General features: G+C 68.9%; 41 protein-coding genes and 1 pseudogene. 18 read left to right on the top strand and 24 right to left on the bottom strand.

The annotated features are described in order from the left end of the window. Nucleotides 1–284: 284 nt before the first annotated feature. Nucleotides 285–1,484, bottom strand: a complete 1,200-nt coding sequence (locus ACZ5VD_RS15530) for a Shedu anti-phage system protein SduA domain-containing protein (protein ID WP_468682474.1) — start codon at nucleotides 1,482–1,484, stop codon at nucleotides 285–287. A 479-nt stretch (nucleotides 1,485–1,963) separates the two neighbouring features. Here ACZ5VD_RS15530 and ACZ5VD_RS15525 point away from each other — a divergent pair, with 479 nt between their 5' ends. Next, the gene (locus tag ACZ5VD_RS15525) at nucleotides 1,964–2,389 is read left to right on the top strand and encodes a hypothetical protein (RefSeq protein ID WP_468682473.1); all 426 of its coding nucleotides are present in this window, start codon (nucleotides 1,964–1,966) and stop codon (nucleotides 2,387–2,389) included. 87 nt (nucleotides 2,390–2,476) lie between these two features. On the opposite strand, the gene ACZ5VD_RS15520 is transcribed toward ACZ5VD_RS15525, so the two are convergent. The 7 genes from ACZ5VD_RS15520 to ACZ5VD_RS15490 form a co-directional block, all read right to left on the bottom strand. After that, nucleotides 2,477–3,079: a hypothetical protein gene (locus ACZ5VD_RS15520; RefSeq protein WP_468682472.1), complete on the bottom strand. Its 603-nt coding sequence runs from the start codon at nucleotides 3,077–3,079 to the stop codon at nucleotides 2,477–2,479. A 386-nt stretch (nucleotides 3,080–3,465) separates the two neighbouring features. Further along, on the bottom strand, nucleotides 3,466–4,488 hold the full coding sequence (locus tag ACZ5VD_RS15515; RefSeq protein WP_468682471.1) for a glycosyltransferase family protein: 1,023 nt from the start codon (nucleotides 4,486–4,488) through the stop codon (nucleotides 3,466–3,468). A 1-nt stretch (nucleotide 4,489) separates the two neighbouring features. Continuing rightward, nucleotides 4,490–5,782 (bottom strand): serine--tRNA ligase, encoded by a 1,293-nt coding sequence (gene serS, locus ACZ5VD_RS15510; RefSeq protein ID WP_468682470.1) that lies wholly within the window; start codon nucleotides 5,780–5,782, stop codon nucleotides 4,490–4,492. Next, the gene (locus tag ACZ5VD_RS15505; RefSeq protein ID WP_468682469.1) at nucleotides 5,775–6,485 is read right to left on the bottom strand and encodes a histidine phosphatase family protein; all 711 of its coding nucleotides are present in this window, start codon (nucleotides 6,483–6,485) and stop codon (nucleotides 5,775–5,777) included. Before ACZ5VD_RS15505 ends, serS begins: the two co-directional genes overlap by 8 nt. Next, the gene (locus ACZ5VD_RS15500) at nucleotides 6,482–7,402 is read right to left on the bottom strand and encodes an aminoglycoside phosphotransferase family protein (protein ID WP_468682468.1); all 921 of its coding nucleotides are present in this window, start codon (nucleotides 7,400–7,402) and stop codon (nucleotides 6,482–6,484) included. The genes ACZ5VD_RS15505 and ACZ5VD_RS15500 overlap by 4 nt, the downstream gene beginning before the upstream one ends. Nucleotides 7,403–7,407: 5 nt before the next feature. Next, nucleotides 7,408–8,658 (bottom strand): methionine adenosyltransferase, encoded by a 1,251-nt coding sequence (locus ACZ5VD_RS15495; protein ID WP_468682467.1) that lies wholly within the window; start codon nucleotides 8,656–8,658, stop codon nucleotides 7,408–7,410. A gap of 80 nt (nucleotides 8,659–8,738) precedes the next feature. Next, nucleotides 8,739–9,632 carry an aminoglycoside phosphotransferase family protein gene (locus ACZ5VD_RS15490; RefSeq protein ID WP_468682466.1) on the bottom strand — a complete coding sequence of 298 codons (894 nt, stop codon included), beginning with the start codon at nucleotides 9,630–9,632 and terminating at the stop codon, nucleotides 8,739–8,741. 214 nt (nucleotides 9,633–9,846) lie between these two features. Between ACZ5VD_RS15490 and ACZ5VD_RS15485 the strand changes: the two genes are divergently transcribed. Together ACZ5VD_RS15485 and ACZ5VD_RS15480 are read left to right on the top strand one after the other, a co-directional pair. Beyond that, nucleotides 9,847–11,067, top strand: a complete 1,221-nt coding sequence (locus tag ACZ5VD_RS15485) for a helix-turn-helix domain-containing protein (protein WP_468682465.1) — start codon at nucleotides 9,847–9,849, stop codon at nucleotides 11,065–11,067. Between the two features lie 10 nt (nucleotides 11,068–11,077). Then, entirely contained in the window at nucleotides 11,078–11,560 is a 483-nt protein-coding gene (locus ACZ5VD_RS15480) for an NUDIX domain-containing protein (protein WP_407565969.1), read from the top strand. 337 nt (nucleotides 11,561–11,897) lie between these two features. On the opposite strand, the gene ACZ5VD_RS15475 is transcribed toward ACZ5VD_RS15480, so the two are convergent. The 3 genes from ACZ5VD_RS15475 to ACZ5VD_RS15465 form a co-directional block, all read right to left on the bottom strand. Further along, entirely contained in the window at nucleotides 11,898–12,548 is a 651-nt protein-coding gene (locus ACZ5VD_RS15475) for a hypothetical protein (protein ID WP_468682464.1), read from the bottom strand. A gap of 429 nt (nucleotides 12,549–12,977) precedes the next feature. Further along, on the bottom strand, nucleotides 12,978–14,213 hold the full coding sequence (locus ACZ5VD_RS15470; protein ID WP_468682463.1) for a hypothetical protein: 1,236 nt from the start codon (nucleotides 14,211–14,213) through the stop codon (nucleotides 12,978–12,980). Continuing rightward, nucleotides 14,210–16,402: an ATP-binding protein gene (locus ACZ5VD_RS15465; RefSeq protein WP_397857189.1), complete on the bottom strand. Its 2,193-nt coding sequence runs from the start codon at nucleotides 16,400–16,402 to the stop codon at nucleotides 14,210–14,212. Before ACZ5VD_RS15465 ends, ACZ5VD_RS15470 begins: the two co-directional genes overlap by 4 nt. A gap of 524 nt (nucleotides 16,403–16,926) precedes the next feature. Between ACZ5VD_RS15465 and dcm the strand changes: the two genes are divergently transcribed. Beyond that, entirely contained in the window at nucleotides 16,927–18,891 is a 1,965-nt protein-coding gene (gene dcm, locus ACZ5VD_RS15460) for a DNA (cytosine-5-)-methyltransferase (RefSeq protein WP_468682462.1), read from the top strand. 23 nt (nucleotides 18,892–18,914) lie between these two features. Here dcm and ACZ5VD_RS15455 read toward each other — a convergent pair whose 3' ends face one another. Continuing rightward, nucleotides 18,915–19,361: a very short patch repair endonuclease gene (locus ACZ5VD_RS15455; protein ID WP_468682461.1), complete on the bottom strand. Its 447-nt coding sequence runs from the start codon at nucleotides 19,359–19,361 to the stop codon at nucleotides 18,915–18,917. A 56-nt stretch (nucleotides 19,362–19,417) separates the two neighbouring features. Here ACZ5VD_RS15455 and ACZ5VD_RS15450 point away from each other — a divergent pair, with 56 nt between their 5' ends. After that, nucleotides 19,418–19,606, top strand: coding sequence for a division/cell wall cluster transcriptional repressor MraZ (locus ACZ5VD_RS15450; RefSeq protein WP_145809442.1), 189 nt, complete (start codon nucleotides 19,418–19,420; stop codon nucleotides 19,604–19,606). A gap of 18 nt (nucleotides 19,607–19,624) precedes the next feature. Here the strand turns inward: ACZ5VD_RS15450 and ACZ5VD_RS15445 are convergent, their stop codons facing one another. The 4 genes from ACZ5VD_RS15445 to ACZ5VD_RS15430 form a co-directional block, all read right to left on the bottom strand. Then, nucleotides 19,625–21,634, bottom strand: coding sequence for an AIPR family protein (locus ACZ5VD_RS15445; protein WP_468682460.1), 2,010 nt, complete (start codon nucleotides 21,632–21,634; stop codon nucleotides 19,625–19,627). Then, nucleotides 21,627–22,637: a PD-(D/E)XK motif protein gene (locus tag ACZ5VD_RS15440; protein ID WP_468682459.1), complete on the bottom strand. Its 1,011-nt coding sequence runs from the start codon at nucleotides 22,635–22,637 to the stop codon at nucleotides 21,627–21,629. Before ACZ5VD_RS15440 ends, ACZ5VD_RS15445 begins: the two co-directional genes overlap by 8 nt. Continuing rightward, a complete protein-coding gene (locus ACZ5VD_RS15435; protein ID WP_468682458.1) occupies nucleotides 22,634–25,423 on the bottom strand; it encodes a Z1 domain-containing protein in 2,790 nt (929 codons plus the stop codon). Before ACZ5VD_RS15435 ends, ACZ5VD_RS15440 begins: the two co-directional genes overlap by 4 nt. Before the next feature lie 63 nt (nucleotides 25,424–25,486). Next, entirely contained in the window at nucleotides 25,487–26,962 is a 1,476-nt protein-coding gene (locus ACZ5VD_RS15430) for an ATP-binding protein (protein ID WP_468682457.1), read from the bottom strand. A 227-nt stretch (nucleotides 26,963–27,189) separates the two neighbouring features. On the opposite strand from ACZ5VD_RS15430, the gene ACZ5VD_RS15425 reads away from it, so the two are divergent. Together ACZ5VD_RS15425 and ACZ5VD_RS15420 are read left to right on the top strand one after the other, a co-directional pair. Next, complete coding sequence (locus tag ACZ5VD_RS15425) at nucleotides 27,190–27,612, top strand: hypothetical protein (protein ID WP_468682456.1); 423 nt, start codon at nucleotides 27,190–27,192, stop codon at nucleotides 27,610–27,612. A 348-nt stretch (nucleotides 27,613–27,960) separates the two neighbouring features. Further along, nucleotides 27,961–30,225 (top strand): nSTAND3 domain-containing NTPase, encoded by a 2,265-nt coding sequence (locus tag ACZ5VD_RS15420; RefSeq protein WP_468682455.1) that lies wholly within the window; start codon nucleotides 27,961–27,963, stop codon nucleotides 30,223–30,225. 340 nt (nucleotides 30,226–30,565) lie between these two features. On the opposite strand, the gene ACZ5VD_RS15415 is transcribed toward ACZ5VD_RS15420, so the two are convergent. From ACZ5VD_RS15415 to ACZ5VD_RS15405, 3 genes are all read right to left on the bottom strand, one after another. Next, entirely contained in the window at nucleotides 30,566–31,039 is a 474-nt protein-coding gene (locus ACZ5VD_RS15415) for a DUF5994 family protein (protein WP_468682454.1), read from the bottom strand. A gap of 43 nt (nucleotides 31,040–31,082) precedes the next feature. Beyond that, entirely contained in the window at nucleotides 31,083–32,090 is a 1,008-nt protein-coding gene (locus tag ACZ5VD_RS15410; protein WP_468682453.1) for an acyl-CoA desaturase, read from the bottom strand. A gap of 721 nt (nucleotides 32,091–32,811) precedes the next feature. Next, on the bottom strand, nucleotides 32,812–33,189 hold the full coding sequence (locus ACZ5VD_RS15405; protein ID WP_468553668.1) for an anti-sigma factor antagonist: 378 nt from the start codon (nucleotides 33,187–33,189) through the stop codon (nucleotides 32,812–32,814). A 297-nt stretch (nucleotides 33,190–33,486) separates the two neighbouring features. Here ACZ5VD_RS15405 and ACZ5VD_RS15400 point away from each other — a divergent pair, with 297 nt between their 5' ends. From ACZ5VD_RS15400 to ACZ5VD_RS15380, 5 genes are all read left to right on the top strand, one after another. Then, on the top strand, nucleotides 33,487–34,086 hold the full coding sequence (locus ACZ5VD_RS15400) for a chemotaxis protein CheB (protein WP_468682452.1): 600 nt from the start codon (nucleotides 33,487–33,489) through the stop codon (nucleotides 34,084–34,086). A 7-nt stretch (nucleotides 34,087–34,093) separates the two neighbouring features. Continuing rightward, nucleotides 34,094–36,004 (top strand): CheR family methyltransferase, encoded by a 1,911-nt coding sequence (locus tag ACZ5VD_RS15395; RefSeq protein ID WP_468682451.1) that lies wholly within the window; start codon nucleotides 34,094–34,096, stop codon nucleotides 36,002–36,004. Between the two features lie 25 nt (nucleotides 36,005–36,029). Further along, complete coding sequence (locus ACZ5VD_RS15390) at nucleotides 36,030–36,884, top strand: GAF and ANTAR domain-containing protein (protein WP_468553671.1); 855 nt, start codon at nucleotides 36,030–36,032, stop codon at nucleotides 36,882–36,884. A gap of 12 nt (nucleotides 36,885–36,896) precedes the next feature. Further along, nucleotides 36,897–37,775 carry an ANTAR domain-containing response regulator gene (locus tag ACZ5VD_RS15385; RefSeq protein WP_468682450.1) on the top strand — a complete coding sequence of 293 codons (879 nt, stop codon included), beginning with the start codon at nucleotides 36,897–36,899 and terminating at the stop codon, nucleotides 37,773–37,775. 550 nt (nucleotides 37,776–38,325) lie between these two features. Then, nucleotides 38,326–42,279 carry an NACHT and WD repeat domain-containing protein gene (locus tag ACZ5VD_RS15380; protein WP_468682449.1) on the top strand — a complete coding sequence of 1,318 codons (3,954 nt, stop codon included), beginning with the start codon at nucleotides 38,326–38,328 and terminating at the stop codon, nucleotides 42,277–42,279. Between the two features lie 344 nt (nucleotides 42,280–42,623). Here ACZ5VD_RS15380 and ACZ5VD_RS15375 read toward each other — a convergent pair whose 3' ends face one another. After that, entirely contained in the window at nucleotides 42,624–43,850 is a 1,227-nt protein-coding gene (locus tag ACZ5VD_RS15375) for an amidohydrolase family protein (protein ID WP_468553674.1), read from the bottom strand. A 282-nt stretch (nucleotides 43,851–44,132) separates the two neighbouring features. On the opposite strand from ACZ5VD_RS15375, the gene ACZ5VD_RS15370 reads away from it, so the two are divergent. Then, complete coding sequence (locus ACZ5VD_RS15370; protein ID WP_468682448.1) at nucleotides 44,133–45,578, top strand: serine/threonine-protein kinase; 1,446 nt, start codon at nucleotides 44,133–44,135, stop codon at nucleotides 45,576–45,578. Here the strand turns inward: ACZ5VD_RS15370 and ACZ5VD_RS15365 are convergent. Continuing rightward, the gene (locus tag ACZ5VD_RS15365) at nucleotides 45,524–46,300 is read right to left on the bottom strand and encodes an NAD(P)H-dependent oxidoreductase (RefSeq protein WP_468682447.1); all 777 of its coding nucleotides are present in this window, start codon (nucleotides 46,298–46,300) and stop codon (nucleotides 45,524–45,526) included. The genes ACZ5VD_RS15370 and ACZ5VD_RS15365 overlap by 55 nt on opposite strands. A gap of 98 nt (nucleotides 46,301–46,398) precedes the next feature. Between ACZ5VD_RS15365 and ACZ5VD_RS15360 the strand changes: the two genes are divergently transcribed. Further along, nucleotides 46,399–47,271 carry a helix-turn-helix domain-containing protein gene (locus tag ACZ5VD_RS15360; RefSeq protein ID WP_468682446.1) on the top strand — a complete coding sequence of 291 codons (873 nt, stop codon included), beginning with the start codon at nucleotides 46,399–46,401 and terminating at the stop codon, nucleotides 47,269–47,271. On the opposite strand, the gene ACZ5VD_RS15355 is transcribed toward ACZ5VD_RS15360, so the two are convergent. Next, nucleotides 47,268–48,092: a TIGR03943 family putative permease subunit gene (locus tag ACZ5VD_RS15355; protein ID WP_468682445.1), complete on the bottom strand. Its 825-nt coding sequence runs from the start codon at nucleotides 48,090–48,092 to the stop codon at nucleotides 47,268–47,270. The two genes, ACZ5VD_RS15360 and ACZ5VD_RS15355, sit on opposite strands and share 4 nt — an antisense overlap. Continuing rightward, nucleotides 48,089–49,099, bottom strand: a complete 1,011-nt coding sequence (locus ACZ5VD_RS15350) for a permease (RefSeq protein WP_468682502.1) — start codon at nucleotides 49,097–49,099, stop codon at nucleotides 48,089–48,091. Before ACZ5VD_RS15350 ends, ACZ5VD_RS15355 begins: the two co-directional genes overlap by 4 nt. Nucleotides 49,100–49,299: 200 nt before the next feature. Here ACZ5VD_RS15350 and fxsT point away from each other — a divergent pair, with 200 nt between their 5' ends. Together fxsT and ACZ5VD_RS15340 are read left to right on the top strand one after the other, a co-directional pair. Further along, on the top strand, nucleotides 49,300–51,954 hold the full coding sequence (fxsT, locus tag ACZ5VD_RS15345; protein WP_468682444.1) for an FxSxx-COOH system tetratricopeptide repeat protein: 2,655 nt from the start codon (nucleotides 49,300–49,302) through the stop codon (nucleotides 51,952–51,954). 112 nt (nucleotides 51,955–52,066) lie between these two features. Beyond that, nucleotides 52,067–53,995 carry an NAD-binding protein gene (locus ACZ5VD_RS15340; protein ID WP_468682501.1) on the top strand — a complete coding sequence of 643 codons (1,929 nt, stop codon included), beginning with the start codon at nucleotides 52,067–52,069 and terminating at the stop codon, nucleotides 53,993–53,995. Nucleotides 53,996–54,321: 326 nt separating this feature from the next. On the opposite strand, the gene ACZ5VD_RS15335 is transcribed toward ACZ5VD_RS15340, so the two are convergent. After that, nucleotides 54,322–56,139 (bottom strand): S9 family peptidase, encoded by a 1,818-nt coding sequence (locus tag ACZ5VD_RS15335; protein ID WP_468553680.1) that lies wholly within the window; start codon nucleotides 56,137–56,139, stop codon nucleotides 54,322–54,324. 232 nt (nucleotides 56,140–56,371) lie between these two features. Here ACZ5VD_RS15335 and ACZ5VD_RS15330 point away from each other — a divergent pair, with 232 nt between their 5' ends. Continuing rightward, nucleotides 56,372–57,196, top strand: coding sequence for an SURF1 family protein (locus ACZ5VD_RS15330; RefSeq protein WP_468553681.1), 825 nt, complete (start codon nucleotides 56,372–56,374; stop codon nucleotides 57,194–57,196). A 105-nt stretch (nucleotides 57,197–57,301) separates the two neighbouring features. After that, a pseudogene (locus ACZ5VD_RS15325) lies at nucleotides 57,302–57,671 on the top strand (hypothetical protein); the annotation flags it as partial.

Below are 57,671 nucleotides of genomic sequence, written 5' to 3'. Positions count from 1 at the left end.
ACGGATCGTAGCTGCACATCCCCGGTTACCGAAACCGGGGGTTCTCCGGAACCTATGTGTTGCCCGCCGCCCCACCCTCACAACACGGAGCGCCCCCGTTCCTCGAGCCCAGTGATCTCGCGTAGTGGAGGGCGTCATCGATCTGGCCACGGGAATTGCCAGTGGCGCCGACAGGGATGAGGCCGGGCCGTCATGTTTCCCGCCCCGGCATATCCATACGTGGGTGGCGGTAGCTTGCGCCCCTGCTTGGATGATGGAAGGTCCCGAGGGTGTCCGCGGCGACGTCACCAGTCCAGGTCGAAGTCTCCGGTTTCCTCGTCGAGCAGACCCCGGGCCATAGAGTCGGCGCGACGGGCGGCGCGTAGGAGCCAGTCATACGTCCGGACCTCGATCCGGTCATTGGCGGACCGGCGATCCCGGATCTCGCGGGCTCTGTCCGTCCCGTCCTCCCGTCCCATAATGATGAGTCCGCGTGCGTCCATGGTGATGCCTGGGAGCTTTTCCCGGGCGGCCAGGAGATTGGTCTTCAGCCACTCTCGCCAGTCCTGGATCTGTTCGATGGCATGGCGCAGTGTGGGAGATTCGCGTCGGTTTCCAGCGTTGGTGATCCGCGCTGTGGGGCATTCGAGTTCGACGAGGTGCCAGCGCATCCCTGCCGAGGTCTCACTGGCGATGAGGAAGTCCGAGACGTGCTGGTCGCCCAGACGAACCTGCGGTCGGACCCATACCCCGTGGTTGCCCGTGATCATGTTGGCAAGGAGTGCTGGGTGGTTCTCCAGAACAACCTGCATCGGCCGTTCCTCGGTGGCGCTGTCCAGGGCCTCTTGGAGAGCTCGACAGTCCGCCAGCGAGGAGCGACGTGGGACCTTCCAGTTGTCGAGCAGCGCGAGCTCTCGTTTGGTGACACGCTCAGGGTGCTGGTCCTCGGCGGCGACCTCCTCACGAGCCCTGGTGAGAAGTTCGCCATGGTCGGCGTCGCTGACCTTCGCGACGCGCTTGACGGTGTGGGGCCACGCTCTTCTGCCGAGACCACCGCGGAAGTTCAGCTGGCCGCTGAGGCTGATCGAGCTGATCTGCCCGTACCGGTCCTCCTCGGGCTTTCTTCTCCTCACGGTGATCGCGATATCACCCACCTCGGGACGTAAGCGTTCGAGGTGGTGGACCGTTCGCCGTGCCCAGGCGACTTCGAGCCACGCGTCCAGAAGATCCCGGCTGCCTATCTCTTCGAGGACTGGGACGTGCAGGTTCGTCTCAGTTGCTACGCGGGCGAGGTAGTCGTACTCCGGCTCGTCGATCGGCGGGTGCTCTCGCAGGCGCAGCGGTTTTGCAAGGTGAGCGCGGAGCAGGGCGGCAGCGACTGGGGTGGGTGTGCCCGGCGCCAGGGGAAACTTCAATTCGTCGGCAATGGCATGCTGCTCTGCGGTCGGTCCGGCGTACAGATGGCCAAGCGCATCCGCGACCAGCTGCCAATTGGTCTCAGTCACCGATGTTGTCCTTCGTGCCGAACGGTTGGGCCTGGTCTTGTTCGTCGCGCCCCACGAGTGCTCACGCTGCACGACTAGGTTCACTGTCATACACAGCCGAAGCGGCTGGGTTCGCTGTCAGACGCCCGAATGGGTGACAGGGGGCAACTGTCCCTCGACAGCAAAGTCAGTCGTGTGCAATGCGCTGATCTCGGGTCACCTGGGTTGGATGGTCAACGGGAGGCCGATCTGCCCATCTGAAGCCAGTGGTGGCCGGAGACCATGACGACGTCGGCAGGGACTTTGCGGATCGCTCGCGGGTGCCGGACGGCGATGTCGCTGGCGCCGGGTAGCCTCCCGAAGCATGCCGATACCCCTGCACGTCCTGGCACTGCACGCGATCAAGGACGTCGTCACTGTCACCACCGGTGAGCTTGAGTGGTCATGTTCCGACCCGCTCGACCCGGATGCCCGTGCGCAGCTGCCCTGGGGGGCCAGGCGTGTACGTATGGTCGTCGCGGCTGACCCACCAGGTGCTATACATCGGGAAGGCGTCGGGGAAGAACGGCCTGCGCAGTCGGCTCGGCGCGCAGGAGCTGCGCTGGGTGCGCGAGGGCCACGAGGCGGTCGAAGCCGGGGCAGACGAGGCATATATGGCGGACCACTGGGAGTCGTTCAGCCGTGTGATGGTCGCCCGTGACGCCGTGGTGTGGTGGGCTCCGACCGCGGATGCAGCGGCAGCCCGGCAGTGGGAGCGCAACCTGCTTCAACGGGCGATACGGGAGACCACCACGGTGCCGATCGTCAACGGCGGTGCTTGGTGGAACCGTTCCGCGTTCTGGGCTGCTGCCCGTTCCTGGGCGCAAGCGGCCGCAGGCCGGGCCGCCGCGCGCCGCAGAGCCGACGACCTGGCACAGGCGGCCTGATCACAGTCGCGCTCTCTCGACGACGGCCGAGTTCGCTGTCATATGCCTCGCTTGGATGACAGGAGACGCGAACCGACGCAGGGTGCCCTAGAGGCGCATCTCTTCCTCCATTGCACGGGCGATCTCAGGCCACGGCGCCCGCAGCGCGCCCACGAGCGACCAGTAGCCGTACATGTCCCGGACCAGAGCCCCGACGCCAAGACGTGCGGCATCTCGGTCGATGGCGCCGATGACACGCCGGGTGATTCCTCCCGCGCCTCGGGCAGTTGGGGTGATCCCGTGTCCGAGGAGGAGCGTGGCCGTTCGGATGGCATCCAGCGTGGTCGGCGGCGCAGTCCCGGCGAAGCTGCCGTAGATCAGTTGGTGCCAGCGCTCCTGGGTGCGAGCCCATGCCAGGCGTTCCAGTCCGCTGCCGAGGTCTACGGCTATCCGGCCTGGGTGTTCGGTGTTCCACAGGAGGACGATGTCGCCGAGGGTGCGGTCCAGATGGCGGAAGCGCAGCGTGATCCCCTCCACCTGACGCCGGCGCCACGAGGACAGGTCGCCGTTGATGCTCAGGTGCCGTGCGTGGAAACCGAGTTGGGAAAGAACTGTCAGCCAGCCATCGAGGATGGCGCCGTACTCGTCCAGGCCGCCTATGGGTTGGACCCTCGATACGTTGACAAAGGAGGTCAGGAAGCCGTCCTTCAAGTGGGCGGTGGCGTCGCGCTGGCCTGTGAAGCGGACGACTGGCTGAGGAAGGAACCCTCTTCGGTGCGTGCGGAGTTGGCCTTCTTTGAGAAGTGGGTCAAGGGCCTGGACCGCGGAGATGGTCAGTTCGGTCTCCCGCCCCCAGCGGAGGGGAAGGCAGGCATCGCGTGGGCACCCAACTTGCGCGAAGCCAGTCTCCAGGGAGTCGAGCAGCTCCCTCCATGAGGGTGGTCTGCGCGCTGGCCTGTAGGGGGTACCGCGGTTCGGGTGGAGGATCTGGATGTGACGGCCGTCGACCGTGAACTCCCAGTGGGGGCCTAACGCAGCACGCAGTACGCCGGGTATCTGCTGGGCCAGGTCGTCCCCGAGCACGCGGTTCGCGCGGGTCAGCACGATCGCGTCGCCATCGCCTGGAAGTGGCGGACCGGGTCGAAGCGCTGCATCCCGATCGCCTGGACCCGGCGGTGGTCGAGGTCTTCCGCCTGCTGAATCGACTCGGCGAGCCTTCGCGCCGCCGTCTCGTCGTCCTCCAGCGGGTCAGCGACGGCGACCCCACCGGTCTCGTTGCACAGGGCCGCCTGGGCGCATGTCCCTTCCCGCCAGGTCAGAGCCGCCATGGGGGTGCCGGCGCGAAGAGATTCACCGAAGACAGCGGCACCGGCCTCCACGTACGCACGGGCGTACGTATAGACGAAGACAGACGCCTCGGCGATCGCGGCCGTCTTGGCGGTGCCACCGAGTTCCCCGACCCACTCCACGTGTTCGGCGCCGAGGAGGTCCTCGTGGCGGCGCACATATTCCTTGTCGAAGACCGGGCCGACGATTCGGATCCGGCGGCCAAGAATCTGTGCCGCCCGCGCCGCGATGTGCGGGGCCTTGTCGTCGTCGATCCGGCCGAGCCAGACGAGGTCGGTACCGGCGGTGGCCGGAGGTTCCTCCTCGTGGAGGCCCAAGTGAACAGCGAGTTCGGGTATCGGCCGGTGGCCGGCGTAGCGCTCGGTCATCTCGGGCGAATAGCAGTAGAGCCGTGACCGCTTGCCGTCGAAGGCCGCGTCGGCGTGCTGGAAGACGGGCGAGTGCTGGAAGGTGGCGACGTCGCAGCCCAGCTCGCTCCATGTGCGCGTCCAGGCCGGCAGGGACGGATATTCGTGCCCCACGACCAGGAGGTCGTATCCCGTGTCGCGAAGCCCACGCTCGGCGAGCGATCCAGCGGTGATGTCCTCCAGGCGGACCGGCCGACGAACCCAGTCGTTCTCCAGGTCCGTGAGCCAGCCCGGCCCAAGAAGGTGTACGTCGGCGCCTGCGGCTCGGGCGCCTACGGCGACCGCCCACAGCCATCGTTCGATCCCGCCGTAGCCGGCGGGTGGAAAGGCGTAGCTACCAGGGAAGTCGCAGACGCCGACGAGCACGTTATGCCTCCGGTGTTCCGTCCGCCGAGATCCGGCGGAAGCCGAGGTACGGGACGAGTGATTCGGGCAGGACGATGGAGCCGTCCTGCTGCTGGCACTGCTCAAGGAGAGCGGCCAGGGTGCGGCCGACAGGGAGGCCCGAGCCGTTGAGGGTGGCGACGAGCTTGGGCTTGCCGCCCTCACCGCGGGTCCGGATGTTCGCCCGGCGGGCCTGGAAGGTGCCGAAGTTGGAGACCGAGGAGATCTCTCGGTACGTGTTCTGGCTCGGGATCCAGACCTCGATGTCGTACGTGAGCTGAGCGGAGAAGCCCGTGTCACCAGCTGCCAGCTTGACGACGCGGTAGGCGAGGCCGAGTTCCTTCAGGCACGCCTCGGCGTGGCCGACCATCGTCTCCAGCGTGGTGTCCGCGTCCGCGGGGTCAACCATCTGGACGATCTCCACCTTGGCGAACTGGTGCTGACGAATCAGGCCCCTGGTGTCGCGGCCGTACGACCCGGCTTCGGACCGGAAGCACGGCGTGTGGGCGGTGAGCGCCAGCGGCAGCTCAGCCGGCGGGATGATCTCGTCAGCGTAGAGGTTGGTCAGCGGCACCTCGGCCGTCGGGATCAGGAACAGCTCGCGGTCGGCAACGCCGGTCTTGAACAGGTCCTCCTCGAACTTCGGCAGCTGCCCCGTGCCGGTCATCGTCTTGCGGGTGACCAGGTACGGGACCGCGTGCTCGACGTATCCGTGCCGACGGGTGTGCAGGTCGAGGAAGAGCGTGGCCAGGGCACGCTCCAGCGCCGCTCCGGCGCCGCGCGAGACCGCAAAGCGCGGGCCGGACAGCTTCGTCGCCCGAGCGAAGTCGAGGATGCCGATGGCTTCACCGAGGTCGACGTGGTCCTTCGGCTCGAACGGGAAGGCCGGCGGAGTGCCGACCCGCCGGATCTCGACCGCGAAGTCCTCAGAGTCGCCGTCCGGGGCCGCGTCGTCCGGCAGATTCGGGATGCTGAGGAGGAGCTCGCGGAGCTGCTCCTCGACCTGCACCTGCCCGGCCTCGATGTCCCGGATCTGGTCCTTCAGCTCGCGGGCGCGCTCCTTCAGCTTGGAGATGTCGCCGCCCTGCTTGGCCGTCTGCTGGACCTCACTCGCCACCCGCTTGGACTCAGCCCGCAACTCGTCGGCCGAGCGGATGTTCTGGTTGCGCCGAGACTGGAGGGACTCCAGCTCGGACAGGTCCAGAGAGTAACCGCGACGAGCGAGCCGACGAACCGCTTCGGCACCCATTTCGATTAGGGCGCGGGCATCATGCATGAGGAAGATCCTTTTGATCCGGCTGGTGGGATACGGAATCGACCGTAGCAACCGCCGAGCCCTCACCGATCCGGAATATGTCCGCGCCACCGCGGTCAGCACGGCCTCCGGGAACGTCCCTGTCGAGATCACTCATCAGCGCCGTGATCCAGTCCGCCAGCTCGTCGTCAGGTATGGCGATCGGCTCGACGTACGGCGCCTCCGGGAAGAAGAGCGGCATGGCCTCCTTCGGAGATCGGTTCTGATGCCAGAGGAGCACGGAGGCCAAAAGGCCGTGGCCTACGAGAACGCGGGGTCCGGGTCGCTCCAGGGTGGCGAGCAATCCGGTGAGCATCCTCCGGATTCCGGCGCGCTGGGACTCGGTGCCACCCGCAGGCCGCTCGTTCGGACCCTGGCCGTCAAGCCAGACCGCGTACTCCAGGAACGGGCGGCCCTCGAACTCTCCGTAGTCGAGTTCATTCAGGCGAGGGTCGATGACCAGTTCCGCCGCCGGCACGCCCATCAGCAGAGAAGCTGTCTGCTGGGCACGCGGGAATTCGCTGGTCAGCCACGTCCGCACGGTGTGGAGGGGGAGGGTGGACCAGCCCAGGCCCAGTGATTGCCGACCCTCCTCGGTCAGGTGGATGGGTTGGGACGGGTCGCCGTTGACGAGGTACCGCTTGCTGTAGTTCGTCTGACCGTGGCGGAGGACGTAGGTGGTCACGAGCCCCTCCTCGGGGTCGACGCGGAAAGGCCGGCGAGCACTCCCGCCATCTGCGGTGCTCTCGGGTCCCCGGCCTCCAGGTAGTAGAGGAGTCCGTCGAGGGCCAGCGCTCTGCACCACGGCGCGAGTACGGGAATGGGGATCCGCGAGATCCGGGCGGCAGCGGCCAGCCGCCCGTCGGTCCCGTGTCCAAGGTCGTAGTAGACGGTCCAGAAGGCCCAGTCGAATGCCGCGTCGCCCAGCATGGGCAGCGGATCGAGCAGGCGCGGGTGGCCCAGCCAGTCGAATGGCACGTTCTCCCGATACAGGTCCGCGTGCAAGACAGTTGTCCTGCCTGCGTCTTCCTGCAGTCCGGAGAGCGCCGGGAGCGCGGCGTCGACGAGCAGACGCCATGTGTCGAGGTCGAGCGTCTCCATCCGTCGCCGGATCCGCGGCAGCATCTCCGTGCCGAGGTGGTCGGTGAGCAGCGGGAAGCTGTTCGGTCGCCTTCGGCGCTGGCCGAGGGTGTGCAGCCCCTGAAGGGCAGCCGCCACCAGCTGAACCTCGCGCTCTGGCCGCTCGGCGCCACCAGGGCGCCCTCCCACCAGCTCCAGGGCGGCCACCGCCAGGTCGTCAGCGGCCTCGATGACGTCCGCCGTCGGTCCGCCGGCCCACAGCCGCAGTGCACTCACTTCGTGGCGATACCGGGTGGGGTCGGTCCATGCCTTGAGGAGTAGCGGACGCCCGTCGAGGGCGGTCGCTGTCGCGATCACCGAGGCGTGTCCGGCGTCGTGATAGTCGCCGAGGGACAACTGCCAGCATTCGGCGGCCTGTTCCAGCAGGGCCGGTGCTGCGTCCAGCCACGCCTGGGCTTCCGGCCCGTAGTGCGCGAGTAGCCGCTGTCGGCACCCTGCGGGAACCTCTCCGAGCGTCCGCATCACCATCAGCTCAGCACGATCCCGTCGGAAACCAGCTCGTCCGTCAGGGCCGGGAACTCGCCGAGCGCCTCGGTGACCAGGGCCTGTACCTTGTCCACCTCGACGTCGGGAGAGGACAGGCGGACGAGGACACGCCAGGGCTGATCGAGTCGCTGCCCGGTCGTGCTCACCAGGTGAACCTCGGCGTGCCCCTCGGTCGCCTCGTGGAGCCGGGTGGCGAGTCGCTGCGCGGCGACGTTGTACAGCTTGCCGACGTGGTAGACGGGGTTCTTGCCGTTGGCGCCCTCAAGGTTCATCGGCCGCAACGGTGTGATCAGCCCGTTGACCCGGTTTCCTCGCCCCACAACGCCTTCGTCACCAGACTCGATCGAACTGCCGGTGTAGGTGAGGTACAGCTCGTCCTTCTCCGGAACGTCGCGAGCATTCAGCCGGAAGCGCGCCTCCGCTCCAGGCAGCCGGAGGCCAGCGAGGCGGTGGCACTCGGCGAGGACGGTCTCCGCGTTGCGGACGTACTCCGCCCGGCTGGCGACGTGACGCGACTTCTGGGGGACGCACAACACGATGTCGGCCTGGGCTCCGTCCCAGTAGCCCATGAGTTTGACGTCCGAGCCGCACCAGGCGTGGGCGAGCGTGAACTCGCTCTTCCCGGAGAAGTAGTCCACCAGTTCCCGTACGAACGACTCGAAGGGGTTCTCCGGCGCCCAGCCAGTGCCGAGGGACGTGTCGTTGGAGAGCCGTACCCGCCGCTCGCGGAGATCTTCGACGGAGCGCGGGTTGAACCAGCGGGTGCGGTCGGGCACCCCGTCGCCGGTGAGTACAGCACCCGGGCTCGAATTGCTGGTGATGTTGAAGACGATGTCGAGGTGGGCCGAGACCTCGGGCAGTCGCTCGGCGAAGAACGCCCGAACCTCGGCCTCCACTATGTCCTCGACCGGTATCCGCTCGCCGCCGCACAACGGCGCGGCCCTCCCATTGACCAGGACCCGCACCGGCGATGTCATCCGACCGGCGCCGTACCGCACCTCGCTGGCTCCACCGAGGAGGGCGAGCTTGTCGAAGTTGTGGTGCAGTACGGCGCCGAAGTGCTGAACGGTGTAGCGGCTGTAGGCGCGGGACAACCGCTCGGCGAGATGGTCGGCCAGGGTGTCCGGATGGCCGAGGCCCTTGCGTTCCACGATGGTCGTCGCGTCCGGCTGGGCCATGCCGGTGTCGATAACGATGTGGCTGTTGTCGATGGTCGTGCTCGTACGAGGCATCACGAACTCCCGTTCGGGGGTGGGTAGAAGGGGATGAGCGCAGGCGTCAGCACGCCTGGACGAACGGTGGAGCGGACGATTCAGCGAGGGACGTCGGCAGCGCGGAGGAGCGCGACCGTCTGAGCGAGTGACCGGTACGCGGAGGCCACCTGTTCCTCGGCAGCGAGTCGATAGACGTCGTGGGCGGTGATGAGGTCGATGTCCTGCGTCCGACGGCGATCGAGCCAGAGGAGCAGGCGCCAGGCCAGGACCGGCCCGCTGAACGGCAACCGGATCAGGAGATCGACCGGGACGCGTGCGGGCGGCATGCTCCCGTACAGCAGGTCGCGTACGAGGTGGAAGACCACGTCGGTGTAGTCGAGTACAGCCGGTCCGCAGGCGCTCGCCTCCCAGTCGACGACATGCAGGCGCCCGCCGTCGACGAGTAGGTGCTCGGGCTTGAGGTCACCATGCAGGTGAACGACCGGATGGGAATCGATCGGTTGGAGGGCCTCCCCCAGCACCGACCACCAAGGCAGCGACCGGCAGCGAGGAGAGAACTGATCGAGCAGGAACTGGTGCGAGGAAACGACACCGGCTCGTCGAGCTTCCCAGCCAGATCCGGGAGTGGCGTCGGCAACAGGCCGGTGCAGCCTGCGACTCACAGCCACGACATGACCGATGTACTCCTCAATCGCTGAGTGCGTGCTTACCGAGCACGGCGTCCCATCCACCACCCGGAATGCCGTCCAAGACCCTGCCTCATCGTTTCCCGTGGCCAGGACGGCTGGGACCGCGATACCCAACGGGGCAGCGCGCTCGACCGTCGCGACCTCGCGCTGGCGCCGGCCTTCGGGGTCGATGCCCACGTAGATCTTCAACAAAGCACTGCCGTCCGTGGCGAACCGCGTTCTGGAGTACGGCTTGAGAGCTGCCGGGCCGAACGGGCCGAAACCCTGCTCGGTCCACGGCTCCGCCGAATTCGTGCTGCGCACCCTCCACACCCCCAGTCCGTATCAGCGAGCCGTGCCTGCTCCCATGTGAGAAGCAAGACCGATCACCAAAGCCAGCCGAAGCGAAGGGAGTTGACCACATTGCCCGGCGGCCTTTTCGATCTACTGCGACAGTAGGTACGGCACCCCGCAGCACCCCGGAAAATCATTCCGGGGTCGATTCCGGCCACGAGGTGATGCTCAGGACATGCGAGGGATGACAGAGAACCTGACCATCGGCGAGCGCGTCGCCTGGTACCGGCGCCGACGCGGCCTCTCCCAAGAAGTCCTGGCCGGCCTTGTCGGGCGGACCACGGACTGGCTGAGCAAAGCGGAGAACAATCGGATCGAGCTCGACCGGCTCTCGGTGATCACCTCACTCGCCGAGGCCCTCGACGTCTCCCTCGGAGACCTGCTCGCCGAACCAACCCTCATGGAGTGGTCGAACGACAGCGGCCGCCGCACGGTCCCCGCCCTGCGCGAAGCCCTCATGGACTACAAGCAGCTCACGCCGCTGCTCGTACCTCCGCCCGATGACGAACCGCCCGCCCTGAAGGACCTTCGGGCCAACGTGAAGGAGATCCTCGACGCCTATCAGGCGTCTCGCTACGGCTTCGCCACGCGACGCCTTCCCCTCGTACTGGCCGATGCCCTCGCCGCATCCCGCGGGTACTCGGGGCGTAATAGGGAGGAGGCACATGCCCTACTCGCCCTGACCTACCAAGGCGCGGCCATGGTGTTGGGCAAGGTCGGGGAGTCGGAGCTGGCATGGATCGCCGCCGACCGCGGCCTGGCGGCCGCGCAGCACAGCGGCCAGAGCGCGGTGACGGGCTCGCTCTTCCGGGCGGTCACACACTGCCTGCTGGCCACCGGGCGCTTCACCCCGGCGGTCCAGCTGGTGAACGATGCGGCGGCGGTGATGCAGCCCGGCCTGGACACCGCGAACGACGAATACCTCTCGGTCTACGGCACCCTCTTCCTCGCCGGCGCCATGGCAGCCGCCCGAGCGGAGGACCGGGCGACGACGCAGACCTTCCTTCGAGAAGCCGACGAAGCCGCACAGCGGCTGGGCACCGATGCCAACCACCTGTGGACGGCCTTCGGCCCGACGAACGTGGCCATCCACTGCGTCGCCACCGCCGGAGAGCTCGGAGACATCCAGATAGCGGCGGACCTCGGACAACGCATCGACACCAGCGGCTTGCCGGTGGAACGCCGCGTGAGGCACAACCTGGAAGTCGCCCGAGCACTCAGCGCCTGGAACCGGACCGACGAAGCCCTGGCCACCCTGCTGGACGCCGAGCAGGCTGCCCCCGAGCAGGTGCGCCATCACTACCTGAGCCGGGAACTGGTCATCGGCTGGATCCGAGGTACCCGAGGCCGCCCGTCCCAGCCGGTGGCAGACCTGGCACGCAGGCTCGGCATCGTCGGCGGTTAGAGTCCGTCCCGTGAGTGAGAACGAGCACGAAGCGAAGATGGCCCACCCGCGCATGGCAGCCGGCGCACTCTTCTTCGACGACGCCGACCGAGTCCTGCTCGTCGAACCCTCGTACAAGGACTACCGCGACATCCCCGGCGGATACGTCGAGCATGGGGAGTCTCCCCGACAAGCCTGCGTACGCGAAGTCCACGAAGAGCTGGGTATCAAGCCACACATCGGCCGCCTGCTCGTCGTGGACTGGGCACCGAATCCAGGAGAGGGAGACAAGGTCCTTTACCTCTTCGACGGCGGCCGTCTCAGCGCGGACCAACGCCAGCAGATCGCGCTGCAAGCCGACGAGCTCCGCAGCTACGACTTCCACCACGCCGAGCAACTGCCAGAGCTCACTATCCCCCGCCTCGTACGCCGGATCACCGCCGGGATCCAGGCCCGCGCCCACGGCATAACCGCCTACCTGGAACACGGATCGGCGCCGGAAACAGCACAGTAGTCAGGGAACGCTGCCCGCTCGACCGTGTGGCACGGGTACACAGCACCACCATTCAACGGGAAACGATCATCGCAGCCTTCTCCGAGGCCCTAAGAGCCCGTTAACCAGGCAGAACCCACGGATCGGTGGTCTCGTTCGTGGGCGTCCGGGCGCGTTCAATGGGCTCACCGGCCTCCGCCCCACCGCAGGTCAGACCCCCTCCCGCATACCTCCACCCACAGACGAAGACTTGGAGCTTGTTGGGGGGCTTAGCTTGTTTCTTGACCTCCGCGTTCCGAACGAGGCTCGTACGCGGAGATCAAAACAACAAGCTCAGGTCCGGTACAACAACAGCTACTCACCTACGAGGTGACTGTCGCTCCACCTGACCGACTATCCGGTCGGCCAAGTCCATGAAGTTCGCGATCGACGGCGCTTCCACGAACAACAACCGTCCGTGGCCGCTGCCATCCCCGAATCCGCACCCGGTGTCGCGAACCAACGGTGTCAGCCAGTGGGCGGTCGGGCGCTCCGCTGCGAAGTAGACGATGGGACGTTCAGACCATGAGTGATGGGACAGGTGACTCCGGCAGCTTGCTGCAGTGAAGCAACCAACGGATGTGAGGGCGTACGAGAGACCCGCCACGCCAAGCTCCAAGGAGCCGAGAAGCGGTTCGGCGTCATAGCCGCCCCCAACGAGTTCGACTATCTCGCTCTCGGGATGCTCGGCGGCAAAACCTGCTGGCAGACAGTCCGGGTCGTTGGCCTCCAAGGCTCTGGCGATTGCCTCGAAGTCAGCGTGAGTTGACGCGGCAAGGTCAACCAGGCTGGCAAGGCGCCGTTCCTCTTTGACCATGGTGACGGCTTCCTCGTGGCTCACGTCGCCGATGTCCCAGACGCCCCGAAAGAAACCGTACCCCTCTTCATCGATCTCGTCCTCGGGGGGTAGACCGAGTGCCACGTTGGCGGGAAACGTGGGGTCAATCTCTATGTCCACAACTGGGATCACGGAGGCTCCTAACCGACCGAAGGAATCATGCCTCCAATCATGTCTCACGGCACTGACAGCGGACGGGAGCTGGCGACATATCCAAGCCAGTCGCGACGGGGCGCTCGGTCTAGCCCAGCTCCCTCTCGCCCGCTACCTGGGTTCCATCAACCAACCATCTACGGGGCGCAGTTGACGTCGTCACAGAAGAGCAACCCGGTGATCGCCCACGCAGGAGTGGGAACCCCCAGGAACTCCTCCTCACGTTCAGAGGAGCCGACGCGCGTCGGCCACCTAAGGCTTCAGAACATCGCCACTGGGACGGCGCAGCCGAGCTTGTGCGGGTGCCGTGGACGGCGCGCCAGTGGATGGCAGAGTGAATCCCGATCCCATCCTCACAGCACCTCTGAGATGACGGTTCAGGGCCCTAAGGGCCAAACGGTGCGGAACTCAGGGGTTGAGCACCGCGCCGTTCGGCGGGCTGGAGGACGGTTGAATGGGAACAGGCTCGGATTTCGGCTTCGCGAGCCCGAGCCGCACCTGTACGTCGTCGAAACTGAGGTCCGGCGTCCCGATGCGGCCGACGGATCGGCTGTACGCAATCAGCATTGATTCAGAAAAGGGGCTGTCCAGCGTGGCGACCCTCTTCCAACCTCGTGCCTCATCAAGCGATACCGATCTGACGTTCTCGAAGTCGATCACCAGGTCCGGGACGTCGAGATAGCGAGGGAGTGCACGATAGCGGTTGTCATCGACCCTGAAGGCTCGCTGAGCGGGGGCCTTATCCTTGTTGCTCTTGGCGCTCGACAGCCAGGCAGTGATGGGCGGAGACTCAGAGCCGTCCCCGTCGTCGGTGAACACACGGTCCGCCTTGGCCAGATGTACGTATTGGACCTTCGCCTTGCGAGGCTTCTCAACCTTCGCGTCCGGATGGTCCTCGTAGAGGTCGCACGCTGGGGTGATGACCAGCCACCAACCACCTTGAAAATCGACGAGGAGGTCGGTCGCCGTGAGGTGGTGGGTCACAGGAGGCATCAGATAGACACGTGCTGCCGCGGACCGCCCTGTTATTGCGACGAGGTCGCCGTCCACGACGCGATCCAGCTCGCGGAGGCCGTTCTCCCTGAGCCAGGCCGCGAGGCGGTTGACGATGACGGGAGCGATCTCGTTCGGGTCGGCGGCCGCCATCTCGTTCCAGTGCGGTGCAACGACGTCGCGCATGAAATCGCGGACCTGGCGCTCGACCAGACCGGAGATGCGACGTGTCAACGCCGGCACGCCTGAAAGCAGCCCCTCTCGGACCGCAGGGGCGATGTCGTCCAAAGCGTTCTTCGTCACCACACGGATGAGAGGAGGCTCCTCCAAGGCACGCACCTGCTGAGGGACGCCGGTGAAGAAGACCACCGGTACCCACCTGACGCTGGCGATCTTCTTGTAGAGCTCACGTCCGCGTCCTTCTATGTCCGCAGACGGGCTGCCGTCAGCGGCATCCCGGACATCGAGGATGACCAAGTCGAAGTCCTCGTGGTTCAGTCGCTCCTCCGCGCTGGCGAAGTCCTGCTCGACCTCGAACTCGATGCCCCCCAGGTCCGTGAGCTCGTCAGTGAGGAGTTCCTGGAGGTCCTCGGTCATCTTGGCGTCGTCATCGACGATGAGTACGCGGTACGCAACGTCCGGCGTCGTCACCCAACTCTCCTTCGCAGTCGTGCCCGGAAACTCGCGCCGGAGAGGGCGCCGGGGCTTACAAGCCACAGGTCACCGTCGTAGAAGTCCTTCACGACACTGCCTGCGATGCTGAGGCCGAGACCGATACCGTCCGGCTTGTCACTGAAGTAGGTGTCGAAGATCAGGTCCTTGATCTCGTCGCGCACCCCGGGCCCGCTGTCGCTGACCGTGATGTCCACCACCTCGGCTTCGCCCTCTTGGGCGCGCTCGGTCTCGATCAGGATCTCGCGTTCTGTCCCGCTGGGCATCGTTGACAGCCAGTACACCGCGTTGTTCACGAGATTCAGCACGAGTGTCCTGATGTCACCCGGCTCGGCGGTGACCGTCACGTCCTCCCCGGTGATTGTCACGATCACACCGTGCTTGGCGATCTCGGACTCCAGTACGGAGAAAGCTTCGGAGATGCTCTGGTGAAGTGAGAGTTTGCGGGGACGCCCACGCTGCCGACCGCTAAGGGGCTCGATACGGGTGAAGAGCCGATCAAGAGCCCTTTCCTGCGCGGTGAAGTCCGTGTGTAGCTCTCCGAGCGCGTCGGACAGGGCCGTGTCGTGGGTCTCGACCTTCCCTGTGATCTTTCTTAGTCGACGGAGGTCGAATGCGATGCGTGCCAGCGCGGTCCGGCCGTCGTGGAGCACGACGTCGACGAGGGTACCCAGCGTCGCGAGCCGGGAGAACTGAGAGATGATCTCTTGGACCTTGCGCACACCTTCGTTGATCGTCGCCGTGGCTTCCTCAATGGCGCGCCCCAGGACGACATCATTCGGATACCGTTCGGTGGCGACCTGCCGAAGCGGATCCAGGTTGAAACTCCGGAAGACTCCGTGACCTCCGCGTCGGGGAGGGCCAACCAGGAGTTGGCTGGTTGTCTGCACGGTCGGTTCCGGGCGGCGCAACTTGTAGCGCTGGATCTCGAGTTTCGAAATCGCCTGCAGTATGACCGTCTTCAGTTCCTCGTACTCCGGACTGTCGATCAGCCCTTCCCGGTGCGACCGGTCCTGGAGGCCCGGGTTCTCGTCCGCCGAGATGTAGACGAATCCGGCAACCTGGTTGTTGGACAGTCGCATCGTCGGGTTGTTGACACGTCGCTGGTCGAACCCGAGCCAGTCGTAGCCCGGTTCGCCGAACGGCTGGACACGGAACCCGTCCCGGTACAGGGCCACACCACTGTTGTCCCGGATGAGCTTCCGCACCTCGGTGAGGTTCTTCGACCCGGTGTCGATGTGGAAGAGCGGCTCCAGCGCCGACTTCTCCAGGTCCCATACGCGGAAGTCCAGCTTCAGTGGTCCACAGGACGGCCTGTCCGAGTCCTTCCGGAGGTTCTCCTCGACGACCTCTACGGGCTCGTCCCCGCTGGCGTAGATGGCCAGGTGCGCGTTCCCGACGGCGTCCACAGTGCCGACGAGCCGGTAGAGCGGGTGGGCCAGTGTCTCGCTGGCGGCCACGAAGCCGGCGTGGTGGCGGAGCGGACCGTCAGGGGTGTCTACGTAGATGGCGAACTCCGGCTGGTCCGGCACCGACAACTCAGCGGGAGGCGGCGGGGGCAGGAGCCGTGACAGGGAGCGCTTGAGGGCCTCGACGGCGTCGGGCCCCCAGGGCATCCGTAGCTTCTCGAGTCGGGCTACGGTTCCGTGACCAACCGACGCGCCGGCCGAAGCTGTCTGGAACCCCCTGACGACCTCGGCGAAGTTCCGCTCCGCCTCGCCGCCCACGGCGAAGACGGACGGCGAGGCTGTGGACCAGGTGACCGGAACCTCGTCCAGGTAGGCGTCACCCTGCGTGAAGTTGCCCCAGTTGATCCGAAGGGTGACCTCTGGCTCGTTGACACGTCGCGTCGTGATGGTGGTGACATGGGCCAAGCGGGCGGCTGCGAACCGACCGATGCCCTTGGCTCCGAGCACACGCCGCCCGCCCGACTCGCTGCGGTGGTTCCGGTGCCTGTGCGGAGTGGCGATCTCCATCCAGGTACCGCGCACCGTGTCCGGGGACATACCGTGCCCGTCGTCCCACACTTCGATCGAGCCTTGACCCTCCTCGAGCGGTGGGTTGAAGCGGATCAGTACAAGGCTGGCATCAGCGTCGTAGGAGTTCTTCACCAGTTCGGTGAGCGCCACACGCTCGTTGCTGATCAGTTCCTCGCCCAAGGTGCTCATCAACCGCGCGCGCGGCCGGAGATACGCTTCCGTGCCCTCCGTATCCAACTGGGCCCCACTTTCGGTCCGTTCCGGTCCAGCCCTCAGTGCGGCGGGACGGAGGCAGATTCTATCGACGTTGCGGATGACGGCCCGTGCGTAGCCGTGCGGCTGAGGACATCCTTGCTCAGCAGTGGCTGAAAACCGCTCTAGAGCGGCGCCAACCAGGGAAATGAATCACTCGGGCGTGCCTTCTGGCGGGCGGATCCGTTGGGGCGTAACGGGTGGAACGGGATGGTTGTACGCGAGGCCCCTGATCGAGCTGTCAGTGGCATCCCGTACGATCGATCATTTCAAGGGTGTGCCAGAAACATCATCTCGAAGACACAGTGGGCGAACCTTACCGATCATGAAGCCCGCTGGCGGATCGAGCCAGGTGGATGCCGGGTGTTCGGGAGGCTCGACCTCGTCGGAATTGTTGCTTCCGCGAGCGTGTCCGTGATCTCCTGGTGCTCGTTCGTCTCGTGCGTTTTGGAGGTTGTGCTGTGGAGAAGGGGAAGTACGGCGTACCGCTGGAGCGGAGCGACTACCTTCCGCTCGAACGGCACGCGGAGAGCTGCTCTCCGGAGGACTTCCGGAAATGGCTGAAGACCCACGGTAAGGGCAAGCGGCTCGCCGTCGACCTTTTCTCCGGAGCCGGTGGTCTGAGCTACGGCGTGAAGCAGGCGGGTTGGACGGTCGCGGCGGCCGTCGACTTCGACGAGCGCGCTCTGGAGACCCATGCGGCGAACTTTCCCGGCATGAGTCTCCACATGGACCTCGGTAACCCTGACGAGCGTGACCGCTTGGTTGAGCTCCTGAAGACTGCTGACATCGACCTGATCGCAGGCGGGCCTCCCTGCCAGCCCTTCAGCCGCGCCGGACGCAGCAAGATCCGGGATCTTGTGACGAACCACAAGCGGGACCCGGAGGATCTTCGCAAGGAACTGTGGCGCGCCTACGTGGACGTTGTCACGCGTGTCAGGCCCCGGGCCATCCTCATGGAGAACGTGCCAGACATGGGGCTTGGAGACGATTTCTTCGTGGTGCGCACGATCGAGCAGCACTTGGAGGATCTTGGGTACGCCACGCAGGTCCGCCTTGTCGACGCCTGGCACTACGGTGTTCCGCAGCACCGGAAGCGCCTGATCCTGCTCGCGAGGAACGATGTCGAGCGCTTCGACTGGCAGCCGAAGCAGGACGGCTTCACCAACCTCCGTGAGGCGATTGGCGACCTTCCCAGCCTCGATCCGCAGCCCAAGAAGCGCGTCGGCGAACGAGAGATGCCTTACCGCATGCCAGAGACGCCCTCCGCCTTCGTGGAGATGATGCGTGAGGACGCCCCAGAGGGGCTCGTCTGGGACCACATGACGCGCCGGGTCCGAGAGGACGACTGGAAGATCTTCTCCGAGCACATGGACTCCAAGACCCTGTACTCGGACCTTCCGGAGGAGTTCCGTCGCTACAGTGCCGAGAACTTCACGGACAAGTACAAGAAGCTGGCCTGGAGCGAGCGCAGCCGTTCCATCACTGCGCATATCGCCAAGGACGGCTACTGGTACATCCACCCGGACGAGCCCCGAACACTCACTGTGCGTGAGGCGGCCCGGGTACAGACCTTCCCGGACTGGTTCCGGTTCGCCGGCACCCGTAGCGACGCCTTCCGGCAGATCGGGAACGCGGTACCACCACTGCTGGGCAAGGCGGCAGCCGAAGCACTCGCACCCGTGGAAGGCGTACAGGCACAGCTCGGAGGACTACAGCCGCATTGGCGACAGGTCAGGGAGGAGCTGGCGGCCTGGGCACGGGAGAGGCGGAACGGCGACGACTGGTGCCACCTCCCCGGCGAGCAGATGTCACAGCTCTCGGCAGCCGTGATTGCGCTTCTCTCCGGCGCCAAACCGTCGGCAGCCCAACTGGACGAGATCCTGAAGGACGTGAGATGGCGCAAGACCCTCACGTCCAAAGCCTTCCAGAATCTCTTGGAAGCAGCCCCCTCCGAGAAGGTCAGGACACGACTGGAACGGCTTGCTCCCCTCGTCGACGATGTAGCCGCCTGGCAGGAGAACAGACGTCTTGAGATTCCCAAGCGCCTCGCCCTCAAGCCGGCCGAAGCGTCGCTCTATCGCCTGCTGGTGGGCGAGGACCTCCTCTGGGTGGGCCAGGGGGCGCTACGGGTTGCCGCACGCCTGAACGACAGCGACGCAGACCGTACGAACAGACTCAGTGACGGCCGGGTCAACCTGGTGAGGCTCGTGGGCGCCGGGGGCGAGGACGCACCGCTCCGCATGGCTGCGTTGCGTCTCATCAGCAACACCGTCTGCAGCGCGCGTGAACCGATCTGCTCCGAATGCCCGCTGAGTAAACACTGCAAGCGGAAGTCCGACACCTCAGACGTCTCAATGACCACAAAGGGCAACGGGGAATCAGAGGTCAAGAAGCGCGGAGATAGGAAGCAGACATCGGCGTAGGGGGAGCACGCTGGAAGAGGCGATCAGGAGGGCTGCTCGGTGCAAGCTGTGTACACCCTGAGCGCGGCCTGCTCGACATCGGTGCGGATCTCGCACTCCCAAACGCGGACCACGGTCCAGTCCTCTGACTCGGCCGCCTTCGTGTTGCGGCGGTCCCGCGCTCTGTTCGTCTCGATCTTGTCCCTCCACAGCGGGGCGTTCGGGCCTCGGAAGTCCGCAGGCCCGTGTACAGGGCAGCCGTGCCAGAAGCACCCGTCGACGAAGACGGCGACGCGGTACCTGGGCAGGACGAAGTCCGCTCTGCAGCGGGCAGCCACCCGGCGCTGAAGTCGGAACCTCAGCCCGAGCCGGTGCACGGCGCGTCGGAGAGCGACCTCCGGAGCGGTGTCACGTACGCGCCGCCCGCGCAGGTGACCGCTCTTCTCGGTGCTGACCCAACCGGTGCCCGCCGTGTCGTCTCCCGTTGCCATGCTCGTTGTCCCGCCGTCGGCAGATCTGGGCGTGGGGAGGGTGCCACACTCTCCCCATGCTTAGGGAACCATCTGAACTCCGGATCGACAGCCAGGGCCGGATCGAACTCCCCATGAGCCTGCTAGCGGAGGCGGGCATCGCGCCGGAGGCCGCCCTCATCGCGTTCAGTGACGGAGACGGGCGGATCGTGCTCCGCCGCGCCGAGGACGCGATGAGGGACCTGATCGAGCGGGGGCAGCTCTGACCGTCGGAGGGGCGTCGTCTACGCCCCCGGGGTGAACCCGAGGGACAGGGCCTCGTTGCGAGCGTGCAGGGCCTGCACCGCCTGCGGCTCGGGGACCTCTTGGTCTAGTTCGAGACGCCTTCCGACGTACTGGGCCAGCTGACGCTGCGCGGGTTCGAGGTTGTGGGTCTCCTTGGCCCAGCGCTCGAGCGCGTACCACTCTTCCGCAGGGACCATCGTCACCGCGTCCCCGGCCCTCTCGTCGCCATCGGTGCCGCCCGCGAGTGCCTCCTCGTCCAAGGGGTGCTCGCGGAGCTCCGACTGCAGGTCGCGGGGGACCGTCCAGCGAACCCTGGAAACCGCGTCCCAGCAGCTGGGCTTCTTGGCCCATTCGCCGACGTGGTTACCCTCGCGTGGATTGGTCACCACCGCCATGACCCGAGGACACAGGTCGTCGATCGCGTCTTCGAGAGCCGGCGAGATCCGCTGTTCACGCCAGATCCGGTCGAGGTCGATGCGCCGGTCCGTGGCGAGGGACAGGCGTGCCACCGTGTAGGTCGTGATCATGCTCTTGTAACTGCCTGCCTCGTGGGTCGCCGCGATGCGGTCGACCGCTTTGAACAGAACAGCCATCGCGATCACGCGTTGGCAGTACTGCACGTCGACGTGAGGGGGCGCCTCGTCGATGCGGACCATGAACGCCGCGAAATTCTTCTGCGCTCCACGACTGACCTGGAACGGAAGGTGGTTCCAGGAGTTGACGTACTTGGCGAGGTCCGCCTTCGTGAACTTCTGCCTCGTAGGGTTGAGCTTCTTGAAGGTGCGCTGCTTCGCGGGGGTCCGGGCCTTGGCCACCTCGTCGGTGTACTGGCCGCGTGCACGCTCGTAGAACCAGTGAGTCTCCTGACCGCTCCCGTCGGTCGCCGGCGCCCAAAGGGATCGCGTGATCCGCTGGACGGCCACGTGGTACTCGTGGTTCGAACTGAAGTCGACCAGCGTCACCCGGTTCTGTGTGTTCGAGTACTCGGAGATCATCGGGACGATCTCCGCGAGCCGCTCGGGGGACACCTCCGTCAGTTTCATCTGCACCGACACATGCGAGAGATCCGCCTTGTCGCGGCTCTGCGCGTAGTGCAGTGACGCCGTCGTCTGGCCACCGTTCACCACTTGGAGTCCGTGAACACGGGAAATGCCTGTCGGCTGTCCGTCCGGGCCGTGCACGAAGTCGACCTGCGAGGCGGTCGCGGTGATGCCGTTGTTGTACGCCAGGAACCTGCCGGGCGCACTCAGGAGCGTCTCCCTGATTCCCCGGTTCACCGAGCCACGGGCCTGCAGGAACGAGCGGACGTTGAGTTCGAGGAGTCGGGTGCCGTACTCCCCGTACAGCTCGGCCAGTCTCCGCCCCGGGATGACTGCCATGGCCACCGAGTGGTCCGACTCGCTGCTGGGCGCGGAGACGCACGGCAGCGGAGGTTCGAAGGAGACCACGATGGGCTCGCTGATGCTGCCGGACGTCGCATGGCGGTGCAGCCGCGCCAGGTCCCACACCTCGTGGGTCACGGGGAGACCGTCGAAGTCGGTGGGCGGAACCACGGTGCTGGTGCCGACACGGTTACTGAGGAGGAAGAGCCGGATCCTCTGTACCTCGGTGAGGGCCTTATCGACCGCCGCGCACATGTCGTAGACGTCGAAGGACTCGTCGATGTGCTGACGCAGCCCGTCCCGGCACCGTTTTACGAACGTCAGCAGCCGCTTGAAGGCCGTCTCGGTCTGGCTCTTCGTGAGCTTGGACTGCGAGGGGTCCAGGGTGAAGTCCGTGACGAACAGGTCGAGGCACTCCCCGGACTCCCCAATGCCATATCCGTGGACCAGATGCCCTTGCGCCTTGTGGTAAGCGGTGAAGGTGTTGGAAGCGATGCCCGCCTGCTCCAGGTCTTCGAAGACCCGGCGGGTGAACGCCTCCGAGGGATTGGTTCCCTCTGCGTCGGCGGTCGCCTGGACGTCTGCCACGAGATCGCGGGAGTACTCGGACAGGTCGAGCTCAGGCATGCAAGCCCCCGATCAGTTCGGTCACCTCGTCGGTCGTGGCGCGGTACTCATCCAGCCCCGAGGTACTCACGTGGTAAGTGCAGTCGCCGACACCTGCCGCGAGATCCGCTTCGACGATTCTCGGAAAATCCCCCCGCACATGCCAGAAGTGCAGGTCGCGAAGGGTGTAGCGGGGCTCGTCGTACATGTCTCGCTGTCCGGGAAGGTATCCGGCTTGGACGAGACGCCCATCGAACTCAGCCCGGTCAGCGGAGCTGGTGAGCCGCTCGCGTATGCGTTCGACCAGCCGGTTCAGACTCTCGCCCGATCCACCACGCCGTTCGTCGAGCATCGCCAGTGCCAGCAGCAGCGCGGGCGTGCCGGTGCCGTCCAGCTGCCGCTCGCTGGCGATACGGATGCTCCGCGGACGCTTGGCGGTGCTGGCCTTCGCCTCGATCGCCACCTCGGGTAGCTGGAAGTCCTGGTTGGCTCCGCTCGGACCAGTCCACGCCTCCACTGCATCAGCCGGGTCGACGGCGGGCAGGACGTGCTCTCGGAGTACGAGGAGCTCGCCAACGAGGCCGCGGCGCGCCTCGGGCGCCAGGCCGTCCCTACTTACGGAGCGCAGGAGGTCCTGCCACCGCTCGAACCTGTCCACGGCGGCGGTCAGGGCGGCAGCGGCCTCGGGGGCGTCCCTGACGGTGTCGGCAACGTCGGTGACGAGCGGGTTGAAAACCTCACGCAGTTCGTTCGCGGTCAGGACCACCTGGAGTTCGTACTCGAGCCGCGACACCGCGCTCAGGTTCATCTCAAGTCCGGCCGCACGTGGCAGCCGCCCCACCGAGCGCACGATGTGGTCCGCGGAGCGGGCGTCAGTCCTGAGCACCAGCATGCGCTGGTGACCAGGGTGGGTGACGGACAGGAAGACGTCCAGCGGAGCCTCCGGGTGGAGACGGAGCCTGGACCGCCCCGGCGTGCTCTGGGGAGCCTCCAAGTCGTGCCACTCGGCCTCGGTAACGGTCACTCCCCGTCCTCCTCGCCGTCGAAGCCGTCGTCCAGCCCTTCCTGCTTCCAGATGCTGTTTACGACGTATTCGGTGTCCGCCTGGTGCTCGGAGCGGGGGAAGTTCACCTGAAAGCCCACGAGCGGAGGCTGCTGCTCAACGCCTTCCTTCTCCGAGAGGTCAATCAGGTAGATCAGCAGCAGTGCCTGGTCGGGCCTGCGCTGCCAGCGAAGCTGTTCACCCGAGGGCGACTTCGGGACCTTCTCCTTGCCCTTCCTCTCCGCGGACTTCCTCGTCGCCGCGAGCGCGGCCTCCACCTGTGCTTGATCGAGGCCGATCTGCTCGTCCCGAGGGCTGACGATGCGGCGGATGATGTACCGGCCGTCCGTCTTGTACCCGGGATCGTTGACAGACGCTCGGGTCACGGGCCCGACCGCGTGCCCCGCAACGTCCTGTGCTTCCTTCGCTGCTGCCTTTCCGACCAGGCACACCGTCCACTCCGCCAGTTCGCCCATGTTCGCGCACTGGGCGATGTACTTCGCGATAAACCGCGGGCGGACCCTCTGCGCCATGGAGTCCGTGACGTAGTTGGAGAGAAAGTCAGAGACCAACTCACGGGGCACGCCCTGCCATTTCACGTTCCCGCCTGGCACCTCGGACTTAGGCACCGCGACGCCGTCGAGGCGACGGACGAAGTCACCGAGCGTCTTGAGGTTGTGCCCGCGGACCTTCTCAGAGAGGTTGAAGAGTGTCGTCTCCGGCCCTTCCCCGGAATAGCTGAGCTTGACCGGCGTGCCCTGCCGCATCTTGTTGGGGGCGGTGATGGTGAGACCAAGTGAAGACGCACGGACCTTGAATCCGAAGTCCCTGGGTGTGAGGTTGAGGGCTGCCATCTCCTCGACCTCGCGGCGCAGTTCGTCTGTCGCAGCGGTCACCTCGACGTACTTGGCCTGCAGATCCGGGGTCGTGTACAGGCGACACAGGTCCTCGTGGCCCGGCCGGTACCCGAACCACCGCCCCATCTGGAGAAGGGTGTCGTATGTGTTGGACGTACGGAGGTAGTAACTGACGGTCAACCCCTCCAACGTGAGCCCTCGGGAGAGCTTCTGGCCACCGATGGCGATCACCCAGAGGCCACTCCTGCGGTGCTCGTAATACTCGAGCGCGTCACGTGAAGCGCCGTTCACCGTCCTGACCACAATCTTGCGCAAGGCAGGCACGATCTGGCTGGAGACCTCATCCCACGTGATGGGTTCTGCCTCGTCCGCGGGGAATTGGTCCGTGGTGGTGACGAAGTCCCGCTCCCAGAGAGCCTGGAACTCCGCCATACGCTGGGAAGCCTGCCCGTACCGGTCACGGAGCGTGTCTTCGAGGAGGCTCAGGTGGTCAGCCACTTGGTCACGGACGATCCCCTGGACCGCTGTGAAGCGGGTGACGTGCACCAGCATGGAGTTATGCACCTTCGCTTGTCCACGCGCCTTCCGAGCCGCACACGCAAGAACGAACGAGGCGATCGCCTCACGCAGGGACTTCGGAAGGTCGTCAGAGGGGACGAAGGCGGACTTGTGCTTGTTCGGGATCCAACTCGCGGTGTCGTCCACAGAACGCACGAGCGGCAGTGGAAGGATGTCGTCCTCGTCATCATTGTCGACTTGGAGCCCGAAGACCCGTTCCGGCCCGAGGTAGTTGGACGGTGATGGCAAAGTACGGATGAAGCTGTCGGGGAAGAGATCCGAGCCGAGAGTCGGGTGTTCGACGTCGGGGTCGATGTAGATGTTGGCGAACGGCGTCGCTGTGTATCCGACGTACGCCGACTTCTCGAAACTCTTCATGAGGTCACGGATCGCGCCATTGGTCTTGGTCGGATCCGCTTCGGGGTCCCGCTTGGTGTTGATGGAGGCGTTGTCGGCCTCGTCGTCGATGACGAACAGCGGGATGTCGCGCACGACCTTGCGGCCGGTCTCGTCCTCGGTGCCTTGGACCTCCGTCACCCAGGTACGCAGGTACTCGAGGATCTTCCAGTGCTTCTTCACGACCAGGACGACCGGGAACCGACCGAGGGGGAAGTTGACCGCGTTGGCCGCCTGACGACCGAAGTCGCCCTTCTCGGAGCTGTTGGTGGGCGACGCGATGTCGAGCCTCTTGGCGCCGGGCATCCGCCCAGCACCCATGAGACGGGACTTCCCGTTCTGGTTGGACCGCTGCTGGTGCTGTGTGTCGAAACCCAGAAGGCCCTCGTCGACACGCAGTTGCGTCTGGCTGCGGAGGTCGTTGTGGATTCCGGCCAGGATCACCACGAACTGGTATCCCGCGTCCACGGCCTTCGCGGCGAGCCCGATGTACTGCCCTGTCTTGCCCGACTGAACCTGCCCGATCACGAGGCCGGTCCGGCGCCAGGAGCCGATGCGACGCGGGTCCTCCAACTGGCTCAGGACCTCGTCCGTGCTCTGGTCCAGCCGACGCACGACGACCGGGGGCAGGCTGCGGACGTCCTCGAGGTAGCGCCGGTAGCGCTCCCAGAAGTCCCACTCGCGGTCGTTCTTCGCCTCCGGCAGCCACGGCTCGTGTCCCCTGTCGCTCTCCAGACCGGAGGAGCCCTCCTGGAACACAGCGGTTATGGCCTCGATCTCCTTGGCCAGCAGGTCTCGGTCGAGAACCTCCCCTTGGCCGGCCAACATCCCGAAGATGACGGTGACCGCGTTCTGTACCTCTTCCGGAGTCGGCTGGCGGTCCTGGGACAGCAAGGCGAGAACCAAGCGCCTGGCTTTGGCAAGGGACTCGAGGGAGTCCTCAGGGGTGGAACTCACAGCTGACCTCCAGCTGAACGGGGACGGTCTCGGGCAGGGTAGGGGCGGCCACTGACAACGGGCTCACCCGCTCCAGAAACCCTGCATCTGGTCGAAGGGGGGCATGGTCCGGAGTCGCTCCCGGGCAGCAGCTGGCGAACGACCGTCGGAGACCATCGCCTCGTAGATCCGTTGTGCAACCTCGGTCGCTCCGGCGTCGGCGGGTCCCGGACCGCCGAAGGGTTCGGGGTCGTCACTGGTGTCCGTCTCATGCATCACGCGGAGGGCCGTAACCGGCACGGTCTCCTCCAACAGGCGGATCAGGGCTCGCACGTCGTCTGCACTGGCGCCGCCGGGGCGTAGCGCCGCCCTCACCAAGGGGTGACCACGGTTGATCCTGCAGGTGACCTGGTCACTCGCACGGCGGACGTTCCACGCGTAGAGGAGTGGATCACCGTGCGTTCGCGCCGCGATCTGCCCGCGGTGGCGCAGCACGTCGGCGGCTCTTCTCCGAGCCTGCAGGGCGATCCGGCGGAGGTGGGGACGCAGGCCGACGGGCGGCACAACGCTGGACTTACGGACGTCGACGCTCCACTCGACGTCCGTCTCGGCGGGGATGTCCACGGCGATCCGTGCCAGGTTGTACTTCTCCTCGCGGCGTACACCGCGCTGGCCAAGCCAGTCGCCGGCCAGGATCAGACGGTCCCGCCGGTACACGTAGAACCCCTGCTGGTCGAGCCAACCGCGTGGGCCGCCGGCCTTCTCGTACTCGGTAGGCGTGAGCCGCTGCGCGCTGGGGAGGACGAACGCCTCCACTCGTACGGAGCCGGTGCCGAGCGGAAGTTGCTCCACAGGGAGGGGCTGAACGGAAGGGTGACCGGAGAGGAAGGGGTCCCAGGGCTCGACCGGGCTACCGGAGACACGCATGGTGCGGCGTCGACTGCCCGTCAGGAACCGGGCGAAGACCATGCCCAAGTGCGACTCCGCGCGGGCGGCCTCTGCGTAGAACTGCTTCTGGGTCCGCTCGTCGTCCTCGGTCACGCCGTCGACGTGGTATCCGTTTAGCCGCCGCCACAAAACGACCGTGCCGTGGTCAGCCCTACCGCGGATCCTGTCGAGCAGGTCCGCCGTCGCCTCGTCCGCGCCGTGCAACAGCCTCCACTCACCGAACTTCTCAACGACGTCGAGATCCCACGTACGTACGTGCCACTCTCCGGAGACAGCGGTCGCGACGGTGAGCTGACGGGCCTGGGAGAACGACGCGGACTTGAGTCCGACGCCGAAGCGCCCCAGGTCCGTGGCGGTACGCGGTGTGGCGGGACCGCGCGCAGCCACGGTCATGGCGGTCACGAGCTCGTCCGCGCTCATCCCTTCGCCGTTGTCGACAACAGCGATCCACGAGTCCTGTCCAGCCCATGTGAACTCGATGTCGATGTTGGCTGCCTTCGCGGAGATACTGTTGTCCACGAGATCCGCGATGGCGGCGGGCAGTGAATAGCCGAGAGAGCTGAGCGAGGCGACCATGCCTGCAGGTTCAGGGGCTGCGATGTCGTATTTCATGCCCAGTTCCAGTCCTGCTCCCCGTTGCAACCCCTTGCCGACGCGTGGTGTCCGAGCGATCCATGGAGCTGAGAACCGAGACGTTTTTCTGAACGTCTCGTAAGTAGCTCTGCTCTCATCCCCCGGGCCAACTCCCCACCTACGCAAGATGGTAGTTGAGCCTGGCCAGCAAGGTCGGTGCGTCGGCTGGTCTACATCGCTTTCCCGCACCGGCGTAGTCTGCGGGGGTGCTCCACGAAGTCACCGAGGATGGCGGGCTGGGCTTCTGCCATCACGTCGTTCCGGGTCTGCTGCCACCCGGCTACCACGGTCCGTTGGTCGTCGCCGTCGACTCGAACGTCCTGATCGACCTCCAGCAGCATGGGGCTGCGCTCATGAACGATGAGCCGCTGCCCGACCGAGTTGCGGCGGACGTCGCCTACGCCAACGAGCTGTCCGGCCTCGCGGACCTTCTCAACCTGTGGCTGTTGCGCGACATTCGATTCGTGGTGCCCCCCCCGCTCAAAGACCGACGCCAAGGAGGTCACCGAACGCTTCCTGGAACGCAGGCTCCCGTCGATCAACGCGGTAGCGGACAGCTTGGCATTCCAGGTAGGAAACTGGTCCGTGCCTGCGCCGTCGCACGGACCGTCGCCCACTCCCGTCGGTGAGGTGACCGGCCTTCCTGATGGCGCCGACCGCGACTTGGTACTTGAGGCTCAGGCCGTTGGCGCTCACGTTTTCCTCACCCGTGACCGGCTCGTCTTGGAACGTGCGGAGCTCGCCGGACCCCCGATGGCCCTGCTCCCGCCCCAGGGCTTGGCGACCGATCTCCTTGCCGCTGGCGTCCAACCGCTCCTCGGGGGCACGTGCGACGGCGACGGGTGCCCGTACCGTGACTGGGGGCTCCCCGCCCCAGATATGGGCAAGTGGGGCGGACTCCTCTCCGTGCTGGAGTAGAGCTTGCCGGGGACCAGGAGAATCAAGGCCAGCGGCAGCATTCACGGGGCGAACACAGCATGGACTCTTTCGAGTTGGGGCGGTTGACAGACCATGACTTCGAGGTGGTCTGCCGTGATCTGTTCAGTGATGTCCTCGGCATCCCGCTGGAGATCTTCCCGCGCGGCCGGGACCGTGGCGTCGACCTGCGGCACACCGGCCCCGCCGGGACGACCGTCGTGCAGTGCAAGCACTGGCCGAGCGCGACCCAGAAGACTCTGATCAGACGCCTGATCAAGGATGAACTACCCAAGGTCCGCGCGCTGGCACCCGACCGTTACATCGTCGCCACGACGGTCGGTCTGACCGTCGACGGCAAGGAAGAGCTCCGCAGCGCCTTCTCCCCGTACGTTCGCGGCACCGGCGACCTGTACGGCGTGGACGAGATCGTCGCCGAGCTGCTGCGCCGCCCGGACCTGGTCCGACGACACTTCCGGCTCTGGCTGAGCAGTACCGCCGTCCTTCAGACCGTGCTGAACCAGGACCAGTACCTGCGCTCGTCGTGGCTTCGGAAACGGCTACCGGGCGTCGCCGACACCTTCGTCCCGCACGAGGGCTTCGAACGAGCCCAGCAGCTTTTGGACACCCAGCAGGTCTGTGTCATCGCTGGCATCCCCGGGGTGGGCAAGACGACGGTGGCGCTGATGCTCACGGCCTGGCTGATTGGCAATGGCTACGAGGTCCACGAGATCACCCAAGACGTCGACGAGATCGGCACCCTGTGGCGCGAGGGCACTCGGCAGGTGTTCCTCTACGACGACTTCCTTGGGCGTACGACCCTGGACACGTCGTTGAACAAGAACGAGGACAACCGCCTGCTGTCGGTGATCCGGGAGATCCAGGAGACACCTGGCAAGGCACTGGTGATGACGACCCGCGACTACCTGCTGGAGCACGCCCGTCTCCGGTACGACCGGCTGGTGGCGCCGGACGTGTCGGACGCGGTCAGCGTGATCCGGCTGACCGACCTGCATCGGCGGGTGCGGGGCCAGATCCTCTACAACCACGTCCACCACTCCTCCCTGCCACCGGACGTCAAGCGCCGGTTCGCCGATCCGAAGGTGTGGCGTCCGGTGGTTCGGCACAAGCACTTCAATCCGCGTCTGGTCCAGGAGACCCTCAGGCTGTCCGCGCGCCGGGGCCAGGACGTCGCCGCGGCGATGCGGAAGAACCTGGACGACCCCCGCCGCGTATGGGAACGCATCGTTGAGAACGAGCTGACGGACGAGGCCGTCCACATGCTGGAGGTGCTGTTCACCTTCAAATCCGCCGGTCTGGACGACCTGGAGGAGTCCTGGCGCTCGTACCGCAAGAAGATGGAGCGGGCGGCGGACGGCAGAACGTTCCGCAGGGCACTGCAGCTGCTGGACGGCACGATGATCTCGGTCGAACAGGGGCGGGTGGCATTCCACAACCCATCGATCGAGGACTATGTCCGCTTCCACCTCGACGCCGGCCGGGCCCACTTCTCGGAACTCCTCAAGGCACTCGTCCACGAGGAACAGGTGCAACGACTCGTCGCTGCAGCTCGTATGGCTGACGGGGCGGGCATTCTGACCCGACTGCGGGAGCACGAGTCGACCGTGAGCACCATCGTCCAAGCGATGGGCGGTGACATGGAGACCAGGTTGTGGCACGAGGACGAAAGCCGGTCGACGCATCTGGAGTGGGTACTGGAGACGGCCGAGTTGCTGGACTCTGCCACGCTGGCCGCGTACGTGATGCAGGAGACGGTCTCCCCGTTCACCCCCTATGGACCCTTCTCCCACCTGGAGGGCCTGATCAACTCTCTCGATGCCAGCCCGTTAGTGCCGCGGGAGCACGCCCAGCGGTTCCGGGAAAAGGTGACTGCCGCCATCCACGCCGAAATGCTGGAGTACGTCGAGGCCGGCGACTGGTACTGGTCCATCGCGCTGTACCACCAGCTGCGCCGGACACCGTCCAGAGCCTCCCGCGAACAGGCGACCGAGGGTCTGGTCCAGAACGGCCTGGAAGAGCTGCGCCGGCTCGCCGCGCAGCCCGAGCGCGAACCACGTATTGCCTACCTGGAACTGTTGGGGGAACTGGTGGACTTCCTCCTGGAGCAGGGGGCCGAGGACGAGCTGCCCGAGGAGTTCGCCGTCGTGTACGGCAGAGCCGAGCGCGTGTTCGCGCTCCGGGAAGCAGAGCGGAACGAGTGGCTCCAGAAGCACCTAGTCCAACGGGATCCGTCCGAGCGTTCCGACGTCGCTCGCGATCACACGCTGGTCACCGACCTGATGCGCAAGCTCGACGACACACGCTGACCGCTTCCCGCTGGGAGCCATCTGGGAGCCAACCCGCTCCCCAAGCCCCTTCCAGACCACCCGACACCACCGCACGCCAACGCTCTGACCAGGCAAAACGCCAAACCGCCCGGTGTCGATCTTGCCCGAACCTCATTCGGGACGAAGAGGTCGTGGGTTCAAATCCCGCCACCCCGACAGTTGGATAGCAGGTCAGGCCCTTGATCCGGGAAATGGATCAAGGGCCTGATGTGTTTTTCGGGGTGGATGTGCCGGACGGTGGTCGGTGGCCTCGGTGGTGTGGGCGAACTCGATGGTCTGGGCGAGGTGTTGGGTCTGTCCTCGGGGTGGTGGAACAGGTCTACGAGGTTGGAGCCGACCGGTCGGAGGGCCCGTGGTGGGGTCGGATCCAGGTGTGGGCGGCTGCGGCTGCCGTCATGAGGGGTTCGGCGGTCTCCGTTGTCGTGTCCGGGGGGATGACCAGTAGGTCCCAGCGTCCCTGGCCCGGGGCGAGCAGGACGATGGTGGGTGGGGCGGAGGGAGACCGGTTGGTGGTCAGGCGTACGGCCTGGTCGGCGACCAGGGTGTGGCCGGGGAGGGTGGGCCACACGGTTCCGTTGACCGTGACGCTGGTGATGTGACCCCATGCGCGGGGCAACCCGGCCAGCAGTGCGGGGAGTTCGGTGAGCAGGTCGTACGAGCGTGGCCACCATGCCCCGTCGATGGCCCGTGGCAGGCCGCCGGCGCGGGCCAGGCGCACGCGCGGGAGCGGGGCGAGGGGTGGAGAGCGGAGTGGAGTGAGTGGGTGGGGTGGGGGGTCCAGTGCTGTGGTCACCGGGGGCTCCTGTCGACTGGCTTGCGCGGGCGGGGTGTTGTTGTCAGGTGCAGCGGGCTGTGAGGCGGGACTCCGTGGGCCAGTGGACGTCGTGGGCCCAGCCGAGGCGTTCGAAGAGCCGGATGGTCGCGGCCGAGGGGTCGATCTGGCCCCGGTCGACGCCGTGGCGGGCGCTGGTCGGGTCGGCGTGGTGGAGGTTGTGCCAGCTTTCGCCGAAGGAGAGCAGGGCGAGGGGCCAGAGGTTGGTGGCGCGGTCGTGGCGTCGGGTGCGGAAGGGGCGGTCGCCGATCAGGTGGCAGAGGGAGTTGACGCTCCACGTGACGTGCTGGAGCAGGGCGATGCGGACGAGCCCCGCCCACAGCAGGGCGCTCACTCCGTGGACCCAGGTGCCGCCGATGGCCCAGCCCAGTCCGAACGGCAGGGCGAGGGTGAGGGCGCACAGGGCGGGGAAGGCGCGGGTGACGGCACAGATGTCGGGGTCGGCCAGTAGGTCGGGGGCGTAACGCTCCGGGGGTGTCTGGTCGTTGCGGAAGAGCCAGCCGACGTGGGCGTGCAGGAGTCCGCGGAGCTGGCCGCGCAGGTGGGTGCCGTAGCGGTAGGGGGAGTGCGGGTCGCCGGGGCGGTCGGTGAAGGCGTGGTGGCGGCGGTGGGTGGCGACCCAGCCGATGACGTCGCCCTGGAAACTCATCGATCCGGCCACCGTGAGCGCGATGCGCAGGGGGCGTACGGCCCGGTAGCTGTTGTGGGTGAGGCCGCGGTGGAAGCCGACGGTGACGCCGAGGCCGGTGATCGTGTAGAGGACGGCCGCGAGCACGATGTCGGCGGGGTGGATGAGGCGGCCCCACAGCAGCCAGCCGGCCAGGCCGAGTGCCAGGAACGGCAGGACGACGATCGCCGCGGTCACCGTCACGTACAGCCGTTGCCCGCCTTCGCGCGGGGGTGCCGGTTCCTCCGGTGGGAACGGGGATGTGCCGTCGTAGCCCGGGGACGGCGGGGTGGGGGTGGTGTCCGGGGGGATCGCCGTCGTGGGCGTGGGCGGACTGGAGGGCATGCGGGACTCCTCGGCCTGGATGCGGATGGCGCGGCCGGGGTCACGGGCTGCCCCTGTGACGGGAAGAGAAAGGGGAGGGAAAGGAAGGGGGGAAGGAGAGGGGAGGGGACGGAAACAGGAGGGTGAGGGCTTGGCCGGTGCGGGCATCGGCGTAGCCAGAGCCCTCGGTTCCTCCACCGTACTCCGGCCCGGCCCGCAGAGAGGCGGGCCGGATCGTGAGGCCGGGAATCCCTGTCCACGACGGCGGCGGCCGTCGCCGGGCGGCGGCGACGGCCGCCTGTCGACGCATGGACCCCATCCCCCCTGTTGGTACGAGGTCCCTGCGCGCGGATCGTCCTCACGGCCACTTGGGGCGACGCGGGAGTGTGCCCCAACTTGAACGGGTCGAGAGGACGAGAGGCGGTGATGTCTCTCCAGACCCGGGGGCACGGGGTCGACGAAAGCCCGTTCACACGTTCGCGAGTTCACGCGTCCGTACGGGCCGGTGCTGCCGCTGCAATGAGCAGCAGTTCTCCGCACCCAGCCTAGAGCGCGCGGCACGCAAGGCGATAGACCGTGAACCGGCGTCTGATGTCCGACGAGGACGACGAGAAGAGGGACGAAGAGGAGGACAAGCACGAGGACAAGCACCAGGACGAGCACCATGACGAGGGATGACATCGGGAAAAGGATCGGGCGGGGTCCTGCATCATCCGGCATCATCCGGTGAGGTCCGGTGGGGTCACGGCGGCATCAGGATCCTGCTGTCGTCCAACGCCTCCTCCACCGTGGCCGTCAGGGTGAAGACCTTGCCGAGGCCCGCGATCCTCAGCATCTTGCGGATGGAGGCGTGCGGGCAGGCGAGGGTCAGGCGGCCTTCCCGTTCCTCGACGCGGCGGCGGGCCCGGCACAGGAGTCGTAGGCCGTAGCAGTCCATGAACTCGACGGGGCCGAGGTCGATCACGACGTCGGGGGCCGGGCCACCGGTCGCCTTGTCGAGGACGGCCGCGATGTGGAGGGCGGCGGCTATGTCTATCTCTCCGAGCAGTTCCACGACCGTACGACCTGCTGTTTCGTAGGTGCGGACGTGCGGGGTGGCGGGGGCGGCACTCCAGGGCATGACGGCATCACCGTGGTTCTGCGAGGTGCCCGGCTCGGTGCTCGACCGGGCGGCGGGAGAGGTCCACAGCCACCGGGAGCACGGGTGACGACAAAACGACTCTAAGGCGGCGCTCACGGACTCTGGTCGACCTTGGGAAGAGAATCGGTTCCCCTGAGCAGACGATCCTCCTTTGGGGTGGATAATCACGGACTGTCTTGACAATCGACTCCGCTTTCGCTTCTCCCCGCCGTTTTGGCCTCACGCCGACGCTCTCGTCCCCCTCCGACCGGCCCGGGTTCCGCTAGGCTCGATCGTGTGACGGCCGACCAGCCATCCGCGGAGCGCTACAGCATCGTCGCCGTCGCGTCGTCCGCGGGCGGCATCCAAGGGCTGAGCGCGCTGCTCGGCGCGCTGGGTCCGGTTCTGTCCGTGCCGGTGCTGGTCGTCCAGCACCTCGACCCCCGGCATCGGACGGTGCTCGCCGAGGTCCTCGCCCGCCGTACCGAACTCCCGGTCAAGCTCGCCGAGGCCGGGGAGGGCGTACAGCCCGGGACGGTCTATCTCGCTCCTCCCGACCGGCATCTCCTCGTCGACTCCGACGGTGTGCTGAGCCTGTCCCGCTCCGAGCTCGTCCACTTCGTACGTCCCTCAGCCGACCTCCTCTTCGAATCGGTCGCCGGCGCCTACGGGCCGGAGGCCATCGCCTGTGTGCTCACCGGGACCGGCAGGGACGGCTCCATGGGCGTGGACGCCGTCAAGTCACGCGGCGGCACGGTGATCGCGCAGGATCCGGAGAGCGCGGAGTTCGCGGGGATGCCACAGGCGGCCGTGGACACGGGGGCGGTGGACTTCGTGCTACCTCTTGGAGAGATCGGCGCGGTCGTGCGCGCACTTGTCGAGGCCACGAGGCAGTGATGCGCTGATGGACGAAGCACAGGACACCAAAGACACCGGGCACATCGGGGGCACCGGAGACTCCGGGGATGCCAGAGACACCGAGGCGCTGGAAAGCCTGCTCGGTTTCCTCCGGGACTCCCGCGGTTTCGACTTCACGGGCTACAAGCGGTCCACGCTGGCCCGGCGCATCCACAAACGGATGGCGGACGTCGGCATCCGTTCCTTCCAGGACTACCAGGATCTCCTGGAGACCAACGCGGACGAGTTCGGGACGCTCTTCAACACGATCCTGATCAACGTCACCTCCTTCTTCCGCGACCCGGAGGCGTGGACCCTGCTCCAGCAGGAGGTCGTCCCCGAGGTGCTCGCGCACGTGGCCCCGGACGAGGAGATCAGGGTGTGGAGCGCGGGCTCCTCCAGCGGCGAGGAGGCGTACTCGCTGACCATCATGTTCGCCGAGGCGCTGGGTGTCGAGGAGTGCCTGCGCCGCGTCAAGATCTACGCCACGGACGTCGACGAGGAGGCGTTGCGCGAGGCGCGGTCGGGGCTGTACCCGGCGAAGTCGCTGGAAGCGGTCCCCGCCGTGCTGCGGGAGAAGTACTTCGAGCAGAGCGGAGCACAGTTCGGCTTCCGGGCCGACCTGCGGCGAAGGGTGATCTTCGGACGGCACGACATCACCCGGGACGCCCCGATCTCCCGGCTCGACCTGCTGGTGTGCCGCAACACCCTGATGTACTTCAACGTCGAGGCCCAGACGCAGATCGTCGACCGCTTCCACTTCGCGCTACGCCCGGGCGGCTTCCTCTTCCTCGGCAAGGCCGAGATGCTGCTGAACGACTCCGACCGGTTCGAGGTCGCGAGCATCCGTCAGCGCGTCTTCCAGCGCCGCACCGGCGACACCGCGCTGCCCTACCACCCGGCCCCCACCAAGGTCAGAACGGGCGGGGGCATCGAAACGCACTCGGTGGCGCGCACCCGCCGACTGCGCGATCTGGTCCTCGACGCCGGACCGACCCCGACGATCGCCCTCGACGGCGACGGGTCCGTCGTGGTGATCAACAGTCAGGCGAGGATCCAGTTCAGCCTGACCACCACCGACATCGGCCGCCCGTTCCAGGATCTGGAGATCTCCTACCGGCCGGTCGAACTCCGCTCCCTGCTCGACCAGTCCACCCACGAGCGCCGCCCCCTGCGGGTCAACGCGGTCGAGCGCAGGACGGGCGAGGACGTCCAGTTCTTCGACATCCTCATCCAGCCGCTCTCCGGCCCCAACGGCCTGCACCTGGCCTCCGTCATCTCCTTCACCGACGTGACCGTGACCAAGCAGCTGAAGACCGAGGTCAAGCGGATCCGGGAGGATCTGGAGACGGCGTACGAGGAACTCCAGTCCACCAACGAAGAGCTGGAGACGACCAACGAGGAACTCCAGTCCAGCATCGAGGAACTGGAGACGACCAACGAGGAACTCCAGTCCACGAACGAGGAACTGGAGACCACCAACGAGGAACTCCAGTCCGGCAACGAGGAACTGGAGACGATGAACGACGAGATGCGCATCCGCACCGACGAACTGGGCGAGGCCAGGTCCTTCCTGGAAGCGGTGCTGACGAGCATCGAGGCGGGTCTGGTGGTCCTGGACAAGGACCTGCGGGTCCGGAGCTGGAACCGGGGCGCCGTCGACCTGTGGGGGCTGCGCGCCGACGAGGTGCTGGAACAGCCCTTCTTCGACCTGGACTTCGGGCTGCCCACCGATGTGCTGCGGCCCGTCGTGCGGCAGTGTCTGGAGACCCGCCGACGCTCCGGTCCGATCGCTGTGGAGGCGCTGAGCCGCATCGGCAGGCCCCTCACCTGCGACGTGTTCTTCTCACCTTTCGGCGGAGAGAACGGCGGTGTCGTCCTGATGATGGAGGAGAGCCGAAGCGACACCCCCGACTGACCCGCGCGGGCGTACTCTGAACTTCATGGACCCGCAGGGGCGCGAGCAAGGTCTCGGCCTGGCGGCGGCGGCGCGACGCCGTGCCGCCCTGGCCACCGAACGCGCGGAACGTGCGGAGGCGGCCTCCGAACGGCACGAACTCCTCGCGACGCAGCCCGGACGGGAGTTCCACGCGGACCTCGCGCAGACCCACCGCAGAACGGCCGCGTGCCATCGCGCCTCCGCCCGTCTCCAGGAGAACTTCGCCCGCCAGGCGACGGCCTGGGACGACGGGCAGGGCATCCGGCCGCGGTTCATGTCCGTGGTCGCCGAGGCGTGCGGCACTTCCAGCGCGGCCGTCGCGCTGCTCGACTCCGGGCAGAACCAGCTGGCGGTCGCCGGCTCCGACGCCCGCTCCCGCGCCGCCCAGGACCTTGAGTACGTGCTCGGTGAGGGCCCTGGCCAGGACGCGGCGGTGAGCCGTCGGCCGATTCATGCGTCGGGGTGGGAGATCGAGGCACGCTGGCCGGGCTACGGGCCGTCCCTCGTGTCTCTTGGTGTCGGCTCGGTGGCGGCGCTACCGCTGCAGACGTCGGACGACTGCATCGGGGCGCTGACCGTGTTCGATCCGCGGCCGGCCGCCGCGAGACCCGACCGTCTCACCGAGGTCGCCGCCGCGCTCACCCGCATCGTGCTGCTCGGTCCCGACGCCGATCCGGGGCTCTACGGCGGCATCGATCTCCGGCCGACCGTCCAGCAGGCGGCCGGCATGCTGGCGGTGCAGGCCGGTTGCTCCATCACCGACGCGTTGGCACTCATCAAGGCCCGGGCGTTCACCGATGACATGCCCCTGGAGACGGTCGCCCGCCAGATCCTGCACGGAGACTCCAGACTCACCTGAGGAAGAGGCCCCATGACGCCCGAACAGCGGCTGGCCGAGGCGTTCGTCGCCCTGGCCGGCAGTACGGCGGACGATCCGCTGGACGTGCCCGGAACCCTTTCCGTGCTCGCCGGCCGTGCCCCGTCCCTGCTCGGCGCCCACGCCGCGGCCGTGGTGTTCACTCCCGGCGCCCTCGGCGCTCCCGGCACCTCCGACAGCTCCGAGTCGGTGCACGTGGCCGGCTCGGACCCCCAGGTGTCCCGCCTAGAGCACGAGGCGCTCGGATGGCGGGAGGGCCCGGTCCGCGACTGCCACCGGACCGACGGCGCCCCCGCACGAGAAGACCGCACGGACCGCACAGAGCGCACGGAGCGGGTGGACCAGGCAGACCAAGTCGCTGGGGCATCCCCGCTCACCCGGGCCGCCCAGTCCGCCCGGACCGTCCAGTCCGTCCAGATCGCCCTGGACGGCGACCCCGCCAGGCAGCGCTGGCCGCGCTACAGCCCACGGGCCCTCGCGCTGGGCTACCTGCGGGTGGTGGCGCTCCCCCTGCGTGAGCCCCATGGGACGAGCGGCGCACTCGTCCTGCTGTCCGGCACGCGGCATGCCTTCTCCCCGGACACCCTGGCCCTCGGCCAGTCGATGGCGGACTTCACGGCCGTCCTCCTGGAACGGGCCCGGGAGGCCGAACGCAGCCGGACCCTCGCCGCCCAGCTGGAGCGGGCCCTGACCAACCGGGTGGTCATCGAGCAGGCCAAGGGGGTGCTCGCGACCCGCAGGGCGGTGACCGTGGACGAGGCCTTCGACCTGCTGCGCCGGCATGCCCGGGCGCGTCAGCGGCCGGTGCGGGACGTGGCCCGCGAGGTGGTGGAGGGCCAGGCTGACCCGGGGCTCGCCGGTCCCCCGCGCTGATCCGTGCACCGCGGCGGCCGGGCCCGCTTCCCCGAGGTCCGCGAGGACGTCGTGGAGGTGTCACGCCGGTGGAGGACCGGGCCGGCCGCCCCTGCGGTGCGTCCGGGTCGGCAGCGCGTCGTTCGGCGCCGGTCCCTCCCCTCGTGGGGACCGGTGCCGAACCCTGCGGACGGCGTCGATCCGTGCCGTGACGGCGCGGATCGAGAGAGGCCGGGCCCGTGGTCGGTGAGCGAGCGCGGTCCTACGGGACCGGCTCCACGGGGTTGCGGAGCTCGTGGGAGAGGACCGGCGCGCCGGGTCGTGAGTCCGGTGGAAGGTGACCGCGGACGTACGGCGGCGGCACGAGTGGTCTCTCCGGGTGCTGAGCCGGTGGCCTGTCCGGACGACGTCCGTTGCTGCGCACTCGGCTCCTGATCCTGCCAGCGGAGGCCTCCGATGAGGAGGTTCCGGTGCCCGTCCGGAGGCTTAGCCGCAGGTCAGCCGTATAAAATGAGTTTTCCGGTCCGGATGATCACCGGCGCCGGACGACCGTACGCGGAGGAAGTGAGGGGTGGACGCCTTGAGTTCCGACGCCGGGGCACGCACGGCCTTCGCGGAACGCCTCGCCCTGTTGTACAAGGAGGCCGGCAACCCTCCCCTCAAGAGTGTGTCCGAGGCGGTCGAACGGCTGCAGCGGGTCGACGAACGCGGGCGGACCGTACGGGTGTCCGCGCAGCGGATCAGTGACTGGCGGCGGGCCAGGAACGTGCCCGCCCAGTTCGTGGCGCTCTCCGCCGTGCTGCATGTGCTGATCCCCCAGGCCCGGCGGGAACGGCCGGTCGCGGTGGCCGCCGGGCTGTACGACCTCACCCAGTGGCAGAAGCTGTGGGAGCGGGCCGTGGCCGACCCGGCCGGGGAGCGCCCCGCCGGTGCGGAGGGGGAGGAGCGGCAGCCCGGTGTGTGCCCCTACCGGGGGCTCGCCTCCTACCGGCCGCAGGACGCCCGCTGGTTCTTCGGCCGGGAGCGCGGCACCGAGGCGCTCGTCGCGCGGCTGCGTACGGCGGAGAAGACGGGCGGTGTGGTGATGCTCGTCGGCGCGTCGGGGGCCGGAAAGTCCTCGCTGCTGAACGCCGGTCTGGTGCCCGCCCTGCGGCAGGGCGGGCTCGGCGACCGGAGCGACGGCCCGGCACGGGAGGTCGTCCAGCTGGTGCCGGGCGCCGATCCGCTCGGGGAGCTGACGGGCCGGATCACCGGGCTCGCGGACATCACCGACCCGGCACGGGAGCCCGAAGCCGTCCGGGACGCGGTGACCGCGTGGGCGGCGGGCCGGGCGCACTCCGCCGCTCCCCCGGTCGTCATCGTCGACCAGTTCGAGGAAACCTTCACGCTCTGCGCCGACGAGGCGGACCGGCGTACGTTCATCCAGCTCCTGCACGCCGCGTGCGCCCCCGCCGGGCCGGGCGGGCAGGCCCCCGTCCTGGTCGTCCTCGGCATCCGCGCCGACTTCTACGACCAGTGCCTCGGCCATCCCGAACTGGCCGACGCGCTCCAGCACCGGCACATGGTGCTCGGTCCGCTGACCGGCACGGAGTTGCGGGACGCGGTGACCGGGCCCGCCAAGGCCGTGGGCCTGGAGCTGGAGCCGGGGCTCGCGGAGCTGATCGTCCGCGAGGTGAGCGCGGACGGGCCGCGCGGGGCGCACGACGCGGGCGTCCTGCCGCTGCTGTCGCACGCCCTGCTCTCCACCTGGCAGCGCCGCAAAGCGGGCCGGCTGACGCTGGCCGGCTATCGCGCGGCGGGCGGCATCCAGGGAGCGGTCGCGGCGACCGCGGAGCGGGCCTGGTCGGCGCTCGACCCGGCGGCGCGGACGGCGGCACGGCTGCTGCTGCTCCGGCTGGTGCGACTGAGCGAGGACACCCAGGCGACCCGGCGGCGCGGCACGCGACGGCAGCTGGTCCAGGAGTCACGGGACCCCGGCAAGACGGAGGAGTCCCTCGAAGCGCTGGTGAAGGCCCGGCTGTTGACGCTCGACGCGGAGACCGTGGAGATCACCCACGAGGCGCTGCTGACCGCCTGGCCCCGGCTGCGCGACTGGATCGACGAGGGCCGCGGCGACCATCTGCTGCGCCAGCGCCTCGAAGAGGACGGGCGCGCCTGGGAGGACTCGCACCGTGACTCGTCCCTGCTCTACCGGGGGTCGCGGCTGGAGCAGGCCCACGCGTGGGCGCGGTCCGCCGGTGACACCCTCCTGAGCCGTGGCGCGGTGGACTTCCTCGCGGCGTCGGTGCGGCTGCGCCGGCGCACGGTCTGGATCAGCCGTGCCGCCGTCTCCGCGCTGGTGGTGCTGGCCGTGCTGGCCGCCGGTACGGCGTGGATCGCCCGCGAGCAGCGCGACGACGCGGTGTTCGAGCAGGTGCTCGCCGAGGCCGACCGGGTCCAGTACACGGATCCGTCGCTGTCGGCGCAGCTCGGTCTGGTCGCCCACCGGCTGCGCCCGGACGACAGCAGTACGAACAGCCGGCTGATCTCGATCGTGAACACCCCGCTGGCGACCCCGTTGCTGGGTCACACCGGCGCGGTCTACCTCACCTCGTTCAGCCCGGACGGGCGGCTCCTGGCCAGTGCCAGCTACGACCGGACCGTACGGCTGTGGGACGTGTCGGACCCGCGGCGCCCGAAGCCGCTCGGCACCCCCCTCACCGGGCACACCAGCTGGGTGAGCAGCGCGGTCTTCAGCCCGGACGGGCACACCCTCGCCAGCGCGGCCGACGACGGCACGATCCGGCTGTGGGACATCCGGGACCCCGGCCGTCCGCGCCCCCTGGGCGCGCCCCTGACCGGGCACGACGGCACGATCTACCTGGTCGCGTTCAGTCCGGACGGCCGGACGCTGGCCTCCGCCGGCGAGGACCACACGGTACGGCTGTGGGACATGGCCGCCCCGGACGGGCCCGAGGCGCTGAGCACGCTGACCGGTGCCACCGCCGCCGTGCGTTCCGTGGCGTTCGGTCCGGACGGCCGGACCCTGGCGGCCGGCGGCGACGACGACAGCGTCCGGCTGTGGGACGTGTCCGCTCCGCGCCGCCCGGAGCGGTACGAGGCGGTGCTCAAGGGGCATACGGACCTGGTGCACTCGGTGGCGTTCAGCCCGGACGGGCGGACCCTCGCCAGCGGCGGCGCGGACGACACCGTACGGCTGTGGAACGTGTCCGACCCCGCGCGCGCCTCCCAGATCGGCGCGCCTCTCACCGGGCACACCGACGCGATCTGGTCGGTGGCGTTCGCGCCGGACGGCACGACCCTGGCGGTGGCCAGCGCGGACAGCACGGCGAGCCTGTGGAACGTCAGCGATCCCGCGTACGCCTCGCAGGTCGGCGAACCTCTCGCGGGCAGCAGCGGCGAGATGTACGCGCTGGGCTTCAGCCCCGACGGGCGGACCCTCGCCACCGGGAGCGGTGACAGCAAGGTCCGCCTGTGGTCGATCCCCACCTCGGACATGATCGGCCGGATCGGGGTGTTCCGCCCGGACGGCAGGGTGCTCGCCACCGCCGCGCGGGACGGCCGGATCCGGCTGTGGAACGTGGCGAATCCGGACCGGCCGGTGGCGCTGGGCGAGCCGTTCACGCCCGGCGAGGGCGAGGTGCGGGCGCCGGTGTTCTCCCCCGACGGCCGCACCCTCGCGGTGCTGACGGGCAACCGCTCGGTCCAGCTGTGGAACGTCACCGACCCGGCCCGGCCCGTCGCCCACGGGCCGCCCCTCACCCTGCGGACCCGGTTCGCGGCCGCGCTGGCCTTCAGTCCGGACGGGCGCACCCTGGCCACCGCCTACGAGGAGTTCACCATCCAGTTGTGGGACCTCGCCGACCCGTCCCACCCGCGTCGACTCGGTTCACAGCTCACCGGCCACAAGGGCTATGTCAACACCCTCGTCTACAGTCCGGACGGTCACACCCTGGCCAGCGGCAGCGCGGACGGCACCATCGGGCTCTGGAACGTCACCGACCCCGCGAAGGCCCGCCGTCTCGGTCCCGCCCTCACCGGGCACCTCGGCCCCGTCAACGCGCTCGCCTACAGCCCGGACGGCCACACCCTGGCCAGTGCCGGCGACGACGACTCGGTCCGGCTCTGGAACGTCTCCGACCCCGCGAAGGCCCGCCGCCTGGGTCCCGCCCTCACCGGGCACACCGAGGCGGTCGTGTCCCTCACCTTCAGCCGCAGGGGCCGGATCCTGGCGAGCGGCGGCAACGACAACACGGTCCGGCTCTGGAACGTCACCACCCCGTCCGAGACCACCCCCATCGGCCAGTCGATGAGCCCCAACGCCAAGACGGGCAACTTCCTCGCGTTCAGCCCCAGCAGCCACTACGTCGGGGTGTCGAGCGGCACGGACACCGTCCGGCTGTGGAACCTCGACGTCGACGCGGCCGTCCGGCACGTCTGCGCGACGACCGAGGGCGTACTGACCCCGGAGAAGTGGGACGAGTACCTGCCGCGGCTGTCGTACGAGCCTCCGTGCGACACCTGACGGGACCCGCCGGAGGCGTGATCCCGCTCACAAGTCCTCAGGGCAGCTGCACGGTCCGCTCCCGTCGGGCCGACAGCGTTGTTAGGCTTGGCCATAGCCCGACCGCTGGTGCATCCCCCGTCGCCAGCGGTCGGGTCTTTTCGTGCCTCGCGGCCGGGTTCCGGAGCGGGCTCGCCCCCTTCGGGAAGGGTGGTGAGCGCCGCCGTGAGCAGGCACGTCGGCATCGTCACCACCGTGCACGCACCCTCGGCCCGGTTCCTCTCCGACGCCCACGAGCCGCTGTGCGCCCAGGGGTTGCCGACCGTCCGGGAGACGGCCCGGCGCGTCCGCGCGGGCGAATCCGCTCAGGCGGTTCGGTCGCGGTCGAAGGAGAGGTCCAGCATCCGGATGGCGTTGCCCCGCAGCAGCTTGTACGTCACCTCGTCGGAGAGGCCGGCCACATGCTCCTGGGCGACCTGCTTGGTGTGCGGCCAGGTCGAGTCGACGTGCGGGTAGTCCGTCTCGAAGGTGGCGTTGTCCACGCCGACGGTCTCGATCGCCTCGATGCCGTGCCGGTCGCGGAAGAAGCAGCAGAAGATCTGCCGGTAGTAGTACGTCGACGGCGGCTCCGGGATCAGGTCCCGGACCCCGCCCCACGCCCGGTGCTCCTCCCAGACGTCGTCGGCGCGTTCCAGGGCGTACGGGATCCAGCCCATCTGCCCCTCGCTGTAGGCCAGTTTCAGCCGGGGGAACTTCACCAGGACCCCGGAGAAGAGGAAGTCCATCATCGACGCCATGGCGTTGTTGAAGCTCAGCGCGGCCTGGACGGCGGGGGGTGCGTCGGGGGACGCGGCCGGCATCTGGGAGCTGCTGCCGATGTGCATGTTCACCACGGTCCCGGTCTCCTCGCAGGCCGCGAAGAACGGGTCCCAGTAGCCGGAGTGGATCGACGGCAGCCCGAGATAGGTGGGGATCTCGCTGAACGTCACGGCCCGCACGCCCCGTTCGGCGTTGCGCCGGATCTCCGCGACGGCCAGGTCGATGTCCCACAGCGGGATGAGGCAGAGCGGGATGAGCCGGCCGCCGCTGTCCCCGCACCACTCCTCGACCATCCAGTCGTTGTACGCCCGCACACAGGCGAGCCCGACCTCCTTGTCCTTGGCCTCCGCGAAGGTCTGCCCGCAGAACCTCGGGAACGTCGGGAAGCAGAGCGAGGCCTCGACGTGGTTCATCTCCATGTCGTCCAGCCGGGCCTTGGGATCCCAGCAGCCCCGCCGCATCTGCTCCCGGGTGATCCCGTCGAGCGTCATCTCGTCCCGTGAGAAGCCGACGGCCGCGATGATGCGCTTGTAGGGGAACAGCTCGCCCTCGTACTCCCACCAGTCGGTGGTCTGTCCCTCCGGGTCCGTCGTGAACCGGTACTTCCCCCCGACGTACTGCAGATCCCCGATCCCCGCGGTGAACGGCTTCGGCCCGCGGTCCCGGTACTTCGCCGGGAGCCATGTCTCGAAGAGATGCGCGGGTTCGATCACGTGATCGTCCACGCTGATGACCTTGGGCAGTTCCCTGGCACTGCTGTCGGCGCCGACCATGGTGACTCCCTACGCTGGAATCTGACGAGTCGTCAGATTCCAGCGTAGGGGGCGGTCCCGACGGCAGCAATACACACCGCCTTGATCAACCGGCCCCGCCATCCGGCGGTAGGCTGGGCCGGCTGCGGTACCCCCCACCCAACGCCCGCGTCTCCGTGGTGTGTTGCGGCCTGCGGCTGGTCGAGACGTCATTGCGGCAATCACCGCATCCACTGCATCCATCCACGGCATTCACGGCATTCACGGCATTCACGGCATTCACGGCATGAGGACGAATCACAGGTGCTGATAGCGGGCCGGTACCGGCTGCACGATCCCATCGGTCGCGGCGCGATGGGGGAGGTCTGGCGGGCGTTCGACGAGACCCTGGGCAGGACGGTGGCCGTCAAGCTGCTGCTTCCCCAGGACACGGACCCGACGGCGACCTCCCGCTTCCGGCTGGAGGCGCAGACCGCGGGGCGGCTCAACCATCCGTATGTGGTGGCGGTCTACGACTTCGGCGAGTACGACGGCCGGCTCTTCCTGGTGATGGAACTGGTCGAGGGCGACAGCCTCGACCGTGTGCTCGCCGCCCGGGGCCCGCTTCCTGTCGAACAGGTGGCCAAGATCGCCACGCAGGCCGCGGCCGGGCTCGCCGCCGCCCACCAGCAGGGCATCGTGCACCGCGACATCAAGCCCGCCAACCTGCTGCTGGATGCCGAAGGCACCCTGAAGATCGGTGACTTCGGCATCGCCCGTTTCGTCGACGACCCGTCCGGCGCGCTCACCACCACCGGCCAGATCGTCGGCACCAGCCTCTACCTCGCCCCCGAGCGGGCGCTCGGAAAGCCCGCGGGGCCGGCCTCGGACGTGTACGCGCTGGGCTGTCTGCTCTACCAACTCCTCACCGGGCGACCGCCGTTCCGGGCCGACAGCGCGATGGAGATCCTGCACCAGCACCTCGACGCCGTCCCCGTCCCGCCCCGCCAGGACCGCCCCGACCTCCCGCCCGCCTTCGAGAACTTCCTCCTCGGCCTCCTCGCCAAGCAGCCCGCGGACCGTCCCACGACGCTCCAGGTCGCCGAGTGGTTCGGCGGCGGGTCCTGGCAGGGGCGGCCCGAACCGCTGCCGGCACCGGAGCCCGCACCGGCCCGGTCCGCCTCGCCGCTGCGGCAGCCGCCCGCACCGGGTGGCCGCGGCGGTTCGGAGACGGGGCCCGCGACCACGTACGCGCTGCCCTCGGCGGTCGGGCGCTCTTCCCGGTCCCGCACGGGCGGTCGTCCGGCCGGTCGCACGACCAGTGGCTCGGACGGCCGTCCAGCCGGGCGTCCCCGGGGGCGTGGGCCGGGCGCGCACCGGCCGAGGATGGCGGCCACGGCCGCCGGTGTGCTGGTCTTCCTGGCCGCGATGGCCGCCGGCATGCTCTGGTTCTCGCCCGGCAACAGCTCGGCGGAGAGCCCCGGGGACGGCACTTCGACCGGTACGAGTGGCAGTGCCGTCACACCGGCGCCGACGCCGACCCCGAGTGCCTCCGACGCGTACGGCTCCGATCTGTCCGACGAGCCCGAGGCCGCTCCTACGCCCGTCTCCCCGACGACGGCCTCCCCGACGCCCACCCCGGCCCTCACCTCCACCACGCCGACCCCCGTCTCCACGCCGTCCGTGACGGACGACGGCCGACAGGACGGGCCCGGTCAGGACACGGGCCGGGACGAGGAAGAGGGCAACGAGGACAACGGGGACGACTGAAACGCGGCGGTGAACGACGACTGGGGTACGGCCGTGAACAGGGTGTCGAGGCGGTGGGCGTACGCCTCGCGGATCCCGGCGTAGCGGTCCGCGGCGAGGACGTTCGCCTCGGGCACCGTGAACGGCTCCAGCGCGGCCATGCCGGTGAAGGTGAACAGGCCGTGCTGGAGCGGGCGGAGCGTGTCCGCGAGGGCGCCGTGGATGCCGTCGGCGGCGAAGGAGCGCTCACGGGCACCGTGTGTCACCGCCAGCAGGGCCCGGCGGCCGGCCAGCGGCGCGTCCTCGCCGTAGGGCGCGGTGACCTGCGGGCCGTACGTGAAGCCGCTGGTGAAGACGCGGTCGATCCAGCCCTTAAGGATCGCCGGAGGGGCGAACCACCACAGGGGGAAGTGCAGGATCACCGCGTCCGACCAGCGGATCTTCTCCTGTTCGGCGGCGATGTCCGGGGCGAGGCGGCCGGCCAGGGTGGCCGTCTCGGAGGCGTCCATCACGTGCAGACGGTGGTCCGCGGGATGCTCGGGGAAGTCGTCGGCGTCGACCGTCGCCTTCCACTTCATCGCGTAGAGGTCGGAGAGCCGTACCTCGTGGCCCGCCGCGCGGAGGTGGTCGACCGCGAAGGCGGTGAGGGAGGCGTTGAGGGAACGGGGGTCCGGGTGGGCGCTGACCACGAGGATCTTCCTGCCCTGGAGCGGCCGGGTGCCCTGGTCGGTGGTTTTCGTCATGCGGCCACGTTCTCCCGGGGGCCGACCGGCAGCCAGAACCCTGCGGATCCGGTGGACCCGCACTCCTGGTACTGCGAGGGCCACCCATACTGGACCGCATGGACGGCGTACGCGGGTCGGGGGACGGCAAGGCGCTCGGCGGGTTTCTGCGCGCCCGGCGCGGGCGGGTCGCGCCGGAGCGGGTGGGGATCGCCGGGGGCGGTCGGCGGCGTGTGCGCGGGCTGCGCCGCGAGGAGCTGGCCCTGCTCGCCGGGATCAGCGTCGACTACTACGTCCGTCTCGAACAGGGCCGGGCCACCCAGCCGTCCCCCGAGGTCCTCGACGCGCTCGCCCGTGTCTTCGACCTCGACCCGGCGGAGCGCCGGCACCTCTGCACCCTGGCCTCCGGACGGCCCGAACCCACGCCCCGGCTCCGCGTCGGCCCCGTACTGCTGCGCGCCCTGGAGGCCATGGCCCCGCTGCCCGCCTTCGTGACGGACCACCGCCTCGACGTCGTCGCCTGGAACGACCTGGGCGGCGAGCTCATGGGCGGCCTCGCGGACCCCGCCCGCCGGGACCGCAACAACGCCCGCTTCCTCCTCCTCGACCCCGCCGCGCGCGACCTGTACCCCGAGTGGGAGGCCCGGGCCGCGGAGGCGGTCGGGCAGCTGCGGGTGGCCGCGGGACGCTACCCCGACGACACCGAACTGGGCGCGCTGATCGCCGGGTTGCTCGGCGACAGCGCCGACTTCCGGCGGATCTGGGACTCCGGCGAGGTCGTGATGTGCGCGGCGGGCCGCAAACGGCTGCGCCACCCCACCGCCGGGCTCCTCGACCTCGAACACGAGACCCTGCACGTGCCGGCCGCGCCCGGTGAGAGCGGGCTGATCATGCACGTGTTCAGCGCCGGGGAGGGGACGGCGGAGGCCGCGGCCCTCTCACGGCTGGCGACGGCCCTCGCCCGGCGCCCGGTGGATCTCGGCGCTCGCTAGTTGTTCCACGTCTCGTCGTACGGGTCCTTCGGCGCCTTGACCGGTGTGGCACCGCTGACCTCGATGAACGGGATCGGACCGCCGTTGACCGGGTCCTTGGTCCGCCGGGCCGTGTACGTGCCGGTGACCTCCAGCCAGCTGTCCGGTTGCAGCACGGGCGGGATCCGGCCGGTGAGACCGACCTTGACCGGCTGGGCGTCCGCGGCACAGCAGTTGAGGGCCATCCGGACCAGATACGGCGTCCCCGCCCCGTCCAGCGCGACGAACCCGGTGACCTTGACCTGCCGGTCGCCGAGGGAACGTCCGTGGTCGTAGGCCGCGCGGCCCGCGTAGTCGACGAGGTTGAGGCGGAGCGGTCCGTCGGCCGGCAGCGCGGCATAGCCGAACGGCTGCTGAAGGGCCGTACCCGTGCGCAGCGCGCTGTACGAACCGAGGGCGGGCGGGGCGACGAGGATCAGCGCGAGGAGGGGGAGGACGAGCAGCCAGGAGACGCGGGGTTCGCGATGCGCGTGGGTGTCCTCTCCCCGGGCGTGGGCGCCTTCCGCGTGCGGGGGGCCGTCTGCCGCGTGCGGGTGGGCGTCTGCTCCCTGCGCGTGGGCGCCTTCTCCCCGCGGGTGGGCGTCTGCTTCCTGCGGGTGCTTCTTCGCGCGCCACTCGTACCAGACCGTCGCCACCGCCGCCGCGATCAGTACGACGCCGGCGGCCAGCAGCATCGGGCGCAGCCCGGCCTTCACGTACCGCAGGTAGAGGTCGGTGGCGCCGGCGTGCAGCAGGGCCGCGCCGAGCAGGAACAGGACGGCGGCCTGCGCCTGCCGGTTCACAGGAACACCGCCCCGGTCAGCACCGACACCGTGACGGCGAGGACGAAGGTCGTGGGCGCGAACCGCAGCGCGAAGCCCCGCCCGAACGTCCCCGCCTGCATCGCGAACAGCTTCAGGTCGATCATCGGCCCGACGACCAGGAACGCCAGCCGGGCGGTGAGCGAGAACTGGGTCAGCGACGCCGCCACGAACGCGTCCGCCTCCGAGCAGATCGACAGCAGTACGGCGAGGATCGCGAGCGCCAGCACCGAGATGACGGGGTGGTCGGCGGCGGCCTGGAGCCACCTCTCCGGCACCACCGCCTTGAGCGTCGCCGCGGCCATCGCGCCGATGACGAGGAACCCGCCCGCGTGCATCACGTCGTGCCGGACCGAGCCCCAGAACGCGGCGCCCCGACCCTGGCCGTCGTAGGTCTCCCTGGCAGGTGGGCGCAGCCAGTCGGTGCGGCCGAGGCGCAGCCACAGCCAGCCCATCGCGCAGGCCACCAGCAGACTCGCGACGAGACGGGCGAGGACCATCTCGGGGTTGCCGGGGAAGGCCACGGCGGTGGCCGTCAGCACGATCGGGTTGATGGCCGGCGCGGACAGCAGGAACGCCAGCGCCGCGGCCGGCGTGACCCCCCGCCGTACCAGCGCCCCCGCCACCGGCACCGACGCGCACTCGCAGCCCGGCAGCACCACTCCCGCCATCCCGGCCACCGGGACCGCCAGAGCGGGCCGCTTGGGCAGCGCGCGGGCGAAGAACGACGCCGGCACGAACACCGCGATGGCCGCCGACAGCAGTACCCCCAGCACGAGGAAGGGCAGCGCCTGCACGATCACGGCGACGAAGACGGTCGTCCAGCTCTGCATCACGGGCGCGCCGAGGGCCCGGCGGATGGGGCCTTGCGCGAGCACCATCAGGACCAGGGTGAGGGTGAGCGCGAGCTGGGAGTTGAGCCGCCACCCGCTCTGCTCGGTCCGCTCGGTCCGCTCGGTCCGCTCGCCGCTCCCGGTCTCCGGAGGGATCGCGCCCGTCTCCTGCGGGGCCGATTTGGTGATGGCCACGGGTGAGGTACCTCCGGGCTTCGCGGGCTTGAGGTCGGGATCGATCCCTGTGTCTCCTGTACGCGTATACGCGGATTCGGCCGCCGTTGCTCAACTCCGCGCGGGATCATGTGCGGGAACGGTACGACAGGCACGGGGTGGACGGGGCTCGGGGGGCGGGGATGACCGACGGTGCCGTGCGGCAGCGGTTCTTCATCAGTTACGCGGGGGTGGACCGTCCCTGGGCGGAGTGGATCGGCTGGTATCTGAAGGAGGCCGGTCACGAGGTCGTGCTCGACGTGTGGGACTGGCGTACCGGCGACGACTTCGTGGAGCGCATGGAGCAGGCGGTCGCCGGGTCGGACGCCGTGGTGGCGCTGCTCTCCCGGTCGTACTTCGATCCCGAGCGCTGGACGAAGGCGGAGAAGAACGCGACACTCGCGCGGGGCGGACGGCTGATCCCACTCGCCGTGGAACCCTTCCCCCTGTCCGAACTGCCTCCGCTGCTCGCCCCGTTGATCCACACCAAGGTCCACGGGCTGGACGAGGCCGGCGCGCTGAAGGCGTTGCGGGAGGCGATCGACGGGGGCGGGCTGCCGGAGACACCGCCCGCCTATCCGGGCACCGCCGGGGCGACGGGCGAGGAGCCGTCGGAGAACGACGAGAAGCCCCGGCTCCCCCACCGACCGGCCCCGTCGGAGGCCGTGTCCAACATCGGCCGCCGCAACCCCGACTTCTCGGGCCGCGAGGCGGAGCTGGCCCGGCTGCGGGACGATCTGCTCGGCGGACGGCAGACCGTGGTGCGGGCCCTGCACGGGCTGGGCGGGATCGGGAAGACACAGATCGCGCTGGAGTACGCGCACCGGTTCGCCGGGCAGTACGACCTGATGTGGTGGATCGACGCGGAACAGGCCGACCAGATCCCCGTCCACTACACGGAACTGGCGGACCGGCTGGGGCTCGCCAAGCCGGACGCCGGTTCCGAACACAACGCACAGGTGCTGCTGGGCCATCTGCGGGCGCGGCAACGGTGGTTGATCGTGCTGGACAACGCGGAGGACCCGGAACCGATCAGTTCCTGGCTGCCCGAGGGGCCGGGGCATGTGCTGATCACCTCGCGGAACCCGAACTGGCGGGGAGTGGCCCGGCAGACCGAGCTGGACGTGTTCGGGCGAGCGGACGCCGTGTCGTATCTCCGGGGACAGCTCCCCGCCATCGCGGCCGAGGACGCCGATCTCCTCGCCACCGGCCTGGGTGATCTCCCGCTCGCCCTGGCCCAGGCGGTGGGCGTGGTCGGCAGCGGGATGACCATCACGCGGTACCGCGAACTCGTGGCCACGAACACCGAGCAGATCCTGAAGGTGGGCGGCGCTCCCGGCTATCCGGCCTCGCTGGCGGCGGCCTCGGAGATCGCGACGGGGCGGCTGGAGGGCGAGTACGCCGACGCGTTGGACCTGCTCCGGCTCGGCGCGTACTTCGGTCCGGACCCGATTCCGACCCGGTGGCTGGAGAGGTCCCGGCCCCGGCTCACCACGATCTCCGGCGATCCGGACGACGTGATGTGGCCGCTCAACGCCCTCAAGGAACTGAGCCGGTTCGGACTCGCCCGCGTCGATCACGAGAGCTTCCAGATCCACCGGCTCACCCAGGCCGTGCTCCGGGACCGGATCGGGGTGGCGGGGGCGGAGGCTCTCCGGTCCGATGTCGCCACGGTGCTGTCCGGGGCCGTGCCGGGCGATCCGGAATCGCCGGAGACCTGGCCCGCCTGGGCGTCGTTGACCGCGCACCTCGTCGCCGCGCACATCGACCGCACCGAGGGGCCCGAACTGCGGTCGGCGCTGCTGGACGCGGCCCTGTTCCTCGTTCTGAGCACGCAGGCGCGCGGTGCGTTGAAGCTGACCTCCGAGTTGGGCGAGTCGTGGACCGTCTCACTGGGAGCGGATCACCCCGACACCCTGACGTGCATGGAGTACCTCGGTCGCGTGACAGGCGAGACCGGCGATGTCAACGAAGCCCTGGACCTCATCAGGGACACGCTCGCCCGTCGCCGTCGCGTCCTCGGCGAGGACCATCCGGACACCCTCCGGTCGGCCAACGATCTGTCGGCCACCCTGGACCTGTGCGGGAGGCCCTCGGAGTCGTACGGCATCATCCAGGACGTCCTCCGACGCCGCCGACTCGTTCTGGGCAAGGACCACGCGCACACCCTTCAGGCCGCCAGCAGCCTCGCCACCATGCTGAACAAGCTCGGAGAACACGAACAAGCACACCGCATGTACGTGGAGCTCCTCGAACACCAACGCCGTTCCCTGGGCGACAACCACCGGGACACCCTGGACTCCGCCAATGGATTCGCCACGGCCCTGATAAGTCTTGGCAGACACAGAGAGGCACGCGAGATGCTCGATGACGTCATCGAGCGCCAGCGGCGAGCCATCGGTGCGAGCCATCGCGAGACACTGGGGACGGCACATCAACTCGCCTATGTGCTCTCCGAGCTGGGTGAGCACGAAGAGTCCCGCCGTCTCTTCGAGGACGTCATCGACAGGCAGCGGCAGATCATGCGTGAGGACCATCCCGAAGCGCTCACCACGGTCCATGGCCTGGCCTTGACGTTGTTCCAACTCCGCCAGTTCTCACAAGCGGCCCGGCTGTTCGAATCCGTACGCAACGACGCGCGACGGATCCTGGGGGACGAAGCGGAACTCACGGTGAAGGCCACGCAGAACCTGGCCGCCACCTTCATCGCCCTGGGCCGCCCCTTCGAAGCCCAACGCCTCCTGAGGGGCCGGCCCAAGGGCGCCAAGTCCCCCCGCAAGAAGAAGAAGCGCCGCTAGCCGGTGATCGGTGGCGCGGTCGTGCAACCGGTGTCCTGGTGAGGCAGTCTTTCCCCTCGTGGCAAGTGTTCCGAATCAGAGTCCGCCCGGTGGCACGGCCGCGGCGCAGCACATGGTGGTGTGCGGCGACGACGGTCTCGCGCACCGGCTGGCCGCCGAGCTGCGCGGGGTGTACGGCGAACAGGTCACGCTCGTCGTGCCGCCCGCCGAGCGCACCGCCCGCCAGCCGGTCGTCGGACGCGCCCGTGCCGCTTCGGCGCTGCTGGACCGGATGGTGAACGCGGCCGTCAACCGGGCCGGAGGCACCGGCACTTCCCCTCTCCCGGCCCCGGCCGCGAGCGATCCGGTGCTGGTGGAGGCCGCCGAGGCGAGCGAGACTGTACTCGCCGAGGCGGGTGTGGAGCGGGCCGCCGCGCTCGCCCTCGTGTACGACGACGACGAGACGAACATCCGCGCCGCTCTCACCGCCCGCCGCCTCAACCCCACGCTGCGGCTCGTCCTGCGGCTCTACAACCGGCGGTTGGGGCAGCACATCGAGGAACTCCTCGACCAGGCCGCCGCGTTGGCGACCGGCGGCACGACCGGTCCCGGCGCGGTCTTCGACGCCTCGACGACCGTGCTGTCCGACGCCGACACGGCCGCACCGGCGCTGGCCGCGAGCGCGGTCGCCGGCACCAGCAAGGTCGTCCAGACCGACGGGCTGATGCTGCGCGCGGTGGAGCGGCCCGCGCCCGGGCCCGGCGAGCGTGCCGACCCGGGGCCGGCCACCCTCGCGCTGCTCTCCGCGACGCCGGGCGACCCGGCCGACGACGCGAACCGCTCCGAGAGCGGCGAGCAGGGGCCTGTGCTGCTGCCCGACGCGGCGACGGTACGCGCTGCCGCCGGACGCGGGACCGTCGTACTGGAGCAGGTGTCGTACTCGGGGCCCGCGCTGTCCTCCGGGCGGTCGATCGTGCCGCCGTTCGCCTCGTTGTTCTCGCGGCGGCTGCGGTGGTCGCTGGCCGGTCTGGTGGGGTGCGTGATCGCGCTCGCGGTCGCGTTGACGCTGGTCACCGGTGACCATCCGCTGCACGCGACCTATCTGACGCTGCTCGACCTGTTCGCGATCAACGATCCGGCCATCGGCGCGGACATCGGCCGTCAGATCCTCCAACTCCTCTCCGGGCTCGTCGGGTTGCTGCTGCTTCCGGTGCTGCTGGCCGCGGTGCTGGAGGCGCTGGGCACCTTCCGGAGCGCGTCCGCGCTGCGCAAGCCGCCGCGAGGGCTCGGCGGGCATGTCGTCCTGCTCGGGCTCGGCAAGATCGGCACCCGGGTGCTGACCCGGCTGCGCGAACTGAACATTCCCGTGGTGTGCGTCGAGGCCGACCCGGACGCCCGTGGGCTCGCCACGGCCCGGCGGCTGCGGGTGCCGGTGATCCTCGGCGACGTCACCCAGGAAGGTGTCCTGGAGGCCGCCAAGATCCACCGTTCGTCGGCGCTGCTCGCGGTGACCAGCGCGGACACCACCAACCTGGAGGCCGTGCTGTACGCCCGGTCCGTGCGGCCCGATCTGCGGGTCGTGCTCCGGCTGTACGACGACGACTTCGCGACCGCCGTGTACCGCACCCTGCGGGCCGCGCACCCGGGGGCGTCCACGCGGAGCCGGAGTGTGTCGCACCTGGCGGCGCCCGCGTTCGCCGGGGCGATGATGGGGCGGCAGATCCTGGGGGCGATCCCGGTCGAGCGGCGGGTGCTGCTGTTCGCGGCCGTGGAGGTGGGCGGGCACCCGCAGTTGGAGGGGAAGACGGTCGGGGAGGCGTTTCGGGCGGGGGCATGGCGGGTGCTCGCGCTGGACACGGGGGCCTCCGGCGGTGGGCGGGAGGAGCCTGCCGTGGAGGAGGCCTATGAGGAGCGGGGGTTGGCGCGGGCGTCGGGGTTGGTGTGGGATCTGCCCGACACGTATGTCCTGCGGGGCTCCGACCGGGTGGTGCTGGCGGCTACTCGGCGAGGGCTCGCGGAGTTGCTGGGCCGGCGGGCCCGGCGTGAGCAGGCCGAGGTGTAGGGGCTCCGCCCCTACGACCCCGCCAGGGGGCTCCCGCCCCCTGAACCCCCGGCCTACGCCCACCCACCACCCGACTCGGTCGGACAAGAAGTGGCCCTCGCCTCCGCCCCGGCCGGACACGAAGCGAACCGCTCCTCACGCCGGACGACTCGGCCCGCCGAGAAGTGGACCTCTCCTCAGGGCCAGGCCCTCGTCGAGAAGTCGGCCTCTCCCCAGGGCCAGGACCCCGTCGAGAAGTCGGTCTTTCCTCAGAGCCAAGCCCCCTCATCGAGAGACGAACCTCTCCTCCAGCCCGCCCCTCCCCCTCCCTCTCCGCCCGATCAGCGCTACCCCGCCAAATGCCTCGCCGCGAAGTCCAGTTCCAGGCTTACCTGCTTGATTCGTTCGTCGACCACCAGGGAGCCGTGGCCCGCGTCGTAGCGGTACACCTCGTGGACGGCGCTCCTCGCCTCCAGGCGTTTGACGTAGTTGTCGATCTGGCGGATCGGGCAGCGTGGGTCGTTCACGCCGGCCGAGATGTAGACCGGGGCCTTGACCTGGTCCACGTAGGTCAGCGGGGAGGACGCCTCGAAGCGTTCCGGGACCTCCTCCGGGGTACCGCCCAGCAGGGTGCGGTCCATGGCCTTCAGGGCTTCCATCTCGTCGTGGTACGCCGTGACGTAGTCGGCGACCGGGACCGCCGCGATGCCCAGGGCCCAGGCGCCGGGCTGGACGCCGATGCCGAGGAGGGTGAGATAGCCGCCCCAGGAGCCGCCGGTGAGGATCAGCCGGGCGGGGTCGGCGAGGCCGGAGTCGATCGCCCAGTCGCGGACCGCGGCGATGTCCTCCAGCTCGATCAGGCCGACGCGGTGCTTGAGGGCGTCGGTCCAGGCGCGGCCGTAGCCCGTGGAGCCCCGGTAGTTGACGCGGACCACCGCGTACCCGTGGTCGACCCAGGCCGCCGGGCCCGCGGCGAAGGAGTCGCTGTCGTGCCAGGTCGGGCCGCCGTGGATGTCGAAGACCGTGGGGAGCGGGCCGGTCGCGCCGGCCGGCTTCTGGACCAGGGCGTGGATCCGGCCGCCCGGGCCCTCCACCCACACGTCCTCGACCGGGACGGAGCCCGGGGACTTCATGCCGGGCGGGTCGAGGACGACCTCGCCGGTGGTGGAGCGGACCGTCGACGGCTCGGCGGAGGAGGACCAGAGGTACTCCACGCTGCCGTCGGGGCGGGCGGTCGCGCCGGAGACGCTGCCGGCCGGGGTGGGGATCTCGACCAGTTCGCGGTGCGCCAGGTCGTAGCGGAACAGTTCGCTGCGGGCCTCGAAGCTGTGCGCGATGAGCAGTCCGGTGCCGTCCGGGTACCACTCGGCGCTGACGTCACCGGGCAGCTCCAGGGCCAGGTCGGCCTGCTCGCCGGTGGCCACGTCCCAGACCAGGGGTTCCCAGCGACCGCGCCGCTGGTGGCCGATGAGCAGCCGGGTGTCCCCGGCCACCGGTGCGAAGCCGAGGATCTCCAGGCCGAGTTCCTCGGTGCCGCCCCGGGTGTCGTCGAGGTCGGCGACCGCCGTGCCGTCGGGGCGCAGGACGCGCAGCGCGGAGTGCATCGCGTCGCCGTGCTCGGTGTGCTCGATCGCGATCAGCGAGCCGTCGTGGGAGAGGTCGCCGACGCCCGCCGACTCGCGGTGCCGGTAGATCTCCACCGGGTCCTCGCCGGTGCGGGCGAGATGGATCGTCGTACCGTCCTCGTCGGTGGAGCGGCCCACGACCGCCGTGCGGCCGTCCCGCCCGAGCGCCAGGCCCGCCGGGTAGGAGGCCTCCAGGCCCGGGGTGGCGAGCGTGTCCTCCCCGCCGGTGAAGGGCTGGCGGCGCCAGACGCCGAACTCGTCGCCGTCCTTGTCGTCGAACCACCACACCCAGGTGCCGTCCGGGGAGAGCACCCCGTCCGTCGTGCCGTTCGGCCGGTCGGTCACCTGGCGTTGCCCGCCCGTCGCGCGGTCCCAGGCATACAGCTCGTACGTCCCCGTCGCGTTCGACACGAACAGGGAACGGTCCGGTGCGTCCTCCGCCCAGTCGGGCAGTGACACCCGGGGCGCCCGGAAGCGCTTCTCCCAGTCCGGCATCTCCTCGTTCCGCTCGGCCGCAGCGGATCCGTTGCTCTCAGTCATGGCCCCATACTGCCCGTCCCCGCCGACAATGCACTGACCAGGTCCCCAGCCTGTGGACAACCGGGCGTCTGTGGACAACCCGACCGGGCCGATCTGGACAATCCGGCCCGCCGAGCAGGCCCACCGGGCCGACTGGACCGGGACCGGACCGGGGCCCTGCCGGGACCCGGGCCGGCCGATCGGCGCGACCCCGCGACCGGGACCCGCGCCCCGGCCCCGTACCTTTGAAGGCGTGTACCGGTTTCTGCTGACGCCCCGTTGGTGGGGGATCAACGTCTTCGTGCTGCTCGCCATCCCCTTCTGCGTGTTCATGGGGTCGTGGCAGCTGAGCCGCTTCGAGGACCGGGTACAGGCCCACGATTCGGCGACCGCCAAGGCCGACTCCGAGGAGCGGGCCGCCGCCCGGCCGCTGGCCGAACTGCTGCCCGTGGACAAGGCGACCTCCGGCGAGCTCGCCACCGTGACCGGGCGGTACGACCGCCAGCTCCTCGTCCCGGACCGTGAACTGGACGGCGAGAAGGGCTACTACGTCCTGACGCTGCTGCGCACCGACGACGGCAAGGCCCTGCCCGTCGTCCGGGGCTGGCTGCCCGGCACCGCCGACCCGGCGAAGGCCCCGGCCGCGCCCACCGGCGAGGTCACCGTCACCGGTGTGCTCCAGGCGTCCGAGACGCCCGGCGACAACGGCGTCAGCGCGCGGGGTGGCCTGCCGACCGGGCAGACCGCGGCGATCAGCGCGGCGTCGCTGGTGAACCTGGTGCCGTACGGCGTGTACGACGCGTGGGTCACGCTGGAGCAGGCGGACGCCGGGATGACGGCCGTACCGGCGGCGGCGCCTCCGAACACCGGGCTGGATCTGAAGGCCTTCCAGAACCTCGGGTACACCGGGGAGTGGTTCGTGTTCGCCGGGTTCGTGGTGTTCATGTGGTTCCGGCTGCTGCGGCGGGAGATCGAGTTCGTACGGGACTCCGCGCTGGGCCTGTTGCCGGACCCTGACGAGCCGGCCGATGAGGCAGCTGACGGGGAGCCGGTCACCGCGGACGCCGGGGCCAAGTGACCCGGAGCCGACGCCCTGGGGCCCGAGGGTAGATCGCGCGGCCCGGCGCCGACGCTGTGCCTCCGCCTCTTATGGGTCGAGAGCCGCCCTGCGGCAGGACTGCCCGTGGACTGGCGACATCTGCGGTCCATGAGCCGCGAGCCGACGGCGTCGACGGGCCGCGGGCCTGCGATGGATGCCCCCACCGGCGCGCGTGCCGACGGACCGCAGGCCCATCCCTACGCCGACGCCTCGGGCGACCCGCAAGCCGCGGACCGGCGCCGTACCCGGGCGACCGGCAGGCCTACGCCAGAACCGACCCGTAAGCCGGCCGACGCCGTGGCCCGGCCGTGGCCCACCCCACGCTCCTCACGCAGCGGGCAGCGGGCAGCGGGCAGCGGGCAGCGGGCAGCGGGCAGCGGGCAGCGGGCAGCGGGCAGCGGGCAGGCCTACGCTCCCGCCAGCAGTCCCGTCCAGTACACGGTTCCCGCGCACG

It is taken from the genome of Streptomyces sp. NPDC032822 (assembly GCF_055578825.1).
The sequence above is the reverse complement of the archived record's forward strand: the minus strand, read 5'-3'. Positions and strand labels throughout refer to the sequence as shown.

What these genes read in the sequence shown, in the direction of transcription:
- fxsT (WP_468682444.1), top strand. Translation starts at nt 49,300, where the DNA reads ATGACCGACGGTGCCGTGCGGCAGCGGTTCTTCATCAGTTACGCGGGG.
- ACZ5VD_RS15375 (WP_468553674.1), bottom strand. Translation starts at nt 43,850, where the DNA reads ATGGTCGGCGCCGACAGCAGTGCCAGGGAACTGCCCAAGGTCATCAGC.
- ACZ5VD_RS15365 (WP_468682447.1), bottom strand. Translation starts at nt 46,300, where the DNA reads ATGACGAAAACCACCGACCAGGGCACCCGGCCGCTCCAGGGCAGGAAG.
- ACZ5VD_RS15420 (WP_468682455.1), top strand. Translation starts at nt 27,961, where the DNA reads ATGGACTCTTTCGAGTTGGGGCGGTTGACAGACCATGACTTCGAGGTG.
- ACZ5VD_RS15455 (WP_468682461.1), bottom strand. Translation starts at nt 19,361, where the DNA reads ATGGCAACGGGAGACGACACGGCGGGCACCGGTTGGGTCAGCACCGAG.
- ACZ5VD_RS15395 (WP_468682451.1), top strand. Translation starts at nt 34,094, where the DNA reads ATGGACGAAGCACAGGACACCAAAGACACCGGGCACATCGGGGGCACC.
- ACZ5VD_RS15385 (WP_468682450.1), top strand. Translation starts at nt 36,897, where the DNA reads ATGACGCCCGAACAGCGGCTGGCCGAGGCGTTCGTCGCCCTGGCCGGC.
- ACZ5VD_RS15360 (WP_468682446.1), top strand. Translation starts at nt 46,399, where the DNA reads ATGGACGGCGTACGCGGGTCGGGGGACGGCAAGGCGCTCGGCGGGTTT.
- ACZ5VD_RS15445 (WP_468682460.1), bottom strand. Translation starts at nt 21,634, where the DNA reads ATGCCTGAGCTCGACCTGTCCGAGTACTCCCGCGATCTCGTGGCAGAC.
- ACZ5VD_RS15405 (WP_468553668.1), bottom strand. Translation starts at nt 33,189, where the DNA reads ATGCCCTGGAGTGCCGCCCCCGCCACCCCGCACGTCCGCACCTACGAA.
- ACZ5VD_RS15340 (WP_468682501.1), top strand. Translation starts at nt 52,067, where the DNA reads ATGGTGGTGTGCGGCGACGACGGTCTCGCGCACCGGCTGGCCGCCGAG.
- ACZ5VD_RS15335 (WP_468553680.1), bottom strand. Translation starts at nt 56,139, where the DNA reads ATGACTGAGAGCAACGGATCCGCTGCGGCCGAGCGGAACGAGGAGATG.
- ACZ5VD_RS15450 (WP_145809442.1), top strand. Translation starts at nt 19,418, where the DNA reads ATGCTTAGGGAACCATCTGAACTCCGGATCGACAGCCAGGGCCGGATC.
- ACZ5VD_RS15390 (WP_468553671.1), top strand. Translation starts at nt 36,030, where the DNA reads ATGGACCCGCAGGGGCGCGAGCAAGGTCTCGGCCTGGCGGCGGCGGCG.
- serS (WP_468682470.1), bottom strand. Translation starts at nt 5,782, where the DNA reads ATGCATGATGCCCGCGCCCTAATCGAAATGGGTGCCGAAGCGGTTCGT.
- ACZ5VD_RS15500 (WP_468682468.1), bottom strand. Translation starts at nt 7,402, where the DNA reads ATGCGGACGCTCGGAGAGGTTCCCGCAGGGTGCCGACAGCGGCTACTC.
- ACZ5VD_RS15495 (WP_468682467.1), bottom strand. Translation starts at nt 8,658, where the DNA reads ATGCCTCGTACGAGCACGACCATCGACAACAGCCACATCGTTATCGAC.
- ACZ5VD_RS15485 (WP_468682465.1), top strand. Translation starts at nt 9,847, where the DNA reads ATGACAGAGAACCTGACCATCGGCGAGCGCGTCGCCTGGTACCGGCGC.
- ACZ5VD_RS15410 (WP_468682453.1), bottom strand. Translation starts at nt 32,090, where the DNA reads ATGCCCTCCAGTCCGCCCACGCCCACGACGGCGATCCCCCCGGACACC.
- ACZ5VD_RS15465 (WP_397857189.1), bottom strand. Translation starts at nt 16,402, where the DNA reads ATGAGCACCTTGGGCGAGGAACTGATCAGCAACGAGCGTGTGGCGCTC.
- ACZ5VD_RS15430 (WP_468682457.1), bottom strand. Translation starts at nt 26,962, where the DNA reads ATGAAATACGACATCGCAGCCCCTGAACCTGCAGGCATGGTCGCCTCG.